Here is a 53808-nt window from a genome sequence, read left to right as displayed (position 1 = left end):
GATACTTCATGTCCGTATCGTTCAGGGCGGTGCTTTCTCTGTGAAAACCGATGGGCTTTATGATGTCCTTGCGGTCGGTCAGGATGTTGTATGCGATAGCCCCGGAAAGCAGAGGGTCACGCTGGAATACGGTCAGGCAGTTCCGTATGCTCTGACGGACACCGCCTTTCTCGGTAGTTTCCAGCCCCGCCTTGATTTCCTCAATGCTCTGGGGCGGCTGCATGGCGTTCATGGTGTTTTTTAGTTCTTGCTGCGTTTGCGGCTGCAAGCTCTGCCATTCGCTGTTCAAGCTGTATCACATCCTTTCCGTAGTCCGTAATCAAAGCCGCTTTTTCCTCCGTTTCCCCAAAGAGCAGCACATCCAGCAGATATTCCACTTGGTCTTGCTTCTGTAAGGCTTCCACAAACCGGGGATGAAAGGCTTCCTCCGGGGAGTGCGGGGCATATTCCTTTCTCCATGCCCGGAGCAGGTGGAGATAATCGGCAAGGATACGGAAGCAACGGTTTTTTGCTTCCTGAAACTGTTCCTCCGGGGATTTCTGCCGGTGCTTGGGCTTTTTTGCCTTTCCCGGCGGCTTCCAGTCCTCATAGGAAAGCCCGAAGTCCTGTGCCAGCTGTACGGCGGCTTCTTTCTTTCCCAGCCCATACAGGGTGGCGGCAAAATCAATCACATCTCCATCTGCACCGCAGCCGAAGCAGTGGTAACGCCGATCCAGCTTCATGCTTGGGGTCTTATCGTGATGGAACGGGCAGCAAGCCATCCCATTCCTGTTTACATGGATTCCATAATGCTCCGCAGCCTGTCTTGTTGTGGCGGACTGCTTCACAGCTTCAAATACATTCAAATCTATCCCTCCTTAAAAAGAAAAAAGCACCTGACATTCTCTGATTGAAAATGGCAAGTGCCTGTTAAAGTTCCATATCCTGTTGTTTGTGTTTCGCCTGTGCTGGGACAGTTCTTTGGGCTTTCTTTTCATCTGCCTTATCCTGCAAGGCTTCCTTGATAGGCTGCTTCTTGGGCGGCTCTTTGCTTTCCTCTGTGCCAGGGGTGGCTTTCCGTACCCAGTAGCGGATGTCCCGCAGCTTCTTCAAATCCTCCTGTACCTCGGTCAGCGGTACTTTCAGCTCTGTGATTTCTTCCAAAAGCGTTTCCTGCTCCTGTTGCAGTTTCTTTTGGGTGCTGTCCTTATCATCCGGGTGCTTGGCAAGGTAGGCAGCGGCTTTCTCATACCGGGCAACCTCCGGGTGTTCCAGCTTGAATTTCTCCTTAGTTTTCTTAAAAAATATCTTCCGGTACTTCTCATAGACAGGCTCACATTCCTTGCAGGCTGTCCGGGCAGCAAGAATCCCGTCAATCACTTTGCTGCGGGCTTCCTTGGGCTTCATCTGATTGCGGTAATCTGCGGCTGATTTCCCGGAAGATTCCAGAAATGCTTCTAAATCCTCCACAGTGGAAAGTCCCTTTTGCCGGAGATAGGACAGGGCTTCACTGACTGCCTTTAAGTCCTGTGAAGTCCCCCGGTTCTGTCCAGCCCTTGTCCAGTCCTTCCGTTCTTCCTTGCGTATCTCCAGATACTTCATCAGCAGATTGGGAAGAAGTGTCGCTTCCTCCGCCGCTTTTTGTGCAAGCAGCTCTTTCCGTTTTTCGCCCAGCTCGGTAATCCAGCCTTTGAGGTTTTGGATAAGCTGCCGGATGGACTTCATCAGGCGGTTGGCGGCTCTGATTTCCCGGTTCAGGTTGCCGATATTCGTCTGGATACCACGCTTTTCCATCTGCCGGACAGCAGCCCCCTCATGGACAGTAGGGACAATATCAAGCCCCTGTCTGGCATAGGAACGCAAGTCTACACGCTCCGGGCGGTCATTGGCTTCCAGATAGCGGTTCTGGATGACCTCCCATTCATGCCGCCAGATTTCACAATACTTCTGGTCGTTCCAGTCAACCGTATCCTCCTTGTGGCTTTTCCACCTGCCGGACGGAAGTTTTATCCGTTCCCCGCTTTCATCAAGGTCATAAACCTTGCGGCTCTTGGGGAGCCATTTCCCATGTTCGTCCATCGCCCGCATGGTCAGCATGACATGAGCGTGAGGGTTTCCGTCCCCTTTGTCATGAATGGCAAAATCCACGCACATTCCTTTGGAAACAAACTGCTGCTGGCAAAACTCCCGGACAAGGACAGCGTACTGGTCAGGCGGGATCTCTCTGGGGATGGTAAGCACCCACCGCCTTGCAAGCTGGGAGTTCCATTGCTTCTCCACCGCTTCGACAGCGTTCCATAAAGTATTGCGGTCTGCATACTCCGGCGGGGCATTTGCCGGAAGCAGGATTTCATTGTGGACGATACCACGCTTTTCCGGGTAGTGCTTCACTTGCTGGTCGTATTCACAGAACAGCTTTTCGCCACTCTGGTAAGCAGCGGCGGCAACCGCAGACTGCCGCTGGCTGCGCTGCACAATAGAGATTTCGTTGTGTGGACAGGGCATTTCGTGTTCCTCCTTTCGGTAATTGGTGGATGGGGTGGCGTTTTACCACCTCATTTTGGGCAGAAAAAAAGCAGGAGACCTTTTTCAGATTTCCTGCTTGGTGTGCCGCTGTATGGGCGGCGGGTATTTAGTTGTAAAAGTTCGGGACAAGTTGACCCGATGTGTAGGGAATGAAAAACTGGAAATTATTTTTCTTTGCATTTTATACCGTAATTTCCCCTACTACCATTTTCGTAGCCCCGATATATTTCATATCTTTTTCCATTTATCTCCACTTCGTCATCGTTAATAAATGTATAAGACTCGCCATTTTCTTCACAATATTTTGAAATTGCTTCCATAGTTTTTGCAAGAGTTGGGTAATTGGTACTATCCTCATAAGGAACCCAAAAAGCCTTTTTAAACATATAAAATACCTCCTTCTAATTTGTTGCTGTCTTTATTATACTGCATTGCCTATCGAAAAGATAGTATATTTTATAAAACTTGTCGGCTGGGAACAGCTTGCAAGGCAAGGTGTTCCTAGATGGCAAGTCCACAAAAGGGTAGCTGGCGGCAGCCAGCGCAGGGGAAGCGTAGTGTCCCCTGTATGATTTGGAGCAGACCATGACTGCGGAAAATCACAGCCCTCCGGCGAGGAGCCTTCGGAGAACGCAATGCACCATCCTCTGGGTGGTGTATAATTGCGCCCTTAGTAAACTAAGGGGTTTCCGGCTTCTCCCGTTCCAGCAGTTTCTTCAATAGTTCCTGCGTGTCCTGCCTGTGAAAAATGAGTTTCAACAACAGCATGACATCATCATCGGTCAGGCGTTCCGGCTCTTGCAGAAAACTTTCCAGCATACCACCACGAGTGCAGAGCCGGTGTGTCCGTTCCTTTCGGGTAAGCTGTTTCAACTGGTGCTGCAATGCCTTTTCATCATTGATAGCTTTCCGCAGTTTCTTTTCGCTTTTCTCCAACTCCCGGTTTAGCTTTTCCAGCTTTGAGGTATCAGGCAAGGGCAGCGTCCTCCTTTCCCGGTATCAGCACATAAATCCTGTTTGGTTCTCCAATGCCCTGACGCACCCGCATGATAAGTCCGGCAGTTTCCAGTTCATTCAGAGAACGCTTGACCGTCATGGGGCTGCGGGACAGGACTGCGGCAATGGCTGTGACAGGGAAGCAGACAAACAGGATTCCGTTTTCGTCCTCCTGCCCTTTGGAGAGCATAGCGTCCAGCATCCGGCAGTACATGACCTTTGCAGTGCTGCTGACTGGAAATCCTGTCAACGCTCTGGGCAATGGCATACAGGGCGGCAAGGGTGTGTCTATCGTCATAAATTCAAAATTCATTCGGTGTGTTCCTCCTTTTTCTTTGCTCGTTTGGATAAATAACGGGGGCAGTCAATCACAACCGCCCGGAAGCTCTGCTTGCACCCATGCTGGCATTTCCGGCATAATTCGTTGTAAGTGACACGCCCCTGGTCATTGAGGTAAAAGGAAAGCTCCTGCTTCCGCTTTTTGCTCATTCTCGGCATATTGCGCTTCCTCCCGTTTTCGTGTATGGTTTCGGGGCGATTTTCGGCAAAATTACGGTCATAGAGCCGCTTAAAATCTCCCGAAGTATCAGCGATAGGGTAGACTATCCCCCTGTCAGATTGTCGTGTTTCGGTATCATTTCGGTGTCAGTTCGCCAGTTCTCCCCGGTGTCGTTCCTCCCCTGAATCTCACAGCGGCGTATCGCTCCCGTTGGTACGCTCGTTTCGGTCAGGGTTCCTCCACATCCCTGCCAAAAGTCATGGCGCTACATCGCCGGGGAAGCATATCCCACACAGGCTGGTCATTCGATTGGAATAATCCATCGATGAACTACCTGTATCATAGAACATTTTTGTGCCCTGTGCCGTATGTCCACAAAGTAGGAATTAGGGGTAAAAATCAGAAATTTCCACGATTGCGGAAAGTGTGATATAATCCAGATAAGCGGCAGCAATGAAACCATTGGAAAGGAGCGTGCGCCCATGAAAGGAGCAACAAGCATACAGGAACGCCTTTGGGAACTCCGCAAGGACAAAGGCTTAAATCTGGAAGAACTATCAAAGCTGACAGGCATTTCCAAATCAGCTCTTGGAAGTTATGAAAAAGAGGATTTTAAGGAAATCAATCATGGCAACCTTATCACGCTGGCAGACTTCTATGGGGTCTCTGTTGATTATCTACTGTGCCGGATAGAGAACAGGGAGCAGATCAACACACCATTGACGGAGTTGCATTTGAATGATGAGATGGTGGCACTGCTGAAAAGCGGTCGGATTAACAACCGTCTGCTCTGTGAGCTTGCTACACATAAAGATTTTATCAAGTTTCTTGCAGACATTGAGATTTATGTGGACGGGATTGCTACCATGCAGATTCAAAACCTCAATGCACTTGTCGATACCGTCCGGCATGAAATCATTGAACGGTATCGCCCAGGCGAAGATGACCCGCATTTGAAAGTGCTGCAAGCCGCCCATATCAGTGATGATGAGTATTTCAGTCACATGGTTCTGGATGACCTCAACCTGATTATCCGGGATATTCGGGAAGCCCACAAAAAGGACAGTGAGAGTGCGCCCCAGACCACCGTTGCCGATGAATTGAAAGAAAATCTCGAAGCAGTCGAAAATTTCAAGGGCAGCCGGGATGAAAAGCTGGTTGTCCTTTACTGCAAGCAGCTCGGTATCAACTATAAAAATCTGTCAGACGAAGAATTTCGCTGGCTGATTCGGATTCTCAAAAAATCAAAGAAAATGGGAACGCCTATCAGCCAGAGGAAAAAACGGTAAAAAAAACCGCTGTTGCATGGTTGGGGTGCCTTCCATGTAGCAGCGGTTCTTGCTGTGGTTATTATTTCATTCGTTTTCTTAATATCCGGCGATAATTTGTTTCTCCCTTTGGTGCGTCCTGTATAATTTCCAACACACCATCTTCAAGCATTTTATCAATGCGATTAGAAATCCATACATCACTAATTCCAAGTTGATATTTTCCTAAAACATTACCTATAACAATAGCCATTTTGAATTGCTCTGGCTGTTCCGCAATTTCACGAAGAATGAAACTATCATATATATCTTCTGAAACACTTTGCAATTTACCATTTAGCATTGCACGCAAAGGTGCATTTTCATTTTGAAGTTGATTCCATTTCATAGCACAAGCTGAAAGAAATACAGGCTTAGCTTTTTCTTGTAGAGTTATATATTTTCTCCATTCGCCAGGAGAAACCTCACCCCATGCTATTTTGGATGTCATAGTATTTTCTTTTCCATATTCCCAGGCAGGTAACTTAACCAAATAAATTGTTGTCTGACAGTTTAATGGTCGAAGTTGTTTCATAAGCCAGTACATACCGCAAAGTTCATCCGGATTATAGCTATACCAAATACGAACTTCTTCCCCAGCTACATATCGTTCAATAACCGAAGACAATGTAGTTTTAATTTTCTGTATTTTTTCTTCAACCTGATAGTCTAAATCCTCTACAAACCAGACAGACAGCATTTTCTTGAGAACATTTTTCCGCTGTTCGCCAATTCCATTATCAGAAATATCTCCCACACTAAGAGCCATATCAAAACAATAAACATCACTGCTCTTGCCTCCCAATGGAATAGCATTCTCCCAAGCAATATGTTCTTGTTCCTGTGCTTGAATTTGTGCTTCTTTCATTTCATCTGAAGATGGAACACTCCCATCTTCGTGCCTCATAAAGACCGAAACTGCACTTCCTCTATACTTTCCCTTACCGTAAGTTTGGGCAATTTTCAAACTTCCACAGGCACTTTCACCAAATACAATTTCAATCATCTTATATACCTCCGATTTAATTACTCCCGTATGAATAAATTATATCATGCAAAACAATTTCTTCTGCCCGGTTGTGAATGTTATTACAACGCTGCACCCATTCCATTTGTTGAGTTCGCTTCAATTCCTCTGTCACGCCCTCGGTGGCTTTCATCTGCTCCATGATAGTGTCTAACCGTTCCTGTGCCTGTTCGTTCAGGTCTGCAAGATATGTCCACAATTCTCCGGTCAGTATCAATGTATTCAATCTGGCTGGGTGGACTTCCCTTAAATATTCCCGGTGCATCCGTCCGTACTTTCCGATAGGGCGGTGTTCCTCCGGCAGTTTCAAGTCCGGGATGTAGTAATCTCCGACAAGGATATAATCAATTCCGTTTTCCGTTATTCTTGGTTTCAATTCTCTCATGTTCCTTACCTCCTGTGGAAGCAGGCTCGTCTGGTACTAACTCAATCACATCGGTAATCTCACAATTCAGCGTTTCGCAGATACGGGCTAATGTATCCATGCTGATGTGCTTTCCCTCTTTGCTCATGTTGGCAATCATATTCGTTGTCATACCGGCGGCAAGCCTTAAATCTTCTTTTCTCATATCACGCTCTAACAGTGTATGCCAGAGCGGTTTATAGCTGATGTGCATATTGTTTTCCTGCCTTCCTATCTATACCACCGGGGCGGCTGCCCCGGCAGGAACTTTTCTCTTATTATAGCACCAATCTTGTGTAATCACAATTTATTCTTGTATCCTGCCGCTGATACCGTCTGGATTGTGTTTTTCCTTTCTTTTTGTTCCCTTTAATTAGCCATGAACTGCTTCATGCCCTGGCTCTTTGCTTATGTGTGATAAAGAAGTAATAGAAGTGTAAAAAATTTTGCCGTTCCTATCCGGCACATGAGGTATGTCGGATAGGTCGGGCGGTTAGGTGTCGGGCAGTTCTACCTTGCCGACAAAAGAATAATAGATTTCGATTTCCTGTCTGCGTAACTTGCCCCGGCGTTTCCCGTCAAGGGCAACGCTTTCATGGACAACGATTTTCTCCACAAACTCCCGCAGCAGAGTAGGGGTAAGTTCTTCAATGGTAGTGTGCCTGCGTACCACATTCATAAACTTTTCAGCGTTTGCGGTGGCTTCCTGCGCTTTGGAAAGTTCTTCCCGCAGTCTGGCGGCACGTTCTTTCAGTTCTTTCTGCTCGGCTTCATAGTCTGCCGACAGCTCTGTGAAACGCTCGTCCGATATGCGCCCGGTTACGCTGTCCTCATACAGCCGCTTGAAGATAGCAGATAACTCGGCTATGCGTTTCTCGGCGGCTTCCAGCTCCTTTTTCTTGGCGGCGTTCCTGCGTCTGTCCCCGTCCTCATTCTGCTCGATTAAAAGCTTCATAAACCGGGCTTCATGCTTTGCCGCATAGCTGGTAACTTTCCGCAGATTGGAGAGTACGCCAGCGGTCAAGAGGTCAGTGCGGATAAAGTGCGCTGTGCAGTCGGCGGTGCGTTTCTTGTAGCTTCCGCAGATATAACAGTCCTGCTTGCGCTTGTCCGTCTGGTATCGCTGCTGGTACATGACGCTGCCGCAGTCGGCACAAAAGAGTATGCCGGAGAACAAGCCCACTTCGTCATAACGGTTGGGGCGTTTGCGCTGCTTGCGTAACTCCTGCACCCGTTCCCACGTTTCCCGGTCAATGATAGGCTCATGGTGGTTCTCAAAAACCGCCTGCTTTTCCGGGGGATTTTCTATGCTGTGTTTCAGCTTGTAGGACGGCTTCTCGGTCTTAAAGTTTACCAGACAGCCCGTATATTCCCGGTTTTCCAGCAGATGAACCACGGTATTGGTCGCCCACTTGCACTCATAGCCGGGGTGGTAGCGGCGGGTGCTGCCCGTCCTGCGGTATTCCAGCGTCCCCGGCGTGGGGATTTGCTGCTCGGTCAGCATACGGGCTATCTTGGTCGGACCGTTCCCGGCAAGGCAAAGGCTGTAAATCTGCCGTACCACCGGGGCGGCTTCCTCGTCAATGATAAAGTTTTCGTCCTCGTCCATGAGGTAGCCATAGACGGGCTTGCTTGTGATGGGCTTTCCGCTCATGCCCTTAGAGCGTTTTACTGCCTTGATTTTCTTGCTCGTATCTCTCACCAGCCATTCGTTAAAAATGTTCCGCAGCGGGGCAAAATCATTTTCCCCCTGTGCGCTGTCCACTCCGTCATTGATAGCGATGAAGCGGACACCTTTCTGTGGGAAAATCATTTCTGTGTACATTCCCACCTGTAAGTAGTTTCGCCCTAACCTCGACATATCCTTGACGATAACTGTCCCGACTTTCCCTGCTTCAATGTCTGCAAGCATGGCTTGAAATCCGGGTCTTTGAAAGTTCGCACCGGAATAACCGTCGTCGGTGTACCAGCGCAGATTAGAAAATCCATTCTGTTTGGCATAGGTTTCCAAAATCCTCTTTTGGTTGGAAATGGAATTGCTCTCGCCTTGCAGCTCGTCCTCATGGGACAGTCTTGGGTAAAGGGCGGTAATGAGTTGCTGGGTGGTCTGTCTTAACATAAATTCCTCCGTTTCCGACAGCCAGCCCCACTATTCCGTACCTTGATTGTACCACATGGGGCGGCTGTCTGTATAGCGGCAAAAGCGTCAAATCTGCTTCTTTACGGTCGGTAAAAATGACGGTTTTTCAATCAGGCTTATCACAGGTCAAATATCCGGCGGCGGCTTCTGCTTCCAGCACTTTCATCATCTTGTCAGCGGCGGTGTCGGTCGCCCCCTCCTTGAAAAAGCCAGACACCACAAGGATTGTGTTGCCTATCCTCGTTTCGGTCACGCAGTCCGGGCGGCGGGCAGGGCGTTTGTTTCTCTGGGTGTCGGTCATAGGCAAATCTCCTTTCCGGCAAGCAGCCGTTTCAGCTGTTCCATTTTTCCCTGTGCGGCGGCTTTCCTCAAATTCTCCCCGGTAAAGCAGAGAGGGGAACACATTTCAAGCAGGCGGTCATAAATCCGGGCGTGGGCGGTGTCCTCCGGGTGCTGCAATTCCTCCAGCGTGAGGTTGGTCGTCACAATCAGCGGCTTCCTGCTCCGGTAGCGGCTGTCAATCACATTGTAGACCTGTTCCAGACCGTATTCTGTGCCACGCTCCATTCCAAAATCGTCAATGATGAGCAGGGGGAAGCTGCAAAGGCGGGAAATATATTCGTTCCTGCCCGCAAAGCTGGCGGCAAGGTCGTTTAATATTGCTGCAAAGTTTGTCATGCACACCGGGACTTCCTGCTCCATGAGGGCGTTTGCAATACACCCGGCAAAATAGCTTTTCCCAGTGCCTACCCTGCCCCACAAGAGCAGCCCGTAGTTCCCGTCCTTTATCTGTTCCCAGCGTGCCACATATCCGGCGGCGTTCTTCATCTGCGGGCAGCTGCCGTTATCGTTGGCAAATGTCCAGTCCTGCATGGTCTTGTCTGTAAAGCCCTGCCGTTTCAGCCGTTCCACCGTTTCAAGGTGGCTGCGCCGCTTCTCGGCGGCTTCCCGTTCCTTACGGGCTGCCCGCTGGCAGTCGCACTCTGACGGGTGGCGGTCACGCCCGAAAAAGGTCTTGCCCTCCGGGAAATAGGCTTCTTTGGGTTTCCGGCATTTGCCGCAGTATAAAAGCCCGTCCTCCCCGGTGTAATCCTCCGGCTCGGCTGTGGTGTCGGTCATAGGCAGTATGGTGTTGTGGATTGTATCGGTCATAGGCTTTCTCCCTCCTTGAATGAATAGTCCGGTATGCCTTTCTTTGGCTTCTCTTTGGCAGCGTCCTCCTGCGCCCACTTGTAAATGGTGGCTGCATGGCTCTGGTACTGCTTCCCGGTGGAAGCGATGTGGCAGGAAAGGCGGTCAAGGTAATACTCCCACTTGCCGGGGAAGTCCTGTTCCAGCTCCAAAAGTTCTGTGTCAGAAAGAAATACATTTTTATATCTGCCATAAGCGGCGGGGGGCTGCCCCTCACTCGCTCCTTTTGTTTGGCTCTCTATTAGGTTGTTTATATTAGTTTGGTTAGGGGACGGTTTTCCGACCGTCATAAGGTCAGTTTTCCGGCTGTCAGTTGGTCGGTTTCCCGCCCTTATGAGGGGCGGTTTTCCGTCCGTCAGTTGGTCGGAAAACTGTACCACTGGGATAGGCGGCACTTTCACATACAGACGGTTGGCGGCAGAAAAGCCCGTCCGTCTGCGTTCCAGCAGCCCGGCAGCGTCCAGTTCGTTCAGTGCGCCCTTTATGGTGGTGCAGCCTTTATCCAGCATTTCCGCTATCTCTGCTATGGGGTAGACAATGTATGTCCGTCCCTCGCTGTCCTGCCAGCCGTTCTTCTGCGAAAGGGTGGAACGGTCTAACAGCAGCGCATATAACTCTCTTGCGGTGTGGGATAGGTCTGTTTCCAGCAGGAAACGGGGGTAAGGCAGGTAAGCGGGCAGCTCCGTTCCTGCGGTCATATAATCAGCGATAGGGTTCACCTCCTTGTGGTGTCTGTCTGTGGGTTCTGTTACGCTTTTAGGGGGCGTTTTTAAGGGAAAAGGATAAATGTATCACGCACCCTTTGACACCCTCCAAAAAAGCCTTGATTTATGCGGGTTTGAAATGCCCTAAAGCGTGACATTTCTCCCTTTGTTTCCGCTTCCGTTTGGCGGCGTTTATCCGCTTCATGCGTCCGGCGCAGTCCGGGCAGTATTTCCCCCGGTTGGATTTTGGGAAGAAGAACGCCCCGCAGACAGCGCAGCGTTTCCGGCTTCCCCGGCGCAAGAGGGCGGCTTCCAGTGCTTCATCAAGGGGCAGGACAGCGGCGGTAAACCAGCGGCAGAGCAGCGAATAGCTGATACTCTGTACACACACGCAAGGCTCGCCGTCCTCCAACAGCAGGCAGTTCCCGCTGTCATAGTTGCAGCACTCATGCACAAGGCGGCGGGCTGCCCGGTACTGGCGGTAGTCCATGCGGGGGATATTACCGTTCATGGCTCTGCTCCTTTCTGCGCTGCGGCTCGCTCCGGCGTAAAATCTGGTCGATATTGCCCTTGACAGTCTGCAAGCGGCGGTACTCCTCCCGTTTTGCCCGGTAATCGTTGTAGCCGCTGTTTTTCTCTTTGATAAGGCTTTCAATCTCTGCTTGCAGGGATTTATAGCTCGGCAGCTTGGAAATGCCGTTCTCCCTGAAATAGCGGGCGGCTGCGTCTGCTATGATAAAGTCACTTTCATGCTTCTGACGGTAGGCTGCTTTTGCTTTGGCGTTTTTCTGCTGTTTCAGCCCGTCCCGGACAGGGCGGGTCTTGGAATAGGCAAGCACCTGCCGTTGCAGCTCCTTTTTCCCGTTCAGCGTCTTTTCCACCTGCTTCAACCACGCAAGGCTTTCCTGCATGGCGGCATAGGCGGCAGAACAGGCTTCGTCCAGTTCCTCCGGGGAGGAAAAGCCGTACTGCTGATAGGCGGTAACGGTAGCTGCCATTTGCTTTAGGTTGTGCTTTGCCGCCCAGCGGTCATAGCCCACGCCCTTGCCCTCGGCTCGCTTGGCTTCCCGGTCAACCATGCGCTGCAAGGTGTTGTCTGCCGGGGTGGTTTTTGCAGCTTTTTCCCCTTGTAACGGCTTTTTAACTGCGGCAGGGTATTCGGGTATGGCTTTGGTCTGTTCGGCAGCTCTGTGGGCGTTCTGCGTGAGCAGGGCAAGGACAGCAGCCTTGTCAAAATCGTCCCCCAGCTTTCGGGCTGTGATAGGCTTTGTCCTGTCCGGCGTGAGGTAGGAAAGCCGCCCCCGGCTCTCCTTGACGGTCACACCCTCCCGCAGCAAAAGGGAAGAAAACTCGTCAAAGCTGCCAGCTTGGGAAAGTGCCTGCCGTATCGTCCGGCGCAGCTTCGCCTTGTCCGTTTCAAACTTGGTGGGCTTGGTCGGCTGTCCGGCGGCTTCTCTGGCGGCGTTCTCTTTGTCAAGGGCAAGCTGCCCTTTCTTTGCCGCCCAGTATTCCCGTTCGGTTATCCGTTCCTTGCTGCCGTTCAAGAGGTCGATTTGGTAAAGCCCCTCCCGGTGGCACATTTCCATGACTTCGCTCTTGAAATATTCCATAGCGGCGTTGGTGCAGCGGTGCTTGCAGCCCTCCAGCGTGTCGGCTGGTCTGTCCATGTAGGGCAGAAGCGGGACTTCGTAAATCCGCAGGGAGTTGATGACGATATGCACATGGATATTCCCGCTGTGGTTATGCCCGTCCGGGTGGGTGCAGATTAGGGCTTGGTGTCCGGGGAAATGCTCCTTGCAGAACTGCTCGCCCAGCTCCTGCGCCCGGTCTACGGTCAAGCCGTTGTCTGTCCCGTCCCGTGGGTCAAAGCTGATGATATAGTGGTGGCTTTTCACATCTTCCCGTTTTTGGTTTTTCTCATAGCGGAGATTGGCTCGCATACAGGCAACAGCGAAATCCTCGCCCCCGCAGTTGAGGGAAGAAATGCGGTAATCCTCCCTCGGTATCAGCCGCCCGTTTTCATCAAGGGTGGCTTTCATGGTAAACTCGTCATGCTCAAATGTGAGATAGGCTTCCGCTGCGCCATAGTCGGCGTTTTTAGAGCTGATATGTTTGAATGTTGCCAACAGCGTCACCCACTTTCTGCAAGACTTCAAACTTTAGGGCAGCAAGGTCGGAAACCGCCGCCCGTACCTCCCCGGCAAGCTGCGGATAGGGACTGTGCCACTCGTTCAGCGTCCGGGCTATCTGGTTTAAGTTGCCGCCGATCCTCCCGTATTCGGCGGTCAGCTTCCCGACAGCGGCAAGCAGCTCGTCATTGATGGGGGAAACGGTTATGATGGGGCGTATGGCTGCCCCGGTTATGGCTTGCCGGATAAACTCGGCTTGGCTCATGTGGTAAGCAGAAAGCCGCTGGGCAAACTCGGCGTATTCTTCCTCGGTCATGCGTGTTTTGACTACCCGGCTGCGGTGCGGCGTGTTGTATCGTTTCATAGGTGGTTGACCTCCTTTCTGTGCGTGGTGTCCTCTCACTAATAGGAGAAAAACAGGGTGTGAAGCGGAACTGTTTTTGAAAAATCCGAAAAATATTTTGAGGGGTTTTTCAGCGGCGCAAGCCGCATAAGCAGGGTTTGGGGAAGGCACTCCCCAACAAGATTCCCGCAGGGGCAAAATGAGCGATAAGCGAATTTTGGCACCTCGGTAGAATCTTGCTCTAAGAAACTGCCGGCCTGCCGTTCACTTGCTACTGCCACTTTTTCAGAAAATCTATAACCAGCTTTTTTTATAAAAGGCTGCGGGCTGGCGTTTTTCCCTTACTCCCTACAAACCACAAAAGAGCAGAATGGACGGACTTTCCGGCAAGAACTTTTCCGGCGGCTCGGTCTTTCCCGACAATAAGGCGTTTCGGAAGCTGCGTTTTGCCCGCTGTCTGAAAAAGGTTCCGTCAAGATTTATGCGCAAAATTGTTTGCAGGCTCCGGCTGAGTGAAGTCAGCCGGCAATAGAGGCGTCGTCCAAAGCCGCCTCCAAGTGCTTCATGTTCATGTATTTCTTGTTGCCCCAATGGGTGCCCGCCACATGGCGCAGCCTTGCACAGACCAGCATCAGGGCAGAGTTGCCATCGGGGAACGTCCCCACCACGCGGGTTCTGCGGCGAATCTCACGGTTCAGCCGCTCGATCACGTTATTTGTGCGGATGCGCGTCCAGTGCTCGCTGGGAAAATCGCAGTAGGTCAGTGTCTCCTCAATGCCGTCCTCGACCTTCTTGGCAGCCTCCTTCAGTTTCATCGCTCTCAATTCTGCAACGACGGCTTTTGCCTTCTCGCGGGACGCCTTCTTGCTCTCCTGGGCGTGGATCGCCTTGAGCATTTTTGCCACAATTTTGACCTTGGATTTGGGCACAACAGAGAAAACATTGCGGTAGAAATGCACCGTGCAGCGCTGGTATTTGGCATCCGGGAACACCTCACCCACGGCCTCCAGCATCCCCATGCACTTGTCACCGACGATGAGCTTTACGCCGTCCAAGCCGCGTCCACGAAGCCATTGGAAGAAACTGACCCAGCTGGCCTTGTCCTCCTTCATGCCCTCGGCAGCGCCCAAAACCTCACGAAAACCGTCCTCATTCACGGCAATCGCCACCAAAACAGAAACATTTTCGTACTCTCCGCCCCAGTTGCGGCGCAGGTAGATGCCGTCCACGTAGACGTATGGATACCGTCCGCCCTGCAAGGGACGGTTTCGCCAGTCCTCGATGTGGACGTAGGCTTTCTTGTTCAGCTCGCTGATGGTAGCGGGCGAAACCTTGCTGCCCCACAGTGCCTCCGTGATGTCCTCCACACGGCGCACGGAGACGCCCGCCAGGTACATCTCGATGAGGGCCTCCTCTACGCTGCTCTCCCGGCGGCGATATCGTTCGATGATGGCGGTCTCGAAGGACACGCCCTTGAGCCGCGGCATATGGAGCGTGACATCGCCGGAAGTGGTGGTAAGGTTACGGTCATAGTGGCCGCTGCGGTAGCCCTGACGGGCCTCGCTGCGCTCGTAGCGCGCCGCCTGCGTCAGGGACTCCGCCTCCTTTTCCAGCAGCTCGTTCAGGGTTTCCTCCACGCTGCCGCGAACCAATTCCTTGATTTGGCCCTTGATTACTTCCTCGTTTAGCTGTACAATTTTCTCGGACATAGTTTGCTGTCTCCTTTCGAATGTTTGTGTGGTAACTTCATTCTACCAGAGCCTGCAAGCTATGTCTTCTTTTATGCATTTTCCAATTTGCGCAACTTATTTTACCTTATCCTGAAAAAAATGGCAGCCTTTTTTGGTTTCACTGTCTAATACGGAACTTTTGGAAATTTGCCAAAAATGGACGCAAAAAAAGCAGCAAATCTTTTTCGGATTTACTGCTTCATGTGCCGCTGCGGTGCGGCGGGATGGATATTCAGTTGAAATAAAAGAGGATGGTGGTACTTTAGTCTATCGACTCTTTACTAACTATTAGGTAATCTTGAAAGATTTTCCTTGAATTTATCTAAAGAATGTTCATTGTTTCCCGCAAAAATAAGTGGAATTGTATATTCATATGATATGCCATTTTCATAGTCCGATAATTGTATTTTTATAGTATCATCCCTCTCATCTTTAGGTGCTATATATATGAATGAATTTTTATTTATATCAGATATTTTCCCTTTTTCAGAAGAAACAGTATAACCCCAGTCTGTTAAATTTGTCTTTATTGTAACTTCTGTTTCTGTTTCTTTTCTAGTCTGCAATGCTGTTTTATCGATTTGGATATCAAAAGGAGTCGAACCTAACAATTCACTGTTTATATTTACAAGTTCTTCTCCATTTGTTTTAGAAATATTAGATTCATCTTCATAATTTTGTTGAGATTCATCTTTTGGTGTTTCTCTGTTACATCCTAATAAAAAGCATAAAATAATTAGTACTAATACAGAAAGTTGTTTTTTTTGCATTTATTTCTCCTTTCATATTATCAAAGAAAGCACTGAGAGTACTTTCAAGAAATTATGAAATATTCTCAATGCTTTCTATTTTTTGATTATAAACTTGCCGGTAATGATACTATGTTAATTTATCTCTTTCGCGTAACCTTTGTTGCAATATACACATGCACCATTCACCCATTTGTGAGACATTTCAATCGTCTCAACTTCATAAATGCTTACTTCTCCACAAATTAAACATTGTTTGTAATTATATACATGACGTGTCGCACATTTATCCCAGTCATCATATATACCAGGCATTTCATCTTCATATCCATAGTACTGGGGAGAACCCCAACTATGAGTATGAGCGGCAAATACAGTCATTGGAGCAGCTACAATTCCAGCTACTACTGAAAGTGCTAAAATAGATTTTCTTAAATTCATAAGTTCCTCCCTTTCCTTAAAAATACATAGCTCTTTGTTACATTGTCATTTTAACATAATAATTGGTAAAATGCAATAATTTATTTTCTATTTACGAGAAAATACTGTGCATATTATCTTATTTAGGAATAGTTAAGGCGGCTACCTAAATCTTTTTATTACTTTACCGCACATGAGCATTGGCGCCGGGGTTGTCGTTGCCGTAACCTTCCAGCAGGTTGATGACACCCCAGATACCAAGACCAGCGCCCAGAGCGATAACGAGGGTCTGAAGAACGGTGATTGCCTGTTCAAAAAATGCCATATAGTTTGTTAGCCGGAATCTGATTAAAAAATAGGTTTGTCATGTTTCATAGGCATACAAAAGCCGGAACAATCTGCCGCCCGGTTTCCGGGGGGCATGATTCCGGCTGTCCTCCTTTTTCATTATTTTTTCTTGCGATTGTCCGCTTTGTACGCCAATGGCCCATAGAGGGCAGGTGCGGCGAATAGATAAGATCACTCCCTTCTAAAGCGGAACGAAATTAAGCGCCCTTTGTGTCTACTTCATATACATCGCAGACCTCATTGGGCTTGAGTTTCAGCCTTGCGGACAAGAATGCTTCAATATCAAAAGCGTTCTTGTCATCCGCGTCGGCAGTGTACTTGAAATTGGGGTGCTTGGTGATGTCGTACTTATCCGAAAGGAAAGGACGCACACCGCGCAGCTGGAGGATACACTTGCCTCCATCCATAACAGCAAGCTCATCCTGGCTCATCAGCTCTTTCCCCAACTTTTGATAGTTGAGAGAGTGGGAAGTTTCACGCCCACGGCTCTCTCCGGTGTTGTAGGTGTCGATGGTTTCCTTTCCCAGCACGGCAGCCAGCTCCTTGAGGGTGGTTGGCTCCTTACCGCCCAGGAAGATGGAAGTATCCATGTTGCCGATGATGGTATCTGCGTTATCCTTATAGATCGCCTTCAGCTGACTCTGTGCCTGCAACACCAGACAGGCGGAAATCTCACGGCTTCGGATGGTGGCCACCAGCTTTTCCAGCTTAGGGATCTGGCCGATATTGGCGCACTCGTCAATGAGACAGCGCACATGGACCGGGAGCCTGCCGCCATACACATCGTCGGCTTTTTCGCAGAGCAGATTAAACAGCTGGGTGTAGCACATAGAGATCAGGAAGTTAAAGCTGTCATCTGTATCACTCATAATGAGGAACAGGGCAGTTTTCTGGTCTCCCAGAGTGTCCAGCTCCAGTTCATCATAGGCTGTGACCTCACGCAGCTCTGCAATGTCGAATACCGCAAGGCGCGCACCACAGGAAATCAGGATCGACTTGGCTGTTTTTCCCGAAACGAGTTGTCAAGGACTTTTTATCAAAAAAATAAGCAACAGTATTATCTGTTGCACTATGCTTGTTGTGTATGTCATTTGGCTGTATAATTAATAATATAAATTTTACTGACGAGATCGGAGGTCATTGCAAGTGGATGATACTGTTTTATTTTTAAGCGCATATAATTCGACACAGTATAAAGCGACAAACTGGTTTTTACGAAAACTTCGTAATGTTATCCCGCACAAAAAGAAGCAGATGCAATCCTTACTGGAAAAGCATCATCTTTCTTTCGTGGCAACAGACGAGACTATTACTTCTGTTGATGGGAAAATGGAGGTAACGGCCCAATATGATTATGTACATCAAGCGACTACATTTTCCTTCAAATCAAAAGATTCAGCTGAAAAAGAAAATAATGCAAGTGACTCTTTGAAAGATTCCGGTTTCTATATCAATCTTAGGCACGCACAATCTATCTTAGTTGATGAACGATATTTCAAAATCGAATTTACTTTCTGGCTAGAGCCATTTTTAGTTTGGATAAATGGTCAGATGTATCAAATTGATGCCGGTGCCTTTATGATGAACAGTGTTTTGTTCATTGTTTTTGAAGTCATAAACTACAAAACAGGAAAACCACTTGCCAAAGATGATGTCGGGGCAAAAGCAGAAAACTACAACCTACTGTCTGTGGAGAAATATCAATTCTTTGATGAAGAGAAACCTGTCGAGGCAGGAATGAAAATTTCTGAAATAATATATGAAAATATTTCTGAGTTTATCTGGGAATTGACAAATAAGTGTTATCGTTCCCAAGAATATTTCTTTGTGCATGACACATTGGTCTTTTCGAATAATATTGAAAATATTTCAGATTACTTTTGCAAACTCATTGATACGAAAGCGCCTGCTGAACCAATTAAGGACATTAGTACAGTGGAAATATACCAATATTATCCACAAGCTGGTTGTAGTGTAGTTTCTGACTTTGATTGTGATAACTTTCAACCAATTTTATATTCGGCCATTATATTGGAATCGCTAAAACTCTATATTCATATTTTTCAAAACTCTAACCTTGAAAATGAAACAGATCTTCGGCGGTCGGTACGAAATGATATTTACTTGCAGAATCTTTTTTGCTCTCCTAATCTTCCAATTGAAACTCATAATTTATTGAACTACATTAAGGAAAGCGAGCCTTACAAAAAACATGCAGAAGCTCTTCACCTAAAAATATCCTATTTGACTGCACAAAATGAACTAAAGAAAAGCAGAAACTCTGCGATTTTGAATGTTCTGCTATACATTATTTCTTTACTCAGTGCTATCGGAACTCTTGATGTCATAGAAGCACATTTTGGTGTACCATTCAAATACAGCTTTATTATTGTGGTCACGCTGTTTATTCTCGGACTGTTTTGGGGAATAATAGAGTATCGAAACCATAGAAAGCTCTAAAATTCGTAACAACGTGCCAGAAGCATTTTATTGCTTCTGGCACGTTTGCATGTGAATTATTGGCGTCCACTTAGTAAATCGTCGCAGATATACGCATATTCCGGCAGCTGGTTGATATATGGTTCCCAGCGCCGCTTGATTTCGGCCAATTCCAGCGGATCGGCTGCTTCCAGCGCGTGATCGTTGCCCGTCATATATAAAACATCCGTAGCTACATCGTCCAAACACCTGTAACAGAGATCGGCGGCAGATTCGATTCTGATACCGGTATCCACATAGACTGGATTTACGCCAATCGCCAGCCAGACATAGCCTACCTTGTCCGACCAGAACAGTTCAAAATCAGGGCTTTGCCGCAGATGTTCCGCAAAGACCTCCTTTACTCGTTCAATTTCATGCTTCTCTTTTTCTGTGTAAAGCATTTTCGTGTCCTCCTTGACAAAAATTTTGGTGCGTACCATCATCAGTTTAGCACAAGGCGGCTTCGTTTATCAGTCTGTCACATCTGCTGAATTTCATTTTTGAGCATACGCTTGATTTTATCGCTCATGGTTTCTGTGCTGGTATTGCTGAAATGGACATGAACCTTGTAGGTTGTCTTGCCGATTTTCTTTACCATCGCTGGCGTGTTTTCCGGCGCTCTGGACGCAGTAGCGGCGTCTGCCACCTGCATAGTACGGGGTTCTCTGTTCATGGCGCTCCTTTCTCCGAACGGGTCTGTGCCGCCCGGTAAAAAATCAGTCTTGCTTACTGTTTACAATGTCTTTTGCTGTCTGTCGGGTAGCACCGGCATTTTCTTCCCGGAAATTCTTCCCGTTAAAAAGAATCGGCGCACACCGTTCCAGAATACGGTCATAGATACGGGCGTGGGCCAGATCAGGCGGGTTTTTCAGCTCGGACAGTTTCAAGTTTGTTGTGATAATCATGGGCCTGCGGCTGCGGTAGCGGCTGTCGATGACGAAAAACATCTGCTCCATAGCATATTCGGTACTGCGCTCTACACCCAAATCGTCAATGATAAGCAGGTCGTACTCATCAAAGCTGGCAATAAACTCCGACCTGTCCTCAGAGAACATCCCGGTCAGGCGGTTCAGAATGGTGGGAAAGTTCGTCATCAGCACCGGCACATCTTGGTCAAGTAGAGCATTGGCGATACATCCGGCGAAGAAAGACTTGCCGGTTCCCACATCCCCGAACAACAGCAGGCCGGTGTTGTTTTTATATGCCTCCTTCCAGTTCTCCACATAGGCGCGGGCCTTGTCCATCAATGGGTTTTTGCCGTTGTCGTTGGCAAAGGTGTAGTCATAGAGATAGCGGTCTTGCAAACCCTGTGCCTTTCGGCGTTTGATACGCTCCATGCGGCGCTGCCGTTCTTCAGCAGCCTTGCGCTGCTCCTCAGCCTCCTGCTGGCACTGGCAGATGCAGCGTGGCATAAAGTAGCCGGATTTCCCAAAGCATGGCACAACGGTCTGCCTCTGGCCGCCGCATTTCTTACAGTGAATGAGACCGTCTGACGGGTCTATGTACTCGTCCCCGGCCAGTTCCATACCGACGGCTGCCTTGTCGATCAGCGCCCGGATTTCTGCGGTAATCTCCATCATACGGTTTCATCCTCCTTTACGCTGTAATCACGGTTGCGGGTGGGCGGGGCCGCCTTTTTCGCGTCCTCACCGGCCCAGCGCCGGATGGTGGCGGCATGGCTCTGATACCGCTTACCGGTAGAGGCCATGTATTCGGATAGCTTTTCGATGTACTGGCCCCATACAGTGGGAAAACTGGCCTGCAAGTCTGCCAGTTCCTCGTCCGTCAGGAAAACATTCTGGTAACGACCATAGGCGGGGGCGGGGTGTCCCTTCTCTATCTCTCTCTTTATCTCTATCTCTTTCTCTAACTCTATCTCTATCTCTGGTGGACGAATGTCGGACAAATGTCCGCCGTTTGTCCGGGGCGCAGAAAGAGCCTTATTTTGGAGCCTCGCAGCCCGCTTTCGCTCAGCCTCGGTAGAGGACTGGCCGATTAAAAGTTCGATGTTGCTCATGTAGAATGTGCCGCTGTCCAGCACCTCCACAAGACCCAGCTTCAAAAAGATCTGCAAGGCTCTCTCCACAGTGCCGATCTGCTGGCGGGTAATGGTGGCGATCATCTGCGCCGTGTAAGGAATGTCCTCGTCAAGTTGAAGACGTCCACCATGTTTCAGCGATTTCAGATACAGCTTGAGCAGAATGTTGGAATACAGCACACCATCCTGCATACTTTCCAGCAGCACGATGGAATCATCGTCAAAATAGTTTTCTTTGAGTTTCAGGTAATAATATTTTCGGTTGTCTGACATAGGGTTCCTCCTTGGGGTTTCTCTTGGGATTCTGTACGCATTTTAAGGCCGTTTTAGGGGTCAGAGGATAAATCTATCAGCCTGCCTTTGACACCCTCGAAAAAAGCCTTGATTTACAAGGGTTTTTCAGCCCCTAAAGCGTGACATTTCTCCCGTTGTTTCCGCTTGCGCTTTGCGGCGTTGATCCGCTTCATGCGTGCGGCACATTCCGGGCAGTATTTGGCCCGGTTGGAACCGGGGGTAAACAGCGCCCCGCATACGGCGCATTTCTTCGCATTCATCCGGTGGAACAGCGCCGTTTCCAGTTCCTTATCCTGCGGCAATACCGCCGCCCGAAACCACCTGCACAACAGGGAGTAGGAAATAGACTGGACACAGACACATTCCTCCCCATCGTCCAGGGCGATACAGTTTCCGTCGATGTAGCTACAGCACTCATGCACCAGCCTCCGCGCTCTGCGGTACTGGCGGTAATCCATGACGGGGATAGGTTCAGACTTATTGTTCTTCATAAATGATTTCTTTCATAAAGCCGGTAACCTCCTTAAATGAATTTATTGTTAAATATTCGTGCAAAATATTGTTTTCTTCGTGCAAATGGCATATACTATAATTGCCAGCAGAAAGGGGTTGATCGTATGGCTGGAAATACCACAAACATCAGTATCCGCATGGACGCAGATTTGAAAGCGCAGGCGGACGCACTGTTTACTGAGCTTGGCATGAACCTGACTACGGCGTTTAACATCTTTGTGCGCCAGTCGCTTCGTGAAGGCGGCATTCCCTTTGAAGTAAGGCTAGAACAGCCCAACAAAGAAACGGTTGCTGCCATGCTGGAAGCGGAAAGGATTGCAAAAGACCCGTCTGTAAAGGGCTACAATGACCTTGACGAGTTATTTGCTGACCTGAAAAGATGAAAGAAACCAAATATACCGTCAAGTACACGACCGCTTTCAAAAAGGACTACAAGCGGGCAATCAAGCGCGGCCTGAAAATCGAATTGCTGGAACAGGTCGTGGCGCTGCTGTCGATGGGCGAACCGCTGCCGGATAAAAACCGCGATCACGATCTGTCCGGCGATTGGGTGGGCCATCGGGAATGTCACATTCTCCCGGACTGGCTGCTCATTTACCGTATCGAGGATGATGTGCTGGTGCTGACGCTTGCCCGCACCGGGTCGCACAGCGACTTGTTCGGCAAATAAACCATCTGCCGCCGTATGGGGAAACCTGTACGGCGGTTTTTCTGTGTGCAAAAGGGTGTCGTGAAACGCGACGCACCTGAAAGGGGTCGGCAAAGCGCCGTACCCTTTACCGCTCCGGCCCCCGGTCGCGGGGCTTGTCCCGTTCCTGCCGGGCCAGTTGGTCGGCGGCCTTGCGGAGCCGTTCCACAGCTTTTAGCTCCTCCCGCATAGCTTTCATGTCGATGCTGTCCACCTGTTTCTGGGCGGTCAACAGGTCGATCTCACGCCGCCATTCCTTCGGGGTGATTTCCTCGCCGCTGGCTTTCAGTTCTTTCAGATACCGGGCCGCCGCGTCATAGAGGATCAGTTCCCGGCTGTGGCGCTGCTCGAACAGTTCCCGCTTCTCCGGCTTTACCCTGGCAAGCTGCTTGTGGACAGTCTTATACTCGTTGTACTGCGCCCACATCTCCCCGCACTCGGTGAGGACAGCGATCCGGCGCTCAGCCTTGACGATCTCTCGCCGCAGGTCATAGTAACGGGTGTTCATATCTGCGATTTTTTCATGGAGCTGCTGCATGGATTGGATGCCGTTTGCCTGCAAAAAGCTGAACAGGGCGGCGCTCTCCTGTAAAGCCCGGATTTTGCCGGTGCGGGTGTCGGGCCGCTTGAGCTGCTGCTGGGCCTCCCACAAGTCAATCATGCTGGGCTGCTGGCCCTCCGGCTTCTCGGCCTCGGCCTTCGACCAGTTGTAGAGGCGGGTAATGCGGGCCTTGATTTCTTTCAGCAGCTTGTTGTCGGCGGCGATCTGCCGGTTGACTTCCCCCTTGTCGGTGCGGATGCCGCGCTTCTCCATCTGGCTGGCCGCTGGCCCCAGGTGGACAGAGGGGATTTTATCAATGCCCTGTCGCTTGTAGCTGCGGTGGTCTACCAGGGCAGGCTGACCGGCTGCCTCCAATGCCCGGTTGGTGTAGGCTGCCCACGCTGCCCGCCAAATCTCCACATTTCCTTTATCGTTCCAGTCGGTTGTATCCTCCCGATGATTTTTCCAGCCGCCTTTCCCATCCGGGATACGCTGTCCGTTCTCGTCCAGATCGTATGCCTTGCGGCACTTTGCGCCCCACTGTCCATTTTCTTTCAGAGGCCGGAGCGTCAGCATGATATGGACATGAGGGTTGCCGGTTCCCTTGTCATGGATGGCAAAGTCGGCGCACATTCCTTTGTCTACAAAGTTGTCCTTCACATAGGCACGCACAAGGGCAAGCTGTTGTTCGCCGGATAGTTCACGGGGCAGGGCTGCTTCGATCTCGCGGGCAAGCTGGCTGTCCCTTGCTTTCTCGATTTGCTCCACGCTGTTCCAGAGGATAGAACGGTCTGCAAATTCCGGCGGGGCGTGGGCAGGCAGCATGATCTCCGCATGGACAATGCCGCCTTTCCGGGTGTAGTCGTGGGTCATTCCGTCCCATTCATTTGTCAGCTTGGTTCCGCTGCGGTAAGCAGCTGCGGCAACAGCGGAACGGCCCTCGCTGCGCTTGATGATACTAACGGGAATATGACAAAAATCTATGGGTGGCACCTCCTTTCGGTAAGGGGTATTCAGGCTCCGTGGAGCCGGACAGACGCGAAGCGGGTGTCTGGCTGCGCGGGGCGCACAAGGGGTTTGGGGAGTGTAGCGCCCCATCGCGCTCGGAGAGCGCAACAGCCCCCGGCAGGGCGCACGACACCGGCAACGGTGTATAAGTGCGCCCTTGTAAACAAGGGACTTACGGCTTGTCCCCGGATTTCGGCAGTTTTGCGGCCAGTTCCGCCGCCCCCGGAAGATGGGACAGGGCAATCAAAAATGCTTTGACCTCTGCGCCGGAAAGGTCGGGAGCCAGCGGGAAAATCCCCTCCAAAACGGCTCCGCGCTCAATCAGGCGGCGGGTGCGAACCCTGCGTTCTTCGTTCCGATGCTTGTTCTCCAAAATCTTCTTTCGGTTTTCAAGCTGCCGAATCTCCTTCAGGACTTTCTCCCGTTCTTCTTTTTGTGGGTGGGCTGTAATTTTTTCGTTCATGTCAGGCACCTCTTTTCTTTGGAAATACTCATAGATTGACCGTCCATTTCTGACGCGCAAAGTACCGGCGCAGTCTCCGCAGTGCGGCATGGATGGATTTACCCGCCTGTGATGGCGTGATACCCTCCATTGCGGCAATATCTTTCACTTTCATACCCAGCATATAGCGAGCGTGTACACGACGAGCCTGCATAGGCGGCAGGGAGGAAATGGCTTCGTACAATCGCCGTATCAGTTCTTCGCATTCGGCTAATTCTTCTTTTTCTATCAGGTAGTCCTCCGGCGATGGCTGCGCCCAGCCGATGGCGGCATTTTCAATTCCATCGTTACAATCGAGGGAATAAAACGCCTTATACCGGAACATCTTGCGATCTCTGGCGGCCTCGGCTCTCTTGTCCAGAAGAAACGCTTCGACGATCTCATCGGACACCTCCACAAAAATGTCCTCTTTGCAAAATGGATAATATTGTTTGAGATTGATGGTCTGCATAGGCACGCCTCACTCTGTTTGAAAAAGGTCATCATAGCAGCGGCGCATATTCCGCAGACCTCGACGGATGGCAACGCTGACCTTGCCGCTGTGGACGCCCTCTCTCCGGGAGATTTCCGGCTGCTTGATACCATCAATGTAGTAGGCGTGAACACGGCGGGCCTGTGTCGGAGTGGCATGAGCCAGAGCCACCGGAAGAGCTGCAATCAGGTATAGGCGGGTGGTCATTTCTTCTCGTTCCAGCAAAATATCTTCCGGCGAGCTGCTGTGTTCCAGTGCGTAATTTTCCAGCCAGCTGTATGCGTCCAGAGAGTAGTAGGCGCGGTGGTAGACTTTCCGGCGCTCATAGTTCTCCATCTCCCGCTGGGCCTGATACATCGCTGTCCATATCTCGTCTGTAACATCCACAAACTCGTCATGCCGGTAGTGGGGATACATCCACCGCAGATTGATTGTTTTCATAGGCTTACCTCCTGAAAATCGGAGAGGCGGGCAGCTCGTCTGCTGTCCGCCCCTCGCTGAGATAAGGGAAATGATCCCTTTCACTTGGTAGCCAGAAAACAGGTCATTCGTTAAGCCTGTTCTCAAAGAAATTTATAAATTTTTTTCTGACCGCCTCCACACTTTGATAAACAGCCACTTTGGAGCAGCCGCACAGCACACCGATCTCTGCAAGGCTCAGCCCGTCAAGCGCATAGAGCAGGAACCGGCGGCGCTGGGCCTCGGTACAGGTGTCCAGAACAGCCATCAGCTCATGCAGCGTTTCCATGCGGCAAAGGTATTCCTCCGGCGTTTCGCCGTAGACCCCTACACCCTCGGTGGTAATGATGTACTCGTCAAACTCCCGGCCATCCCAATGCCGCCGCTGTTCATGAAACAGGTTCTCCGTTTTGTGATCGGCCCGGTCAAGAAATTCATAGACTTCCAGCGTAACCTCCACGGCCACGGCTTGTCCGTTATAATTGATGGTAACTTCCATCTGCCTTTCCTCCATTCAGATTTTTTGGTAAATCTGAATGGGGCGGCGGAGAACGGCACTGGGGCCAGGGTTCGGGCCATGCTGGCCCGATGTTCCGGCTCCACAGGGACAAAAAAGCGCCCGGACGGCATAAAGCCATACGAGCGTAATGGAATATATTTTGCTGTTTGGTTACATGGTATAGTACATACTGCTGGCCGCATTGCTCCGCTGCTGGAAACAGGCTTTTTTTAGCTGGTGCAGGTCATGGGTACTGTGAAAAAAGACAAGAATAGACACGGCGGCAATCCTCCTATATGCCGCCGTGGATTTACACGGTGTTAGGTCGTCGTTGGTTTAGGATAGACGAAAAGAAACGGCGGCTCTGAAAATCAAAGCCGCCGCTTCATAGGCGCGTGAAAATGTGTCTGCTTTACGACGGCTTTTTTTCTTTTGCCGTCGTCCGGCAGATCATTAGATATATTGCATTTATTTAGTCTTGCGGTTCCATCCTTTCAAAATTAACAATGACAAAATCACACAAACCATCAGAATTACAACGCCGATTAAAACCTGAAACATATTTGCATTATAATAACCAGAGATATTGAAAACGGCTGTCATGGGATATACCGTCTTTAACTGCTGGGACATACTCGCAAATAATCCAGCAAACGAATAAATTTCTGCAAATACCAGAGCCAGCCAATACCCCTTTTTCATCCGCGCTACCAGAGCGATAATAGGCGAAATTGCAAAGAATACGCCTACCCCATCCAGAAAATATATTTTCAGATTTTCTAACACAAGGCCAACGGAAAGTGCTTCTAAATGCAAAACTGCCTCGACAAGAAAGGTAATTGCAAAAAGTAAAAGGTAAATCAGAACGCTGAACACAAAGGCAAGTATCATTTTGGCAAGTGTCAGTTTCACTTCATCTACGGGAATGAGCCGCAGAGATTTTAAGGTATCCTCCTGTTCCTCCCGGCAAATCATATAACTTCCCAATAGGGCAGTTACAGCAGGCAGAACATAAAAGGTAGCAAGGGATTGGGCCGCTGTCATAAACCATCCAGCCCCGTTAATATATCGGCGGTCATAGAATGTAAACTGTCCCTGTGCAAAGACGATTAACCCTACCATGACTGTTGCAAACCCAGCAATCCAGAGTATTTTGGAACGGTGGAGTTTCTGGCTCTCCGCCCAAAGCAAATCTTTCATCATTTTTTGCACCTCACTTTCTCCGAACCAATGCCACATTCGCCAATACAGCCGAAGCAGCAGCCCATACACCAATACACAGAAATGCGGCTGGAATATTTAATGGCTGATCAAATACAACACCCGGAATATCATACATAACAATAGCGGTCATACTGGACAGCGGATGTAGGTACATATTCACCATCAAGAGGATAAAGCCGAGGAATGTATAAATCAGCGTCAGGCAAACAGGGAGAATATAGCCCTTTTGCGCTGCGGCAACCGCCAGTACTGGTAACACCGCAAAGGCGGTCAACAGAGAAATTTCCATACACTTCCGCAAAAGATAAAGGACACTTTCACTGTCAAAGGGAATATAACCAGATAGTACGCCGGTCAGAATGGACGCCGTTGCGGTAACTAGCATAAAGCAAATGGAATACACCAGCACCACAGCAAACTTGCTGAAAAAGTATGCCATTTTATTGACCGGTACAATCCAAAGCTGTTTGAGCATATCATACTGGTTTTCGTTATACATCAGCATGGTACACAACATTCCCAACACCACCGGCAGGATAATCCACGGGGTATAGCTGAACGCTGTCCATTTGTAAAACATAATGGGGTCCACACCGGTTCCTTTGACACTTGAAAAGTAAAATACGGCAGCCAGTGGCATAAAGAGCGCCGCCAGCAGCATGAGCCAGATAAACTTTCTCCGGCGCAGTTTTAGAAATTCAACTTGTATCAGTTTAAGCAATTCCCTCTCCCCCTGTGATCTGTTTGAAATAATCCTCAAGGGTATCATTGCAGATTTGGGAGCTGATAACAGCTACATCCTGCACCACAAGGGCCTTGTTGATTGCCGCCATATCCAGTGCGGTGTCATAAAGCCGCAGGTTGTGTTCGTCCTGCACCGCATAATCGGTCACATGGAATTGCCTTTCCAAAATTAAAGAGGCTTTTGGAATATCCGACACTTGAAGCTGGATGTATTTCCGATTTTTCTTTTCTAATTCTTCCATGCTGCTTTCTTCCAGCAGAATCCCGTGGTCGATAATGCCTATGTCATCTGCCAACAGTGAAATTTCGGAAAGTATATGGCTGGAAATTAGGATGGTTTTGCCACGCTCCACACTTAAATTCTTAATAAAGTTCCTCACTTCGGCTATACCGATAGGGTCAAGTCCATTGGTCGGCTCGTCCAAAATCAAAAGCTCCGGGTCATGCAGAATAGCGTTGGCAATACCGAGGCGCTGCTTCATGCCGAGGGAATACTTACTGAACAGCTTTTTGTCTTTGTAGGGCAATCCCACAACTTCCAGCGCATTCTTGACGGCATTGGGCTGGGGTGTCCCTCGTAACTTCGCAAAGATTTCAAGGTTTTCTGTTCCGGTCAGATTCGGATAAAAGCCGGGAGTTTCGATGATGGCCCCAATACGGGGATAAATGCGTTTCTCATGGCCTTTGATGTTCTGTCCGAACACATCTACTTCGCCGGAAGTGATTGGTGTAAGGCCCAAAATCATTTTCATAATTGTGGTTTTACCGGCTCCGTTGCGTCCTAAAAGTCCATAAATCCGGCCCGGCTTCACATGAAGATTCACAGAATTAACGGCAGTTTGTTCCCCGTAAATCTTTGTCAGCTTTTTGGTTTCAATCACAAGATCACTCATAAAAATACCTCGCTTTCTCATTTTGTTTCGTTCTTCCAGATAACATAGTTGTAAAGGCTGCCATCCGGGAAATAGTTGATGAATACTTTGAAATTGCCTTTGTCACAAGGAATGACAAATTCAACACGGATTTGGTCAGAGTGTTCCGGCGCATAGCAGGACACATCCGGGGAAGTGTTCTCCGGCAGCCCGCCCAGCTTATCGACTTCTTCTTCCCATGTTTCCTGTATCGTCTCCGCAGAAATATTGTCCTGTACGCCCTGCGGCAACGCATTGAAGAAAGTTTCAAAATCTCCATCCATCATTTGGTTAAAGTATTCGGTTGCTTCTTCCGTAATGGCCTGTTGGTCGGGAGCCTCGCCGGAAGATGGAGCGGCCTGCTGGCAGGCACAAAGAGAAAAAACAAGCAGAATACCGAGTAATAAACAACTCAATCGTTTCATAAGTCTTTCCTTTCAGTAAGATTGCTTTTTTAGAGCCACTACGGATGCGGCGGCAAATGTAGCACCGATCAAGAGCAGCGAACCGACACAAACAAGCGGCGAAGTATTGGATAAAACGCCTTGCATCAGGCTTTCTACCATAGCTGCGGCCGCTTCGGAAATATGGGGATAAATCCCCATCACGCTTGCCAGCGGGTGTATTCCCGTAAGATAAGCCGGGGCAATGACTACGGGAATCAGATAAAGCAGCGTTGCGCCAATGGGCAGGATATATCCCTTTGACAGCGTGGAAAGAAACACAATCGGAAGCATGGCTATGGGAATCAGAATACCACCTGCCAGATACAAAAGACCAGCGTCCATCAGTGTTTGGGCGTTCAGATCGGGAAAGCCTCCGGCAATCAGCCCACCGACAACACACAAAAGAAAAGTAATCAGGCACAGTCCTACGGACATCAGAATAACCACAGCGACTTTTGAAAAGTATAGCTGTGCTTTTGTAATAGGGATGATAAGCAGTTCTTTCATCGTGTCATTTTTGTGTTCATCGAAAAACAGTGTCGTTGCAAACATTCCCAGCACAATCGGCAGAAACAGGCTGGACATATTCTTAAAGGCCAGTGTGTAAAGGTCGCCAAAACTATCCATAAAGGGACTGCTCCTTGAAATGCTGCAAGCCCTCTCAATCGCAAACGCTCCAAGCAGAAGTGTCAGAGCCAAAATACACCAGACAATTTTATTCCGTTTCCATTTCTGGATTTCAGTTGTAATAATCGTCATACGGTTTCCTCCTTTCATGGTTCCAATTATAAAACGCAAACCTTGCCATAACCTTGCCGAGATAAAATTTTTTCAAAAAAGCTCTGTGGGATCACAGAGCTTTCGGAAGTATGATGATAAAGGTTGTTCCGTTTCCGGGAACACTGGCGGCTGTAATCGTTCCTTTATGAATACTGACTAACTCTTTGGCAATCGAAAGGCCCAGCCCGTTCCCTTTGGCAGAACGGGAGTGATCACATTGATACATCCGTTCAAAGATATGCGGGAGATCAGAGGCGGCAATCCCATTGCCGTTATCAGCAACAACGATTTTTGCCTGCTGCTCCGTTTCAGTCACGGTCAGGAAAACTTTGCTTGCATCACTGTGCGTCAGGATATTTTGCAGTAAATTATTGAGAATACGAGTGTAGGCGGTAGAGTCAACACGTGTCATGTATTCTGTTTCAGGTATCTCAATTTCATAGCTAAGATCGTGGTTTTCCAGCAGCGGCACCCAATCAGCCATGATGTCACGGGAAAGCTCATTCAGGTCACAGACCTCAAAATGAAAAATCTGTTCCCCGGCATCCAGCTTCACCCATTCAAACAGGGCGGTCACAAAATCTTTCAGGTGGTGGGCTTTTTCCATAGCCACCCGAATGTATTCTTCCTTCTCAGCTCCTGTTACCATCTTGCTTTCCACAGCCTCCAAATATCCAACCAGAGAAGCAAGAGGGGTTTTTACATCATGGGAAAGGCTTGTCATAAGCCGTTTATAAGCCTGTTCGGATTGCTTTTGCTGTATAAGCCGAGATTGGCTGCTCATGGCAATCTCGTTAATATCATAACAGATTTGTTTTGTCAGGTCGCTTTCCCGCGTCAATACACGGCGGTTCAAATTCCCGGCTTTTATATCGTTTAGGGCATCCCTAATAAGAAAAAGCTGACCACGGACGCGGTAAAGTTTTCCCAAAAGATAGCTGATTACCAGCAAAGCAATCAATAAGGACAACAATAGATAAAGGTTAATTTCCATGCTCATGCCTCCTTGTTAAAGCGATACCCTACACCGCGGACAGTCTGAATATAAAAAGGTTGTTCTGGATTTGGCTCGATTTTTTTTCGCAGTTTACTGATAAATGCCATGAGGTTATTGTCGTCAAAATCATATTCTTCTGTCCACACCTGCATATAAAGTTGCTTTTTAGTAAAGACCCGTCCTTTGTTGGACGCCAGAAATAGAAGCAAGTCAAACTCCTTGCCGGTCAAGTCTACCGAGAGATTCTGAACCGTTACGGTTCGGTTGATTTTATCAATTACCATATCTTTCAGAAGCATGGTGGCGGCTTCGTTTCCAGTCACAGGGTTTAAGGTGGTATAGCGCCGGATTAGAGAATTGACACGAGCCATCAGTTCGTTAATTCCAAACGGCTTTGTCAGATAATCGTCCGCCCCCAGCCGCAGACCAGAAACCTTATCTTCTTCGTCGCTTTTGGCGGTCAGCATCAGCACCGGCACATTGTTTTTCTCTCGGATTTTCTGCAATACTTGAAACCCGTTCATATCTGGCATCATCACATCCAGAATAATTAGTGAACAGGTATCCTTGTTTTTTTCCAGTAGCCTCAGACCCTCTAAGCCGCCATGTGCTACTACCGCAGATAAATTTTCTTGTTCCACACATTTTTTCATCAAGGCACAAAGTTCCTTGTCATCGTCTATAATCAAAACGCTATTCATGTTTCAGCAACCTCCCTTGTTTTGTTCTTCCATCAATCGGCTTTTCTGCGTTCTTGGGGATCAGCCAAACACCAGCCATTTTCATAGCGCCGGGGATACGCTCTCCGGCACAATAATAATTTACCCTACGAGGTGTCACGCCCCACTTTTCGGCGGCCTCTTTCAATGTCATATAGTCCATTTCGCACCTCCACAGAATACATTATAGTTCTCTTTCTCGAACAATGCAAGAAATGGAATATGAATTATAAACTTCAACTAAACTGCATATAGCAACATTCCACGGGCAAAGTATGAATTATACAATGTAACCGGGTGATGCTATATGGCGAAAGTTGAAGATTGTCCCGGTTTTGAAACCTTCGGCGCAGATGTCAAAGCCGCACGAGAGGCAAAGCGTCTGGCACGAAAAACATTGGCAGAAATGGTTGGGATTGAATGGCGGTATCTTGCCAACATTGAGAATCAAGGTGCGATTCCGAGCCTGCCTGTGATGATCCAATTGATTAAGGTCTGCGGACTTCCCGTAGAGAGATATTTTAACCCAGAGATCATGCGGGAGGAAAGCGAACAGCGGCAGCGGGTCAGCCACAAGCTGAAGCTCTGTCCTGAAGAATACCTGCCGATTATCGAAGGTGCCATAGACGGGGCGCTCAAAATGGAACAGACTGCGAAGCAGAAGGAGGACGCATAATCGCGGCCTCCTTCTGGCATTTCTATATCAAGGTTCCCGGCACTTTTCCAAAAGTTCCCGACACCTCTGCTGGATTTCTCCGGTTTCTGTCACAGTCAGGTCACGGTCATTTCCAGTAATCTTATCTTCCAGAAAGTTGGCGTATGTACCCAACAAAGCGTTCCGTAAATCCTCCGGGGTTTTCTGTATTTCAGCGCTGTACCAGTCATTCCGGTGGGGTTCCCATGCCATCAATGTATAACCGTGGCTGGTCTGAACCACCTCATACAGTGGATCATCATCCAGATATGCCTGAAACACTTTCAAAATCTTTTCAAAGGTCAGCATTTCCCGCACCTCCCATTCAGCTGCAAATCAGTTCCCTGATTAAAATTTCCTCAATCTGTGCCGTTAATGTGTTCATCAGCCCCACCCAACGCATAGGGTCACAGGCTTTCAGTTCTTCCGTGACACCCGCAGTCTCCATCATGTGAGGCAACATAGTGTCCACACGCTCCTGCGCTGTCCGGTCAATCTCTATCAGGTGTGGATACAGCTTCTCGCTCATCAGCAGATGGTTGTAGAGAATGGGGCGATGTTCCTTTAGGTAGGATTTTCGCATTCTGCCGTACTTGCCGATAGAAGTTTCCGGCTGTTCAGAAAGTTTTAGGTTGGGTATATCATAATCTCCACAACGAATGTAAGTCAACTTACTCATATTCATTCTCCTTTGCTTCGTGATGATTAGACTGCTGCGCTGGCTGCTATGCTGCCTTTGTGCGGTTCTTCTTTTGGTAGCTGTCCGACAGTAGAAAAAACACCTTTTTTCATATCCTCAGCCCGGATCAGGGCTTTCTTAGCGTCCATTTCCGCTTTTTTCTTCGCCTTGATTTTGTCCTCATACTGTTTCTGTGCGCCGCTGGCTTTCCGCTTCAAATAGTTCTGATGAAGCCTGTCCTTGCGTTCTTCTTTTTTCCGCAGTTCTTCCTGTTCCTCCGGGGTTAAAGGAACCGGCTGTAAGGATGGTGGGATATAGCGTCCTAAAAAATTGAAGTAGATTTCAATTTCCTGCGTGGTGTCCTGACTACCTTTTCGGGCGCGTTCGTGGACAAGGATTTTCTCTACAAACTCATTGAGCATGGTGTTTGTCAGCGTGTCAAAATTCTCGTATTTATCAATCAGGGCTATAAATTTCTCCGCTGATTTCTGGCTCTGCTCATAGCCGGTAACAGCCCTTTCCAGCTCCACAATTTCAATCTCAAGTGCATCCTGCTCTTTGGCATACTGTGCATCAAGCGCCCTATATCGTGCGTCCGGCAACTTGCCGAGGGCGTTGTCCTCATAGATTTTGCAAATCAGTTTTTCCAGTTCTCCGGCTCTCTTTTGGGCAGCAGCCAAACGCCTGCGCTTTTTCGATATATCGGCACTCTGTTGAGCAACCTGCGTCTCCTGAACGGTGTGAATAAATTCCGTCCGGTCATTTCTGGAATATTCAGCGATAGCCCGGAGCGTGTCGGAAACCAATGTCAGGACAGCACTCTCATTGATACGGTGTTGTGTAGGGCATAGTGTCCCACACGGGACTTTGGTATAATTGGAACAGGTATATTGAGAAACCCGCTTGCCATTGTTGGTGCGGTGGACATACATCTTGCCGCCGCAATCGGAACAATAGAGCAAGCCTGTGAGGGGAGCCGCTTCGCCCCAGCCGTTTGGATAACGCCGTACATTGCTACGGATTTTCTGCGCCAAATCAAAGGTCTGCTGGTCGATAATGGCTTCATGGGTATTCTCAAAGATTGTCCATTCGTCCTCAGAAACATAGTGGCTTTTCTTGTCCTTAAAGTGCTTGCGGGTCTTGAAATTGATGGTGTGCCCTAAATACTCTCGCTTTTTCAAAATGTTCACGATGGTAGATGATCCCCATCCATAGGGGTCTTTGACCGGCTTTGAACGGTTCACACCTTCGTTGAAGCGGGCAAGGTGTACGACAGGAATTTCAATCCGGTCTGCGGATAGTTTGCAAGCGATCTGATAAGGCCCATATCCCTCCAGCGTGAGGGAGAAGATACGGCGCACCACTTCGGCGGCTTCTTCATCTACCAGCCAATGCTCCCGCTTTTCGTCCCATAAGTAGCCGTAAACCACGGTGCCTGTCAGGTGCTTACCGCTCATGCCTTTTGACTTAAACACAGAGCGGATTTTCCGACTGGTATCACGGGCGTAAAATTCATTCATAATGTTGCGGAACGGGGTAAAATCGTCATCACCTTTCAGACTGTCTACACCGTCGTTAATGGCGATCAGCCGAACGCCTCGCTGCCGCAAAACCTCCATAACTTGACCGACTTTCAGATAGTCTCGCCCCAACCGGCTCATGTCCTTGATAACGATTGCCTCTACACGCCCTGCCTCCACTTCCTCCATCATCGCCAAAAATCCGGGGCGGTCAAAACGAGTGCCTGAGATACCATCATCGGTAAAGTGCGTAGGGTTGGGCAGCCCATTCCGGCGGGCAAAATCCTCTAACATCTGTTTTTGGTTGGATATGGAATTGCTCTCGCCCTGTAACTCATCGTCCCGGCTCAGGCGCTCGTACAGTGGGGTGATTTTTTCGTTTCTCATAGCTGTACCTCCTGAAACAAAAATGCTCTAAGTGATTGCTTCACTAACCATGACAAAATCATGATTAAGAAGTCACTTAGAGCATATATCACCTGCCGCCAGCTTATATTTCTTATACTGGCGCACCGCAAAGTGGTTTGGCTTTTCTGCTTCCAATGCGTCAAACATCAGATCCACGGGATTTTTGAACTCCTCGTCATCCTCCCGGACCTCCATGGCGTTGATGAACTCAATAAGGGTGGAGAAGTTCTGCTCCTCCACCGGAGCCTCATAGTGGATATAGCCAATGAGCGCACAATAGAGAAGCGTTTCTGCCTTGACCCAGAAATCGTCTCCGGCCTTGCCTTCGCCTTTGGTATTGGCGATCAGCGTCGTGACCAGCTTCAATATGTCCTTTTCGCTATGGATATAGGCGAAAGGGTTATAGTGCATGGATTTCTTGAAGTTGATGGTATTGAGGACCTTGATCCGGTAAGGCTCATAAATGACCTTGCCGTGCTTATCCTTCATGGGCTTTCCGTCCTTTCCCAGTTTGGGTGCGCCCCTTTGGAGCATTTTCCCGCACTCCACCAAAATGGTTCCCTTTGGGTCTGTGACCACATAAGAACTGTGCATCTGCATCAGATTTGGTTTGAGCCAGAAGCGGGTCTTACCGGAACCGGAGCCGCCGATCACCAGCACATTTTTGTTTCTGGCGGTCTTTGGGTCCTTGGGGCGGCTGTTCATGGTCAGGCTTTCGGTTTTTGTGAGAATGACATTGTTCTGGAACACCGGGTCGATGTAGGGAGCAATATCCTCACGGGTTCCCCAACGGGCAGAACCATACTCCATGCCGTGACGGTACTTCTTGGCGTTTTTACTTTTGAGATACACCGCCAGACGCAGGCCAGCACCGCAGCACAGCCCCACCAGCAGATCCAGCGGGTGCAGGCTGGGCCAGAAGCTTTGCAGCGCCCCAGGCAGGACAGCAAACAGAGAAAGGAATTTCTCTGAAGCATTTGCCCCCTGAGCCAGTCGCCATGCCTCCCCGAAGTTGGTAGTAAACAGCCCCATCAGGAGATAGGGCAGGTTCAGCAAAACGAGCTTTTTGATGTCAAACTGCTTTTTCATCGTTCCAGCTCCTTTCGCTTGGTGCGGTCCACCACGGCATTTTTGACCATCTCTTTGAACTGACTGAGTTTTGCCAGCACAGACGGGCGTTCTGTTTTCTCGGCCTTCTTGACCTTTTTGCTGGTGTACTCGGTAAATGCAGCGGTCAGCGCATCGGCGTCACGGCCTTTGAAAAAGATCAGGTACTTGGGTGGGGAGCTACTGCGGTCTTTCTTCACCGCATAGTCCACACCATATTTCCGGGCGATCTTCTCAAATTCCTTGATGGAAGGGTCTGTGATCTCGATATTGGAGATCCCCTGATTCTGACCAATGAGCTGCTTGACGGTCTGTTTTCCGTGGGGTGTCACAGGAGCGTCACGGCTTCTTTGCTTTTGCAGCTTCTTTTCCTTGCAGTGGGCCATGTACTTGCTGATGGCGGCTTTGAGCAGCCTGCCGGTGAACTTTGTTCCACTGACAACCAGCGTTAAAGTTCTGTTTTCCACTTCTTCCTGCATTTTCATCGCCTCCTTTCCACAAAATGTGCAGGGGTGGTGCATTTTCTTCTAAGGCGGGACCACCAGCCGCCGGAGAAAATATTTCTTCATCGCTCCATCCCGCGGCTCTTTTTCTTTACCGGCTTCTTATCCGGCAAATTCCACTCTTCCCGAAACTCTGCCACACCTTTGGGATCAAATACCTTCAACTTCTCCAGATCAAAGGCAACGGCAGAATATTTTCCATAACCGGACTGCACCTGATAGGGAAGCACCTTCCCCAATTTGTTCTCTTTGATGAATCGCAGCAGGTCCTTGCTGATGTCACCGGAAATAAACGCCTCTCCGGGGTCCAGGGAATATCCCGGTAGGTTCACCGTCATATCTGCAAACGGTTCTGCTCCATCTTCTGTATGGGTAATCATGCCGATATAAAGCCGCTGATTATTCGCATACATCCCAAGTTGCAGCGATATGGTTTCTTCCCCATATTCCCACTTGAAGGGGACTTTCTTTTCCTCATTCATATCAGATTCCTCCTATCGTATCTGTTCTTTGTGGTCATAAAACAAATCTCCATTTCTGACCTTTGCATGGCTGAGAATCTTGATCTGCCCCTTTGCCTGACTGTCCAGAGCTTTTTCATAGCCTATATCTGACAAAAACAGGCGGGTTCGTTCTCCTTTCCAGCCCACCGGGGAGTCATTCGTCAGCACATCAAAAATAATCATGTGCCGGGTGTTCTCCGCAAATCGCTGAAGATCCATGTAGTCATGGCCGTGATAGTTCTGCGCCCCGGCTTTCTGACGCATTTCCTCCATCAGCTGACCGATTATTTTTCCTTCCTGCATAAAACCCACTTCCTTTCTGTTCTTATAAGACCAGCAAGATCATCTCCCGCAGCTGAGCAAAATAGAGCTTGCCCTGGGGCGTGACCAGCGTGTAGGAACCGGTATGACCGTGGTTGCAGTAGTCTTTGACGCAAAACAGCCCTGCATTTTTCACATTGGCATAAGGCAGCACATTGCCGGATGCCGTGCGGTACACAAACCGCCGTTCTATCAGAAACCGAACAAACCGGCGCTCCGGGACATCCAACTCTTTGGCGGTAGTCCTGAGATTGGTGCTGTGCTTTAAGTCGATGAACAGGTCATAGAAAGCGGCTTTGCCCTCCAGCTGTGCATTTTCCTTACGCAGAGAAATATTCGCTTCACGCTCAGCCAACAAGTCTGAGCAGAGCTTCATCAGAGCCTCCGGGGAAGTGGCAACCTCCCACAGCTTCTCTTTTGTGAGATAGGCCCCGTGCTTACGAATAGTAGGCAAGACCTCATCGAATACCCACTGTTCAAACCGCTCTGCCGATGGCAATTTGCTGTGAACGATTAGGCGGTACAAATCGCCTTCTGGGATAAAAGTCATACTGATTTTGCGGTCGAGGCTTTGTGGGTGAGGTGCGTCGCGTTTCACGACATACCTACAATGGCGGATAATTGCATCGCGGGGATTACTGTACCCCAGCGCAGCAGCCACATCCGTTCCGCTGAACAAGTATTTGCCGTTTTCCTCAATGACACGGATACTGCCAAACTCCGGGTTTTTGAAAATTTCCATCTGGTTCATGTCGTGCCTCCTTTGGCATGATAAAAGGCGGCCTTTACCAGCCGCCTGCGTGCATATCGTGATTGACCAGTGAAGTGTAGTGGTTATTCATGGTGGTAGGCGCATTGAACAGCACCGCAAGCAGGTACTGCTTCATGTTGCGTACCTGGGTGGTATTCTTTTGCAGACAGTCCATGACAAACTCGATGTGGGAGCTGTCCAGTTTCAAAAAACGGGAACGCACGATCTCGTGAGGGAAGTCTGCCCCAGAGATCCGGGTGGTCTTTCGTTTGGCACAGACCGTTTCGACCAACAGCTCTACGATCTCATTCAGGTCATCCAGGTAGAGAGGATAACGCTGCTTCAAGCAGTCATACTCGATATTCTCCAAAATCAACTCCCGATAATTTTCTATCTCTGTGACAGACATCGCATCCCTTCCTTTCCGTTCCGGCGGTCTTTCCGCCGCTGTTTCCCGGAAGGGAATGGAATCGGTACTTGATCCATAAGTAATTGATTTTTCTGTATTTGATTTCTCTATATTTAATTCTGCGGGCTTTTCCGTATCCGGTTTTACCATATCCGGGTTTTCCGTATCTGGTGAAGCCGTATCCGGCTGGGACATATCTGGCTGGGGCTGTTCATAGATGACATACTCGGTATCTGTGATCCGCCCACTTTTATCGCGTCTCTGATGGCGCACGATATATCCGGCTCCTTCCAGTTCACGCAGGGCAGCACCGATGGCATCCACGCCCTCCTTACAGATCTTTGCAAGGCCACGGGTGGTGTAGTTCCAGTCCTCTGGCAAAGACAGCATCATGGAAAGCAGCCCCTTGGCTTTTAACGACAGGTTTGCATTTCGTAAATGATGATTGCTCATCACGGTATAATCACGGGTCCGTTCAATGCGAAAAACGGCCATCGACCTCACTCCTTCCGAATTTTGGGTACAAAAAAACCGCAATCCTCATTTCAAAAAATTGCGGTGTTTAGCGCTTTTCAAATTTTCTTGCATAGAACCAAAACAGCGGCTTTTGGGGACGCACCTCTGTAAATGGCTCATCCTGGGCGAAAGGAAGTGTTTGCATCACGCGGTCAATATCCGTTGAATCCATGTCATGCTGAGATCTGCAATCTTCCCGGATTGCTTCTTGAATTTCCTTTACCGTACACATAGTCATTCCTTTCCTTTCGTTGTATGGGTTTATGAGCGGCGGCGTTTTCCCGGTTTGAAATCGAGGATATGTCCCTCAATCACACGAGCGTAACGCTTGATCTTGATCTCCCGGCGCTGCTGGCTTTGCAGGGCGGCCTGATACCCGTCCTCAGTCAAAAACAACCGCATTTCATCTCCGGGGCTTCCGTAAGCAGTGCTGGGACGCAGGACGGAAAACTCGATCATCCAGCGGGTGTTATCCCAAAACCTCTCTACGGCGAGAATGTTGTGTCCTTTCAGCTCACGGGCTGAAATATCCCTCATAGGCGGCTCCTTTCATCGTTCCTGGTCTCTCTGACGCTTTTTCTGCCATGCCTCCAGCAGCTTGATGATGGTTTCCTGCATCCGCTGGGGCGTATAGCTTTTGGGGAAATACTTCCGCAAAGTGTCAGAGGTAAATGTTACTCGGTCCAGATCACTTTTCTTTTCCTCACCCATGATGACACGCATCATATCGAGGGTCAGATGCCCCTCCTGGCTGTATTTCTTGAGCCGCTGGGCTTGGGAAAGGGAAGGGGTAGCCTGCTCACTGTCCATGGCATCCAGCAGGTCTACCTGTTCGTCCTTTTTGAGAAAGGACAGTTCATAGGCAGGGTTCAGGGCAATCTTCTTTTCATCCACCATATCCATCAATTCAGGAATCAGCTCTGTCAGACGGATATAGCGAAAAATCTGGTTTTTACTCTGACCTACTTGCTCTGCCAAAACCTCGCTGGACTTCTTCCCAAAATCGTTCCCAACTTGGGAACAATTTTCTTTACTCGGTCTGCCAGCCTGTCTTTTCATGGCCTCCAGCTTCATTTTGTAGGCAAAGGCCCTTTCGCTTGGGAGCAGGCTTTCTCGCTGCAAGTTGCTGTCAACCATAATGATTGTAGCGGCATCATCGTCCAAATCCCGAACAATGACCGGCATGGTCTCCTTTTCTGCCAGTTCACTGGCTCTGTGCCGCCTGTGTCCGGCTACCAGCTCATAACCGCCCTCCGGGTCCGGTCGGGCAATGGCCGGAACCAGAACGCCATACTGCTTGATACTGTCAGCGGTCTCCATCATGGCTTCGTCATCCTTGACTTTGAATGGATGGTTCCTAAAGGGATGCAGTTCAGACAGCGGAATTTCCTGAATCTTTTCCAGCTTTGCATCCTGGCGGCCTTCTTCGGTGGAAAACAGATCATCTACCGAGGCCAGCTCTATTTTTTTCGCGCTGCTTTTCAAGTTTCAACACCTCCTTCGTCAGATTTTTGTAGCCCTCTGCCACCTTGCCACTGGGATCATGGGCAAAAATGCTTTTTCCCTCGGCGCTGATTTCCTTTGCCCGGACAGAATGGGGGATCTCTGTGCCGAATACTTTGATCTTGCTGCCATAGGTCTCCCGCAGGAGCGCGGAGATCTCTTTGGCAAAGTTGGTTCGGCTGTCCACCATCGTCAGCAGGATACCGTCTATCTGGAGCTTGGGGTTGATCTGCCGCTTTACCTTGTTTACCGTGGAGAGCAGCTGTTCCAGCCCTTTGGCGGGCAGATACTCCGCCTGAACGGGAATTATGATCCTGTTTGCAGCGGCCAGCGCATTGACTGTGAGCATCCCTAGGGAGGGCTGGCAGTCGATGAGGATATGGGAGTATTGTCCCTTCAGCGTATCCAGATATTGCCGCAAGATAGTCTCACGGCTCATGGCATTTACCAGAGATACCTCCATACCGGATAACTGGATGTCCGCAGGCATCAGGTCTACGCCCTCTGGGTGGTGCAGGATACCCTCGCCGGGACGAAGCGGCTCATCCATCAGGATACGACCCATAGCGTCCGACAGCGTAAAGGGCAGCTTGTCCGGTTGGGGATTGCCCAGGCTGATCGTCAGGCTTCCTTGCGGGTCTCCGTCAATCAGCAGGACTTTCTTTCCGGCCTGCGCCAAACCGATTCCAAGATTGGCACAGGTGGTGGTTTTGCCAACGCCGCCCTTCTGGTTGGCAATGGCAATGATTTGCGTGTTCATTGACTTCACCTCATTTCTAATTGTTTCTGTTGCTTCTGGAAATAGAAAAAGCCGCCACTCCAAAATAAAAAGTGAAGTGACGGCTCTTTCTATCGCCGGAATACGAGTTCCTGAAATGAAAAAAGCACCCAGTCATTTTATACTGAGTGCTGTATCAAATTCATATTCAATTATTCAAATTAGGTCAAACTATGTCAAACTGCCACAGACCAAAACGAGGGAACAAAGGGCTGAAAAGCGACCCCAAAACACCCCCAAAAATCGGCTCTCGGTTAACCACTTTGGGCACCACTTGACCCTCTTTTTGCCCTCTTTTTGGCCGGTTAACCACTTGCGGACCACTAAAAATTGGGTGAAAACGGCTCTCGTTTTGCCAAATTTGGTCAAACTATATCAGCCCATTTAGGTATAAGAAAACCCCGGAAAACCTTGATTTTCCGGGGTTTTTGAACCATTTTGATATAGTCTGAGCAGTCGATTATCGCTTGCTGAACTGCGGAGCGCGACGAGCTGCTTTGAGACCGTACTTCTTACGCTCTTTCATTCTAGGATCACGAGTCAGGAATCCTGCTTTTTTCAGAACTGGTCTGTAGTCGTTGTCTACAGTCAGAAGGGCGCGTGCAACACCGTGACGGATTGCTCCTGCCTGTCCTGTGTATCCGCCGCCATGAACGTTTACGATCACGTCAAATTTATCAGCGGTCTCTGTAGCTGCCAGAGGCTGACGAACGATAACTTTCAGGGTCTCCAGACCAAAATACTCATCGATGTCTCTTTTATTGATGGTAACTTTACCAGTTCCCGGTACAAGATATACTCTTGCGATAGATTTTTTTCTTCTTCCGGTTCCGTAATATTTTGCGCTAGCCAATGTTCTTTACCTCCCTATTAAAATGTTAATACTTCTGGTTTCTGAGCTGCATGAGCGTGCTCTGCACCAGCGTATACGTGAAGTTTTGTGAACATCTGTCTTCCAAGAGGTCCTTTTGGAAGCATGCCTTTCACTGCAAGTTCAACAACCTTCTCCGGTTTCTTAGCCATCATCTCACGAAGAGTAGCTTCTTTCATTCCGCCTACATAATCGGAGTGGCTGTAATAGATCTTCTGATCCAGTTTTTTACCGGTTACTGCTACTTTATCAGCGTTGATTACGATTACGTAATCACCAGTATCTACGTGCGGAGTGTACTCCGGTTTGTTTTTTCCACGTAATACTTTTGCTACTTCAGATGCCAGACGTCCTAATGTACATCCTTCTGCATCAACAACATACCATTTTCTTTCAATCTTATCTGGATTTGCCATAAAGGTGTTCATGGATATAACCTCCTGTGAAAAATTCAATTTACTGTTTCATGTATATAGGAAACCGCCTTACCGGGGCTTATGGCATCGGCGTTTTCAAACTACGTCACACATTTAGTAATTATATTATACGGATTTTGGAATGTCAACTGTTTTTTACCCATATTTTGCATTTTTTCGCAAACTGCGAGTCCCGTTTTGCGGAAAATACAGACCACTTATGTCTTTACTCGAAATCCCATTCGGGATACCGGATCTGCACCAGGGTCAGCCCCTCCGGCCTTGCCGTTGCTCCCGCCATTTTTCGATCCTTCGCCGCAAGGATTTCTTTTACTTTCTCCGGCGGATAATCACCCTTTCCAACCTCAAGCAGTGTTCCGGTGATAATCCGCACCATATTGTAGAGAAAACCGTTTCCGGTGATCCGGAAGCGGATCAGATCGTCTTCTTTTTCCAAACTCGTTTCATAGATCGTACGGACCGTGTCGGTCACCTCCGGTTTGGCTGTTGCAAAGCTTTTAAAATCATGCATGCCAACCAGATACGATGCTGCCTGCCGCATCGCATCCACATCCAGCGGGCCGTACCAGAAATAGGAATTCAGTCTCCGCGTCGGATCTGCAAAGGTGCGGTTCAAAATCCGATATTCATACGTTTTAACTGTTGCGGTAAAACGCGGGTGAAAGTCCGGCGGCACTTCGGATGATCCCTGAATACGGATATCCGCCGGAAGCCGTGTGTTCAGCGCAAATGCGATGCGGTCTGCCGGCATTCTCGCATCCGTGTCAAACACCGCCACATTGCCAAGGGCATGTACCCCTGCGTCGGTCCGGCTTGCGCCGATGCAGGCCGTTTTCTTCGCAAAAAGATCGGAAAGAGCCTGGTTTAATACTTCCTGTACTGTAATGCCGTTTGGCTGCACCTGCCATCCACAGTAATTTGTGCCGTCATACGCTACAATCAGCTTAATTCTGCGCATTCTTCTCCTCCGTTTTCGCCAAAATCAGAGTCCACACACGCGAAGGCCGATACTGCACACAAGGTATGCCATAAGGATGCCATACGCCGCATAATCGCGCGTCTGATACCGAAGCGGCTTCATCTGTGTTCTTCCCTCTCCTCCGTGGTAGCAGCGTGCTTCCATTGCCAGCGCCAGATCATTTGCACGGCGGAAGGCTGAAATAAACAGCGGCACCAGAAGCGGCACCATGTTCTTTACTCTCTGGATAATATTTCCGCTCTCAAAATCCGCGCCGCGCGCCATCTGCGCTTTCATAATCTTGTCTGTCTCTTCCAGGAGAATCGGGATAAAACGGAGTGCGATTGACATCATCATGGAAATCTCATGCACCGGCACATGGATTTTTTTCAATGGTCCGAGCAGGCTTTCGAGTGCATCCGTCAGCTGGTTCGGCGTTGTCGTCAGCGTCATCAGCGAAGAGCCGATCATCAGGAAAATCAGACGCACCGACATACGGCATGCCATGGCCACACCCTCGTGGGTGATCGTAATTTTCCAGATACGGACGAGCACCTCACCCGGCGTAAATAAGATGTTAAACACCATCGTAATCGCAAGCAGCACAAAAATTGATTTCAGACCCTTCGTGATAAATTTGAACGGTACCTTCGACAGTTTAATCATCACCGCAAGGAATACGGTTCCAAGCAGATAGCCCCAATTGTGGAACAAAAAGAGGGAAACGACATAAACGATCGTTCCTACAAATTTCACACGCGGGTCAAGCCGGTGCAGAATAGAATCTGCCGGGTAATACTGTCCCAGAGTAATATCTCTTAACATACTTCTGCTCCTTTTTTCCCGTTTTTCTTCTGACTTTCCAGTGCCGCAAGAATCGTATCGCGTGCCTCCTCAACCGTCGTCGCCGTTACGTCCACGTCCATGCCGTGTTCCTTTAGCGCATGCATAATATACGTCATCTGCGGCGCCGCAAGACCGATTTTCTCGAGCTCTTTATAGTGAGCGAAGACTTTCTTCGGTGTATCGTCAAACGCCACATGACCGTGGTTCATGACAATAATCCGCTCTACATATTTTGCAATATCCTCCATGCTGTGCGATACGAGCACGACCGAAATGCCGCGCGTCTTATGCAGCAATGCAAGCTGATCGAGGATTTCATCGCGTCCCTTCGGATCAAGGCCTGCAGTCGGCTCGTCAAGCACCAGAAAATCCGGGTTCATGGCAAGCACACCGGCAATCGCAACACGACGTTTCTGACCTCCGGAGAGTTCAAACGGCGATTTTTCATACATTTCCTTTGGAAATCCGACATGATCCAGTGCCTCTTCCGCCCGTTTTCTGCATTCCTCCGGTGAAAGTCCCTGGTTTTTCGGTCCGAAGCAGACATCTGTGATCACATCCGTCTCAAAAAGCTGATGCTCCGGGTACTGGAAAACCAGTCCCACATGGCTTCGAAGCTCTCTTAGCGGATATCCTTCTTTCCAGATATCCTCTCCGTTATACAGCACCCGTCCGGCAGTCGGTCGGATCAGACCGTTCAAATGCTGCACAAGCGTCGATTTTCCGCTTCCCGTATGGCCGATAATCCCAACAAACTGGCCATTCGGAATTTCAAGATTGATATGCTCCAGGGCGTGCATTTCATATGCCGTTCCCGGGCTGTATGTGTACGTTACATCTTCAAGTTTCAATGACATAATGCATTCACCAGTTCTTCAATGGTCAGAATTCCCTCCGGGAGATCTACACCACTTTTTCTCAATTCATAAGCCAACAGTGTCACTTGGGGTACATCGAGACGGAGCTCTTTTAATTTTTCCACCTCGGAGAAAATCTCCCGTGGTGTCCCCTGCATTACCAGTCTGCCGCTGTCCATAACGAACACACGGTCCGCAAAAACAACCTCTTCCATGTAATGCGTAATCAGAATAACCGTAACGCCCTTTTCTTCATTCAGCTTACGCACAGCGCGAAGAACCTCTTTTCGTCCGTTCGGATCCAGCATCGCGGTTGGTTCATCAAGAACAATACATTCCGGCTGCATAGCCATCACTCCTGCAATTGCAACCCTCTGTTTCTGACCTCCCGAGAGCTTATTCGGAGAGTGGGCCCGGTATGAAATCATCCCGGTCGCCGTAAGGCTCTCCTCCACCCGTTTCCAGATTTCATCGGTCGGGACACCCAGATTTTCCGGTCCAAAGCCGACATCCTCTTCCACCACATTTCCGATGATCTGGTTATCCGGGTTCTGGAATACCATACCGGCTTTCTGGCGGATCTTCCAGACATCCTCCTCATCTGTCGTCTTCATATCATCCACCCACATGGTGCCTTCTGTAGGCACCAGCAGAGCGTTGATATGTTTCGCAAGCGTTGATTTTCCGCTTCCGTTATGCCCGAGCACCGCGATAAACTGACCTTTCTGGATTTCCAGACTGACGTCCTCGATCGCTTTTGTTACTTCCGGCTCCTGTCCTTCCTCCTCGTAACGGAGGTATTCATACCCAAGGCCTGCAGCACGTATCATACCCATGACATTATTCCCCGCTTTCTTCTGCATCCGAGCGGATTTCATCAATCAGATTCCAGATCTCCTCGCGTCCCTGTTTTGTCTCTGCAGAAAACGGAATCACAATCGTATCTTTCTCAACCTCCAGCGTCTCGCGGATCAGCTTGATCTGTTTCTGAAGCTGGCTGCGCTTGATCTTGTCCAGCTTCGTCGCAATGATGATCGGCTGATAGCCGTTTCGAAGAATCCAGTTGTACATGATGCGATCGTTGTTGGACGGTGCATGACGGATATCAATCAGAAGAAATACTGCGTGCAGCATTTTTGACTGATGCAGATAATCCTCGATCAGCTTGCCCCATTTTGCTTTAACCTCCTCGGAGGCTCTCGCAAAACCGTATCCCGGCAAATCCACCAGATACATTTCCTCATTGATGTGGTAGTAGTTGATCGTCTGTGTTTTTCCCGGCTGCGCACTGGTACGCGCCAGTGATTTCCGATTCATCAGGGCATTGATGAGAGAAGATTTTCCAACATTGGATTTTCCCGCAAATGCCACTTCCACCTGACCGGTATCCGGCAGTTTACTGGTGATTCCGCAGACATGCTGCAGCTCTACCTGTTTAATTACCATACTTTTCTTCTCCTGTTTTTTGCATCTTCTGGCCTTACTTCTTTTCCACAAGTGCCAGTTTTAATACCTGTTCCATGCTGCCGACAAATTCGATCTGCAGTCCGTCTGTGATCTCCGCATCCAGTTCTCTTACATCCGGCTCATTTTTCTCCGGAACGAGAACCATATGGATACCGGCTTTCTTTGCCGCCAGCAGCTTCTCTTTTAAGCCACCGATCGGAAGCACACGGCCGCGGAGCGTAATCTCTCCGGTCATCGCAACGTCTGCTTTTACCGGAACCTTTGTGATCGCGGAAACCATCGCCGTCGCCATCGTAATACCGGCAGACGGGCCATCTTTTGGAACGGCTCCCTCCGGAATGTGAATGTGGATGTCGTGTTTCTCGAAAAATTCTTTCGGAATCTCATACTGCTCTGCCACGGAACGAATAAAGCTGATGCCCGCCTGCGCAGACTCCTTCATCACATCGCCGAGCTGGCCGGTCAGCAGAAACTCTCCTTTTCCCGGCATCACATTGACCTCGATCTGCAGCGTATCGCCGCCGACTGCCGTCCAGGCAAGACCGCGCACAATACCAATCTCCGGTTTTTCGTTGGCCGGCTGGAACTCATACCTCTCTTTTCCGAGGAACTCTTCCAGGTTTTTTTTCGTCACAACAACCTCTTTTACCTGTTCCTCGAGAATCTTTCTCGCGCTCTTTCTGCAGATTCTGCCGATCTGGCGCTCCAGGGAGCGGACACCGGCCTCTCTGGTGTAGCCGCTGATCACTTCCATCAGCGCCTCATCCTCGATCACAAGCTGTGCTTCTTTCAGACCGTTCGCCTTCTTCTGCTTCGGAACGAGATGTTCTTTTGCGATATGGAACTTCTCGTTTTCCGTATAGCTTGAAATTTCAATCACTTCCATACGGTCCAGCAACGGACGCGGAATGTTCTGAATATCATTTGCGGTTGCAATAAAGAGCACCTCCGAAAGGTCGATCGGAAGCTCTACGTAATGATCGGCAAATTTATTATTCTGCTCGGAATCGAGGACCTCAAGAAGTGCGGAAGAGGTATCTCCCTTGTAATCTGCACTTACTTTGTCGATCTCGTCGAGCAGCATCAACGGATTTTTCACCTTCGCCTGATGGAGTCCCGCCGCAATGCGTCCCGGCATCGCGCCGATGTAGGTTCTTCTGTGGCCGCGGATCTCCGCCTCATCCCGCACACCGCCGAGACAGATGCGGACGTATTTTTTATTCAGGGCTCGCGCCACGCTTCTCGCAATCGAGGTCTTACCGGTTCCCGGAGGGCCTGCCAGGCAGAGAATCGGGCTCTCGCCTTTCTTCGTCAGGGTGCGTACGGCCAGGAATTCGAGGATTCTCTCTTTTACTTTCGAAAGACCGTAGTGATCTTCCTCCAGAATCTCGCGTGCTCTTGCCAGATCTTGATTGTCACGGGATGCCTTATCCCACGGAAGCCCCAGCAGTGTCTCGATATAGCCGCGGATCACGCCTGCCTCGGACGGATTGTTGGCCGAATTTTCCAGACGGTGAATCTCCTCGGAAATCCGCTCTTTTACCTCTTTGGAGGCTTTGAGCTTCTCAAGCTGCTTCTTATAATTTTCAATCTCGGTCCGGGAATTGTCCTCGCCGAGTTCCTCGCGGATGACTTTAAGCTGCTCGCGCAGAATATAATCACGCTGGTTCTTATCGATCCGCTCTTTGATTTTTCCCTGAATCTCCGAACGGATCTCCTGAATCTGAATCTCGTTGGCGATCATGACGCAGAGCGTATCATACCGCTCGGAAAGCTCCACAGCCTCCAGCAGTTTCTGGCGGTTTACGTAGTCGAGGGGCAGATTCATGCAGATCTGGTCCACCAGCTTTCCAACTTCTTCGGTTCCGAGGATCTGGCCTGCCAGTTCCTTGCTGACTTTCTGCGTCTGCTCGCAGTAGACGGCAAACAGCTCTTTTAAGTTGCGCAGCATTGCCTCCTGCTCGATATCGGAAAACTGCATTTCGTCCGAGCCGGTAAACAGCGCCACCTCGGCGCGGAGATACTCGCTCTCCTCTTCCTCGAAGTTCAGCAGTTCTGCGCGTCTTTCTGCTTCTACGAGAATCCGAAGAACATCCTTTGGCATTCTCACAACCTGTTTGATGACCGCAATTGTTCCAATTTTATACACATCAAGCAGACCCGGTACTTCCGTATCCGGGTCTTTCTGTGTAATCAGGAAAATTTTCTGGTCTCCCAGCATCGCCTCCTCGACCGCACGGACCGATTTAGGTCTGCTGATATCAAAATGTACAATCATATCCGGCAAAATCGTTGTTCCACGCAGCGCAATCGCCGGTAATACTTTTGTCACTTCTTCCATTTAAGTTTCCTCCTGCGTTTTTCAGGCGGTTTCCGGTCTTCCGGATCTTCTTCCCATATTCCGCCGTGGAACAGGGGCCGGTTCGCCGTGAATAATCTCCGGCTCCGCCTTCTTTTCTACAGCGTCCTTGGTGATGACGCATTCTTTTGTCGTATTGTCCGACGGGATCTCATACATCAGATCCATCATCGTATCTTCCATGATTGCGCGGAGACCTCTGGCGCCTGTTTTCCGCTCCAGGGATTTCTTTGCAATCGCTTCGAGTGCATCTTCTTTGAAGTCAAGCTGTACGCCGTCCAGCTCAAACAGCTTCTTGTACTGTTTGACCAGAGAATTCTTCGGCTCAACCAGAATCTTCATCAGGGCCGTCTCATCCAGAGAATTTAACGTAACGACAATCGGCACACGTCCGACAAACTCCGGAATCAGGCCGAACTTGGTCAGATCCTGCGGCATGACCTGACGGAGCAGATCTCCGACATTCTCATCTTTTGCATGGCCGATCGGATTGTTGAATCCGATGGATTTCGTATCCTGTCTCGTCTCGATGATCTTCTCGAGTCCTTCGAATGCACCGCCGCAGATAAAGAGGATATTCGTCGTATCAATCTGAATAAACTCCTGATGCGGATGCTTTCTTCCGCCCTGCGGCGGAACGGAAGCTACAGTTCCCTCCAGGATTTTCAGCAGTGCCTGCTGTACACCCTCGCCGGAAACATCTCGTGTGATCGAAGCGTTTTCGGATTTTCTTGTGATTTTATCGATCTCATCGATGTAGATGATGCCGTGCTCAGCGCGCTCGATATCATAGTCTGCTGCTTGAATGAGGCGGAGCAGAATGTTTTCTACGTCCTCGCCGACATAACCTGCCTCGGTGAGTGCCGTTGCGTCTGCAATTGCAAACGGAACGTTGATCAGTTTGGCCAGTGTCTGTGCCAGATACGTTTTTCCGGAACCGGTCGGTCCGAGCATCAGAATGTTGCTCTTCTGCAGTTCGATGTCGGAGGATGCACCGGAAAGCACTCGTTTGTAATGGTTGTAAACAGCAACGGAGAGCACTTTTTTCGCCTCATCCTGTCCGATTACGTAGTCATCCAGAAATGCTTTGATTTCCTTTGGTTTGATCAGGTTGATCTCGTCGGTATCCTGCTCGCCGTACAGATCCTCAAATTCTTCCTGAATGATCTCCGAGCAGATTGCCACGCAGTCATCACAGATGTATGCCCCGTCCGGGCCTGCGATCAGCTTGCGTACCTGGTCTTCTGTCTTTCCGCAGAAAGAGCAGCGGATCTTGGTATCATTCCCTTTTATAGCCATCGTTTTCTTCCTTTCAACATATTACAACTAAACCTTATCGCCGGATAAGGCAAAAGGTGCCACAAAAGCCTCATTGCCGGAACTACGCTTTTGGACACCTTTCCTCTCTTATCGGTTCGTAATTACATTATCAATCAGACCGTATGCTTTTGCTTCCTCTGCGGACATATAGTTGTCACGCTCGGTATCGATCTCAATCTGTTCCAGCGGTTTTCCTGTATTTGCCGCCAGAATTTCATTTAATTTCCGTTTGGTTTTCAGAATCTGTTCTGCAACGATTTTGATCTCGGTTGCCTGACCCTGTGCACCGCCGGATGGCTGATGAATCATGATTTCAGAGTTTGGCAGAGCCATTCTCTTTCCTTTGGTACCGCCGGCAAGAAGGAATGCTCCCATGCTGGCAGCCATACCGATACAGATCGTGGATACATCACATTTGATGTACTGCATCGTATCGTAGATAGCAAGTCCTGCGCTTACAGAACCTCCCGGACTGTTGATATACATGTGGATATCTTTTCCCGGATCTTCAGACTCCAAGAAAAGAAGCTGTGCAACGATCAGGTTTGCCGATACGTCAGTGACTTCCTCTCCCAGAAAAATAATACGGTCGTTCAGCAGTCTTGAATAAATATCGTAACTTCTCTCTCCCCTGCTTGTCTGCTCGATGACATAAGGTACAAAACTCATTCAATTGCCTCTCTTTCCGAGGTCTTACGCCTCTTTTGCGCTGTCGGCCATGAGAGTTACTGCTTCCTGAACAGCGAGATCTTTCTTCATCTGCTCTTTCTCATATTCGCCAACGAGCTCTTTGAATTTATCCAGCTCCATTTTGTACATTTCAGCCATTTTAGCCAGCTCTTCGTCCAGCTTCTCATCGCTGATCTGGATGTTCTCTGCTTCTGCAACTTTCTCAAGTACCAGTCTGCTCTCGATTCTCTTAACAGCCTGCGGTTTCATCTGCTCTTTTAAGGAATCAACGGTAGCGCCTGTAAACTGCATGTACTGCTCCATGGACAGACCCTGGGACTGGATTCTTCTTGCGAAATCGTCAACCATGTTCTCTACCTGCGTATCGATCATAGCTTCCGGAATCTCCATTGTTGCGTTCTCTACTGCTTTATCTACGACAGCGTTCTCTTTTTCTGTCTTAGCCTGCTCTTCTTTTTTCTTGGTCAGGTTGTCTTTGATTTCTTTTTTGTACTCATCCAGAGTATCGAACTCGGAAACGTCTTTTGCGAAGTCGTCATCAAGTGCCGGAAGCTCTTTTGCTTCGATTTTGTGGATGGTGCATTTAAATACTGCTGCTTTTCCAGCAAGCTCTTCTGCCTGATAATCCTCTGGGAAAGTAACGTTTACTTCCTTCTCCTCTTCCAGAGCTGCGCCAACGAGCTGCTCTTCGAATCCCGGAATGAAGGAATGGGAGCCAAGGGTCAGCGGATAATCTTTTCCAGCGCCGCCGTCGAACGGAACGCCGTCTACAGAACCTTCGAAGTCAAGTGTAACGGTATCTCCGTCTGCTGCCGGACGATCCTCTACATTGATGGTTCTTGCATTTTTCTCCTGCTCTTTTTTCAGCTCAGCTTCTACTTCTTCATCTGTAACGGTTGTGTCAGCTTTTGCTACTTCCAGACCTTTGTACTCGCCAAGGGTAACTTCCGGTTTTACTGCTACAGTTGCGGTAAAGATGAAAGCTTTGCCTTTTTCGATCTGCTCTACGTTGATCTCCGGACGGGATACGATGTCCAGTTTGCTCTCTTCTGCTGCTTTGGAATACTCTTCCGGAACAAGGCTGTTTACAGCATCCTCATAGAATACTGCCGGGCCATACATTTTTTCTACCATAGCTCTCGGAACTTTTCCTTTACGGAAGCCCGGAACGCTGATGTTCTTTTTCTGTTTCTGGTAAGCTTTCTCCAGTGCTTTCTCTAATTCTTCAGCCGGAACCTCAATGGTAAGTTTGGCCATATTCTTTTCTAAATTTTCGACCTGTACACTCATTTTATCAATTTCCTCCTTGATTTATCTGAAAAGCGGCAGAAAACCTGCACACCTCTCCATTCTACAGTCATTTATCGAGTATAGCATACTCTTTTCAAAAACGCCAGTGATTTTTTTATATTTCTGTGGTTTTTAGGCTTTTTTTTAGCAATGAAATACGATTTTTTCCGCCATTTCTTTTGCTTTGTCCTCTCCCTGCAGAACACGGATCAGCTCCAGTGCGAAGTCAGTGGCTGCTCCCATGCCGCGGCCGGTGGTCACATTTTTGTTGGTGACTGCCGGTACATCGAGTACGTTTGCGCCTGCCAGCTTTTCTTCAAATCCCGGGAAGCAGACAGCGTTTTTATCTTTTAAGATGCCCATCACACCAAGGATGCTCGGCGCTGCGCAGATGGCTGCCAGTTTCTTTCCCTGATCGTCATAGGAACGAATCAGCGCTGCGAGCGTCTCGTTTCCGGCCAGATTTAATGTACCCGGCATTCCGCCCGGAAGTACCAGCATGTCTCCGTCATCAAACTCTCCCTCTTCGATGGTTTCATCTGCAAGAATGGTGATTTTGTGGGATCCTGTTACTTCTTTTCTTCCCATAATAGAAACGGTGCATACGTCTTCTCCGGCTCTGCGCAGCAGATCCACCGGGGTCAGTGCCTCAATCTCTTCACATCCGTCTGCCAGAAATACATAAATCTTTGCCATGGTTTTGTCCTCCTGTGTTGTATGATCAGTCTCGTGTGTTTTGTCACGTGATATTCTCTGCTTTTCTTTGTAACAAACCGCCGCTATTATACCACATTTTTCCGCAGAATGCTTGCATTTCATAAAAATTTCAGGACTTTTTTCGCAAAAAGCCGGATTTCGCTTAACATCACGGGAAAAGCATGGTAAACTCTTGAAAAAAGCAGTGATGCAATCACGAGAAGGAGTCTCTTTTATGGAAATCGAACGCAAATACCTTCTGGATCAGCTTCCGGAAAATCTTACAAGCTATCCATGTAAAAAAATCGAGCAGGGCTATCTTTCCACCGAACCGGTTGTCCGCATCCGCCGCTCTGACGACGAATATTATCTGACCTACAAGTCAAAAGGGCTGATGGTGCGTGAAGAGTATAATCTTCCGCTCACAAAGGAATCCTACCTTCATCTGCGGGAAAAGGCAGACGGCGTTCTCATCTCAAAAACACGCTATCTGCTGCCGCTTACCGGAACGGATCTGA

The 53808-nt window shown here is 49.1% G+C and carries 69 protein-coding genes and 2 pseudogenes (2 of these 71 running past the window's edge); 6 read left to right on the top strand and 65 right to left on the bottom strand.

Annotated elements, in window-relative coordinates; genetic code table 11:
- The 7 genes from DWY63_RS09915 to DWY63_RS09885 all read right to left on the bottom strand — a co-directional run.
- Positions 1–232: the start of a virulence-associated E family protein gene (locus tag DWY63_RS09915; RefSeq protein WP_117801992.1), read on the bottom strand. Its footprint begins 1106 nt before the window's first position; 232 of the gene's 1338 nt are visible here — the first part of the coding sequence; the start codon lies at positions 230–232; the stop codon falls past the left edge of the window.
- Positions 201–845 carry a CHC2 zinc finger domain-containing protein gene (locus tag DWY63_RS09910; protein WP_117801991.1) on the bottom strand — a complete coding sequence of 215 codons (645 nt, stop codon included), beginning with the start codon at positions 843–845 and terminating at the stop codon, positions 201–203. The genes DWY63_RS09915 and DWY63_RS09910 overlap by 32 nt, the downstream gene beginning before the upstream one ends.
- 64 nt (positions 846–909) lie before the next feature.
- The gene (mobQ, locus tag DWY63_RS09905) at positions 910–2484 is read right to left on the bottom strand and encodes a MobQ family relaxase (RefSeq protein WP_074925913.1); all 1575 of its coding nucleotides are present in this window, start codon (positions 2482–2484) and stop codon (positions 910–912) included.
- A gap of 185 nt (positions 2485–2669) precedes the next feature.
- Complete coding sequence (locus DWY63_RS09900; protein WP_006876003.1) at positions 2670–2891, bottom strand: DUF4318 domain-containing protein; 222 nt, start codon at positions 2889–2891, stop codon at positions 2670–2672.
- 292 nt (positions 2892–3183) lie between these two features.
- Positions 3184–3480, bottom strand: coding sequence for a DUF3847 domain-containing protein (locus tag DWY63_RS09895; protein ID WP_002594808.1), 297 nt, complete (start codon positions 3478–3480; stop codon positions 3184–3186).
- Positions 3473–3814 carry a DeoR family transcriptional regulator gene (locus tag DWY63_RS09890; protein ID WP_117801990.1) on the bottom strand — a complete coding sequence of 114 codons (342 nt, stop codon included), beginning with the start codon at positions 3812–3814 and terminating at the stop codon, positions 3473–3475. The genes DWY63_RS09895 and DWY63_RS09890 overlap by 8 nt, the downstream gene beginning before the upstream one ends.
- Positions 3811–3999 carry a hypothetical protein gene (locus tag DWY63_RS09885; RefSeq protein ID WP_117801989.1) on the bottom strand — a complete coding sequence of 63 codons (189 nt, stop codon included), beginning with the start codon at positions 3997–3999 and terminating at the stop codon, positions 3811–3813. Before DWY63_RS09885 ends, DWY63_RS09890 begins: the two co-directional genes overlap by 4 nt.
- A gap of 483 nt (positions 4000–4482) precedes the next feature.
- Between DWY63_RS09885 and DWY63_RS09875 the strand changes: the two genes are divergently transcribed.
- The gene (locus DWY63_RS09875) at positions 4483–5289 is read left to right on the top strand and encodes a helix-turn-helix domain-containing protein (RefSeq protein ID WP_006873172.1); all 807 of its coding nucleotides are present in this window, start codon (positions 4483–4485) and stop codon (positions 5287–5289) included.
- A 61-nt stretch (positions 5290–5350) separates the two neighbouring features.
- Here DWY63_RS09875 and DWY63_RS09870 read toward each other — a convergent pair whose 3' ends face one another.
- The 15 genes and pseudogenes from DWY63_RS09870 to DWY63_RS09795 all read right to left on the bottom strand — a co-directional run.
- Complete coding sequence (locus tag DWY63_RS09870) at positions 5351–6313, bottom strand: DUF3658 domain-containing protein (RefSeq protein ID WP_117801988.1); 963 nt, start codon at positions 6311–6313, stop codon at positions 5351–5353.
- A gap of 16 nt (positions 6314–6329) precedes the next feature.
- Entirely contained in the window at positions 6330–6719 is a 390-nt protein-coding gene (locus DWY63_RS09865) for a TnpV protein (protein ID WP_009296082.1), read from the bottom strand.
- On the bottom strand, positions 6679–6951 hold the full coding sequence (locus DWY63_RS09860; protein ID WP_002593556.1) for a helix-turn-helix domain-containing protein: 273 nt from the start codon (positions 6949–6951) through the stop codon (positions 6679–6681). The genes DWY63_RS09865 and DWY63_RS09860 overlap by 41 nt, the downstream gene beginning before the upstream one ends.
- 279 nt (positions 6952–7230) lie before the next feature.
- Positions 7231–8856 (bottom strand): recombinase family protein, encoded by a 1626-nt coding sequence (locus DWY63_RS09855; protein WP_002594230.1) that lies wholly within the window; start codon positions 8854–8856, stop codon positions 7231–7233.
- 127 nt (positions 8857–8983) lie between these two features.
- Positions 8984–9178 (bottom strand): transposon-encoded TnpW family protein, encoded by a 195-nt coding sequence (locus DWY63_RS09850; protein ID WP_002594231.1) that lies wholly within the window; start codon positions 9176–9178, stop codon positions 8984–8986.
- Positions 9175–10029: an ATP-binding protein gene (locus DWY63_RS09845; protein ID WP_002594232.1), complete on the bottom strand. Its 855-nt coding sequence runs from the start codon at positions 10027–10029 to the stop codon at positions 9175–9177. The genes DWY63_RS09850 and DWY63_RS09845 overlap by 4 nt, the downstream gene beginning before the upstream one ends.
- The gene (locus DWY63_RS09840) at positions 10026–10766 is read right to left on the bottom strand and encodes a replication initiator protein A (protein ID WP_002594233.1); all 741 of its coding nucleotides are present in this window, start codon (positions 10764–10766) and stop codon (positions 10026–10028) included. Before DWY63_RS09840 ends, DWY63_RS09845 begins: the two co-directional genes overlap by 4 nt.
- Before the next feature lie 130 nt (positions 10767–10896).
- Positions 10897–11283 carry a cysteine-rich VLP domain-containing protein gene (locus tag DWY63_RS09835; protein WP_002594234.1) on the bottom strand — a complete coding sequence of 129 codons (387 nt, stop codon included), beginning with the start codon at positions 11281–11283 and terminating at the stop codon, positions 10897–10899.
- A complete protein-coding gene (locus DWY63_RS09830) occupies positions 11273–12898 on the bottom strand; it encodes a relaxase/mobilization nuclease domain-containing protein (protein ID WP_002594235.1) in 1626 nt (541 codons plus the stop codon). The genes DWY63_RS09835 and DWY63_RS09830 overlap by 11 nt, the downstream gene beginning before the upstream one ends.
- Positions 12870–13265, bottom strand: a complete 396-nt coding sequence (locus DWY63_RS09825) for a plasmid mobilization protein (RefSeq protein WP_002594236.1) — start codon at positions 13263–13265, stop codon at positions 12870–12872. The genes DWY63_RS09830 and DWY63_RS09825 overlap by 29 nt, the downstream gene beginning before the upstream one ends.
- 497 nt (positions 13266–13762) lie before the next feature.
- Complete coding sequence (locus tag DWY63_RS09820) at positions 13763–14953, bottom strand: IS256 family transposase (RefSeq protein ID WP_117801987.1); 1191 nt, start codon at positions 14951–14953, stop codon at positions 13763–13765.
- A 302-nt stretch (positions 14954–15255) separates the two neighbouring features.
- Positions 15256–15744, bottom strand: coding sequence for a hypothetical protein (locus DWY63_RS09810; RefSeq protein ID WP_002569239.1), 489 nt, complete (start codon positions 15742–15744; stop codon positions 15256–15258).
- 114 nt (positions 15745–15858) lie between these two features.
- Positions 15859–16164, bottom strand: a complete 306-nt coding sequence (locus DWY63_RS09805) for a hypothetical protein (RefSeq protein ID WP_002569240.1) — start codon at positions 16162–16164, stop codon at positions 15859–15861.
- Between the two features lie 163 nt (positions 16165–16327).
- A complete protein-coding gene (locus DWY63_RS09800) occupies positions 16328–16468 on the bottom strand; it encodes a Maff2 family mobile element protein (RefSeq protein WP_007037419.1) in 141 nt (46 codons plus the stop codon).
- A gap of 220 nt (positions 16469–16688) precedes the next feature.
- Positions 16689–17513, bottom strand: a pseudogene (locus DWY63_RS09795) (VirD4-like conjugal transfer protein, CD1115 family); the annotation flags it as partial.
- Positions 17514–17637: 124 nt separating this feature from the next.
- On the opposite strand from DWY63_RS09795, the gene DWY63_RS09790 reads away from it, so the two are divergent.
- Positions 17638–18951: a hypothetical protein gene (locus DWY63_RS09790; RefSeq protein WP_101874392.1), complete on the top strand. Its 1314-nt coding sequence runs from the start codon at positions 17638–17640 to the stop codon at positions 18949–18951.
- 56 nt (positions 18952–19007) lie between these two features.
- Here DWY63_RS09790 and DWY63_RS09785 read toward each other — a convergent pair whose 3' ends face one another.
- From DWY63_RS09785 to DWY63_RS09765, 5 genes are all read right to left on the bottom strand, one after another.
- Positions 19008–19415, bottom strand: a complete 408-nt coding sequence (locus DWY63_RS09785; RefSeq protein ID WP_442857752.1) for a hypothetical protein — start codon at positions 19413–19415, stop codon at positions 19008–19010.
- A gap of 35 nt (positions 19416–19450) precedes the next feature.
- Entirely contained in the window at positions 19451–19624 is a 174-nt protein-coding gene (locus DWY63_RS09780; RefSeq protein WP_005924807.1) for a transposon-encoded TnpW family protein, read from the bottom strand.
- A gap of 64 nt (positions 19625–19688) precedes the next feature.
- Positions 19689–20552, bottom strand: a complete 864-nt coding sequence (locus DWY63_RS09775; RefSeq protein ID WP_117801986.1) for an ATP-binding protein — start codon at positions 20550–20552, stop codon at positions 19689–19691.
- Entirely contained in the window at positions 20549–21283 is a 735-nt protein-coding gene (locus DWY63_RS09770) for a phage replisome organizer N-terminal domain-containing protein (protein WP_117801985.1), read from the bottom strand. The genes DWY63_RS09775 and DWY63_RS09770 overlap by 4 nt, the downstream gene beginning before the upstream one ends.
- Before the next feature lie 113 nt (positions 21284–21396).
- Positions 21397–21795, bottom strand: coding sequence for a cysteine-rich VLP domain-containing protein (locus DWY63_RS09765; RefSeq protein WP_117801984.1), 399 nt, complete (start codon positions 21793–21795; stop codon positions 21397–21399).
- A gap of 126 nt (positions 21796–21921) precedes the next feature.
- Here DWY63_RS09765 and DWY63_RS09760 point away from each other — a divergent pair, with 126 nt between their 5' ends.
- Both DWY63_RS09760 and DWY63_RS09755 read left to right on the top strand, forming a co-directional pair.
- A complete protein-coding gene (locus tag DWY63_RS09760) occupies positions 21922–22200 on the top strand; it encodes a type II toxin-antitoxin system RelB/DinJ family antitoxin (protein ID WP_005924829.1) in 279 nt (92 codons plus the stop codon).
- Positions 22197–22487 (top strand): type II toxin-antitoxin system YafQ family toxin, encoded by a 291-nt coding sequence (locus tag DWY63_RS09755; RefSeq protein WP_117801983.1) that lies wholly within the window; start codon positions 22197–22199, stop codon positions 22485–22487. The genes DWY63_RS09760 and DWY63_RS09755 overlap by 4 nt, the downstream gene beginning before the upstream one ends.
- Before the next feature lie 106 nt (positions 22488–22593).
- Here DWY63_RS09755 and mobQ (DWY63_RS09750) read toward each other — a convergent pair whose 3' ends face one another.
- The 13 genes from mobQ (DWY63_RS09750) to DWY63_RS09690 all read right to left on the bottom strand — a co-directional run bounded on the left by mobQ (DWY63_RS09750) (position 22594) and on the right by DWY63_RS09690 (position 31970).
- Positions 22594–24039, bottom strand: coding sequence for a MobQ family relaxase (gene mobQ, locus DWY63_RS09750; protein WP_117801982.1), 1446 nt, complete (start codon positions 24037–24039; stop codon positions 22594–22596).
- A gap of 187 nt (positions 24040–24226) precedes the next feature.
- Positions 24227–24517 (bottom strand): DUF3847 domain-containing protein, encoded by a 291-nt coding sequence (locus DWY63_RS09745; protein WP_117801981.1) that lies wholly within the window; start codon positions 24515–24517, stop codon positions 24227–24229.
- Between the two features lie 28 nt (positions 24518–24545).
- Complete coding sequence (locus DWY63_RS09740) at positions 24546–25007, bottom strand: RNA polymerase sigma factor (protein ID WP_117801980.1); 462 nt, start codon at positions 25005–25007, stop codon at positions 24546–24548.
- Positions 25008–25016: 9 nt separating this feature from the next.
- Positions 25017–25469 (bottom strand): RNA polymerase subunit sigma-24, encoded by a 453-nt coding sequence (locus tag DWY63_RS09735; protein ID WP_117801979.1) that lies wholly within the window; start codon positions 25467–25469, stop codon positions 25017–25019.
- A 103-nt stretch (positions 25470–25572) separates the two neighbouring features.
- Positions 25573–25986, bottom strand: coding sequence for an RNA polymerase sigma factor (locus DWY63_RS09730; RefSeq protein ID WP_007860240.1), 414 nt, complete (start codon positions 25984–25986; stop codon positions 25573–25575).
- 468 nt (positions 25987–26454) lie between these two features.
- The gene (locus DWY63_RS09725) at positions 26455–27189 is read right to left on the bottom strand and encodes an ABC transporter permease (RefSeq protein WP_330415459.1); all 735 of its coding nucleotides are present in this window, start codon (positions 27187–27189) and stop codon (positions 26455–26457) included.
- Between the two features lie 10 nt (positions 27190–27199).
- Positions 27200–27931, bottom strand: coding sequence for an ABC transporter permease (locus DWY63_RS09720; protein ID WP_055221125.1), 732 nt, complete (start codon positions 27929–27931; stop codon positions 27200–27202).
- The gene (locus tag DWY63_RS09715; protein ID WP_117802011.1) at positions 27924–28847 is read right to left on the bottom strand and encodes an ABC transporter ATP-binding protein; all 924 of its coding nucleotides are present in this window, start codon (positions 28845–28847) and stop codon (positions 27924–27926) included. The genes DWY63_RS09720 and DWY63_RS09715 overlap by 8 nt, the downstream gene beginning before the upstream one ends.
- A gap of 17 nt (positions 28848–28864) precedes the next feature.
- On the bottom strand, positions 28865–29290 hold the full coding sequence (locus tag DWY63_RS09710; protein WP_117801977.1) for a DUF3887 domain-containing protein: 426 nt from the start codon (positions 29288–29290) through the stop codon (positions 28865–28867).
- A 12-nt stretch (positions 29291–29302) separates the two neighbouring features.
- Positions 29303–30070 carry an ABC transporter permease gene (locus tag DWY63_RS09705; RefSeq protein WP_117801976.1) on the bottom strand — a complete coding sequence of 256 codons (768 nt, stop codon included), beginning with the start codon at positions 30068–30070 and terminating at the stop codon, positions 29303–29305.
- 91 nt (positions 30071–30161) lie between these two features.
- Complete coding sequence (locus DWY63_RS09700; protein WP_117801975.1) at positions 30162–31085, bottom strand: sensor histidine kinase; 924 nt, start codon at positions 31083–31085, stop codon at positions 30162–30164.
- Between the two features lie 2 nt (positions 31086–31087).
- Positions 31088–31789, bottom strand: a complete 702-nt coding sequence (locus DWY63_RS09695) for a response regulator transcription factor (protein ID WP_117801974.1) — start codon at positions 31787–31789, stop codon at positions 31088–31090.
- Positions 31782–31970: a helix-turn-helix domain-containing protein gene (locus DWY63_RS09690; RefSeq protein WP_117801973.1), complete on the bottom strand. Its 189-nt coding sequence runs from the start codon at positions 31968–31970 to the stop codon at positions 31782–31784. The genes DWY63_RS09695 and DWY63_RS09690 overlap by 8 nt, the downstream gene beginning before the upstream one ends.
- A 144-nt stretch (positions 31971–32114) precedes the next feature.
- On the opposite strand from DWY63_RS09690, the gene DWY63_RS09685 reads away from it, so the two are divergent.
- Positions 32115–32483: a helix-turn-helix transcriptional regulator gene (locus DWY63_RS09685; protein ID WP_005933665.1), complete on the top strand. Its 369-nt coding sequence runs from the start codon at positions 32115–32117 to the stop codon at positions 32481–32483.
- Between the two features lie 27 nt (positions 32484–32510).
- Here DWY63_RS09685 and DWY63_RS09680 read toward each other — a convergent pair whose 3' ends face one another.
- From DWY63_RS09680 to DWY63_RS09550, 25 genes and pseudogenes are all read right to left on the bottom strand, one after another.
- Positions 32511–32810 (bottom strand): hypothetical protein, encoded by a 300-nt coding sequence (locus tag DWY63_RS09680; RefSeq protein ID WP_004612693.1) that lies wholly within the window; start codon positions 32808–32810, stop codon positions 32511–32513.
- A gap of 16 nt (positions 32811–32826) precedes the next feature.
- A complete protein-coding gene (locus tag DWY63_RS09675; protein ID WP_044987169.1) occupies positions 32827–33180 on the bottom strand; it encodes a TnpV protein in 354 nt (117 codons plus the stop codon).
- A gap of 26 nt (positions 33181–33206) precedes the next feature.
- Complete coding sequence (locus DWY63_RS09670) at positions 33207–35087, bottom strand: recombinase family protein (RefSeq protein ID WP_117801972.1); 1881 nt, start codon at positions 35085–35087, stop codon at positions 33207–33209.
- Between the two features lie 90 nt (positions 35088–35177).
- Positions 35178–36197, bottom strand: a pseudogene (locus tag DWY63_RS09665) (type IV secretory system conjugative DNA transfer family protein); the annotation flags it as partial.
- Entirely contained in the window at positions 36194–36694 is a 501-nt protein-coding gene (locus DWY63_RS09660) for a PcfB family protein (RefSeq protein WP_002570687.1), read from the bottom strand. The gene DWY63_RS09660 and the pseudogene DWY63_RS09665, both read right to left, overlap by 4 nt.
- 86 nt (positions 36695–36780) lie before the next feature.
- Positions 36781–37200 carry a DUF4313 domain-containing protein gene (locus DWY63_RS09655; RefSeq protein ID WP_006775630.1) on the bottom strand — a complete coding sequence of 140 codons (420 nt, stop codon included), beginning with the start codon at positions 37198–37200 and terminating at the stop codon, positions 36781–36783.
- Positions 37201–37212: 12 nt separating this feature from the next.
- Positions 37213–37524, bottom strand: a complete 312-nt coding sequence (locus DWY63_RS09650; RefSeq protein WP_117801971.1) for a DUF5720 family protein — start codon at positions 37522–37524, stop codon at positions 37213–37215.
- A 22-nt stretch (positions 37525–37546) separates the two neighbouring features.
- A complete protein-coding gene (locus tag DWY63_RS09645; protein WP_009272669.1) occupies positions 37547–38293 on the bottom strand; it encodes a BRO family protein in 747 nt (248 codons plus the stop codon).
- A 34-nt stretch (positions 38294–38327) separates the two neighbouring features.
- On the bottom strand, positions 38328–39197 hold the full coding sequence (locus DWY63_RS09640; RefSeq protein ID WP_009272670.1) for a DUF6017 domain-containing protein: 870 nt from the start codon (positions 39195–39197) through the stop codon (positions 38328–38330).
- 67 nt (positions 39198–39264) lie between these two features.
- Complete coding sequence (locus DWY63_RS09635) at positions 39265–39456, bottom strand: hypothetical protein (protein ID WP_425463780.1); 192 nt, start codon at positions 39454–39456, stop codon at positions 39265–39267.
- A 23-nt stretch (positions 39457–39479) separates the two neighbouring features.
- Positions 39480–39755, bottom strand: a complete 276-nt coding sequence (locus DWY63_RS09630; RefSeq protein WP_006775625.1) for a DUF5720 family protein — start codon at positions 39753–39755, stop codon at positions 39480–39482.
- A gap of 12 nt (positions 39756–39767) precedes the next feature.
- Positions 39768–40703, bottom strand: a complete 936-nt coding sequence (locus DWY63_RS09625; protein ID WP_009272672.1) for a ParB/RepB/Spo0J family partition protein — start codon at positions 40701–40703, stop codon at positions 39768–39770.
- Positions 40660–41481 (bottom strand): ParA family protein, encoded by an 822-nt coding sequence (locus DWY63_RS09620; protein WP_009272673.1) that lies wholly within the window; start codon positions 41479–41481, stop codon positions 40660–40662. The genes DWY63_RS09625 and DWY63_RS09620 overlap by 44 nt, the downstream gene beginning before the upstream one ends.
- A 478-nt stretch (positions 41482–41959) precedes the next feature.
- Positions 41960–42352, bottom strand: a complete 393-nt coding sequence (gene rpsI, locus DWY63_RS09605; RefSeq protein WP_055219853.1) for a 30S ribosomal protein S9 — start codon at positions 42350–42352, stop codon at positions 41960–41962.
- A gap of 17 nt (positions 42353–42369) precedes the next feature.
- Complete coding sequence (gene rplM, locus DWY63_RS09600) at positions 42370–42798, bottom strand: 50S ribosomal protein L13 (protein WP_055219851.1); 429 nt, start codon at positions 42796–42798, stop codon at positions 42370–42372.
- Positions 42799–43012: 214 nt separating this feature from the next.
- Positions 43013–43765, bottom strand: coding sequence for a tRNA pseudouridine(38-40) synthase TruA (gene truA / locus DWY63_RS09595; RefSeq protein WP_055265739.1), 753 nt, complete (start codon positions 43763–43765; stop codon positions 43013–43015).
- A gap of 24 nt (positions 43766–43789) precedes the next feature.
- A complete protein-coding gene (locus DWY63_RS09590) occupies positions 43790–44590 on the bottom strand; it encodes an energy-coupling factor transporter transmembrane component T family protein (protein WP_117801970.1) in 801 nt (266 codons plus the stop codon).
- Positions 44584–45468 carry an energy-coupling factor transporter ATPase gene (locus DWY63_RS09585; protein ID WP_117801969.1) on the bottom strand — a complete coding sequence of 295 codons (885 nt, stop codon included), beginning with the start codon at positions 45466–45468 and terminating at the stop codon, positions 44584–44586. The genes DWY63_RS09590 and DWY63_RS09585 overlap by 7 nt, the downstream gene beginning before the upstream one ends.
- On the bottom strand, positions 45459–46304 hold the full coding sequence (locus DWY63_RS09580) for an energy-coupling factor transporter ATPase (protein WP_117760594.1): 846 nt from the start codon (positions 46302–46304) through the stop codon (positions 45459–45461). The genes DWY63_RS09585 and DWY63_RS09580 overlap by 10 nt, the downstream gene beginning before the upstream one ends.
- 4 nt (positions 46305–46308) lie before the next feature.
- The gene (gene yihA, locus DWY63_RS09575; RefSeq protein ID WP_055219842.1) at positions 46309–46914 is read right to left on the bottom strand and encodes a ribosome biogenesis GTP-binding protein YihA/YsxC; all 606 of its coding nucleotides are present in this window, start codon (positions 46912–46914) and stop codon (positions 46309–46311) included.
- A gap of 34 nt (positions 46915–46948) precedes the next feature.
- The gene (gene lon / locus DWY63_RS09570) at positions 46949–49276 is read right to left on the bottom strand and encodes an endopeptidase La (protein WP_117760471.1); all 2328 of its coding nucleotides are present in this window, start codon (positions 49274–49276) and stop codon (positions 46949–46951) included.
- 21 nt (positions 49277–49297) lie between these two features.
- Positions 49298–50593, bottom strand: a complete 1296-nt coding sequence (gene clpX, locus DWY63_RS09565) for an ATP-dependent Clp protease ATP-binding subunit ClpX (RefSeq protein WP_117509624.1) — start codon at positions 50591–50593, stop codon at positions 49298–49300.
- A gap of 108 nt (positions 50594–50701) precedes the next feature.
- Positions 50702–51283, bottom strand: coding sequence for an ATP-dependent Clp endopeptidase proteolytic subunit ClpP (clpP, locus tag DWY63_RS09560; RefSeq protein ID WP_022461349.1), 582 nt, complete (start codon positions 51281–51283; stop codon positions 50702–50704).
- A gap of 24 nt (positions 51284–51307) precedes the next feature.
- Complete coding sequence (tig, locus tag DWY63_RS09555) at positions 51308–52594, bottom strand: trigger factor (protein ID WP_022461348.1); 1287 nt, start codon at positions 52592–52594, stop codon at positions 51308–51310.
- 144 nt (positions 52595–52738) lie between these two features.
- Complete coding sequence (locus tag DWY63_RS09550; RefSeq protein WP_117801968.1) at positions 52739–53290, bottom strand: DJ-1 family glyoxalase III; 552 nt, start codon at positions 53288–53290, stop codon at positions 52739–52741.
- A 235-nt stretch (positions 53291–53525) separates the two neighbouring features.
- Between DWY63_RS09550 and DWY63_RS09545 the strand changes: the two genes are divergently transcribed.
- Positions 53526–53808 carry the 5' portion of a CYTH domain-containing protein gene (locus tag DWY63_RS09545; RefSeq protein ID WP_022461346.1) on the top strand. 173 nt of this gene lie beyond the right edge of the window, so the window shows 283 of its 456 coding nt (coding positions 1–283); the start codon lies at positions 53526–53528; its stop codon lies off the right edge, out of view.

This window comes from Blautia sp. AF26-2, assembly GCF_003460955.1.
GTDB lineage: Bacteria > Bacillota > Clostridia > Lachnospirales > Lachnospiraceae > Fusicatenibacter > Fusicatenibacter saccharivorans.
Note: the sequence above shows the minus strand (reverse complement) of the source record. Positions and strands in the feature narration are given on the sequence as shown.

Excerpts from the sequence above, each read along its gene's own strand:
- DWY63_RS09730 (WP_007860240.1), bottom strand. The coding sequence starts at position 25,986 with ATGGAAGTTACCATCAATTATAACGGACAAGCCGTGGCCGTGGAGGTT.
- DWY63_RS09865 (WP_009296082.1), bottom strand. The coding sequence starts at position 6,719 with ATGAGAGAATTGAAACCAAGAATAACGGAAAACGGAATTGATTATATC.
- DWY63_RS09670 (WP_117801972.1), bottom strand. The coding sequence starts at position 35,087 with ATGAGAAACGAAAAAATCACCCCACTGTACGAGCGCCTGAGCCGGGAC.
- DWY63_RS09725 (WP_330415459.1), bottom strand. The coding sequence starts at position 27,189 with ATGATGAAAGATTTGCTTTGGGCGGAGAGCCAGAAACTCCACCGTTCC.
- mobQ (WP_074925913.1), bottom strand. The coding sequence starts at position 2,484 with ATGCCCTGTCCACACAACGAAATCTCTATTGTGCAGCGCAGCCAGCGG.
- DWY63_RS09580 (WP_117760594.1), bottom strand. The coding sequence starts at position 46,304 with ATGGGTATGATACGTGCTGCAGGCCTTGGGTATGAATACCTCCGTTAC.
- DWY63_RS09885 (WP_117801989.1), bottom strand. The coding sequence starts at position 3,999 with ATGCCGAGAATGAGCAAAAAGCGGAAGCAGGAGCTTTCCTTTTACCTC.
- DWY63_RS09680 (WP_004612693.1), bottom strand. The coding sequence starts at position 32,810 with ATGCTGACCTTTGAAAAGATTTTGAAAGTGTTTCAGGCATATCTGGAT.
- truA (WP_055265739.1), bottom strand. The coding sequence starts at position 43,765 with ATGCGCAGAATTAAGCTGATTGTAGCGTATGACGGCACAAATTACTGT.
- DWY63_RS09785 (WP_442857752.1), bottom strand. The coding sequence starts at position 19,415 with ATGATGGTACGCACCAAAATTTTTGTCAAGGAGGACACGAAAATGCTT.
- clpP (WP_022461349.1), bottom strand. The coding sequence starts at position 51,283 with ATGAGTTTTGTACCTTATGTCATCGAGCAGACAAGCAGGGGAGAGAGA.
- tig (WP_022461348.1), bottom strand. The coding sequence starts at position 52,594 with ATGAGTGTACAGGTCGAAAATTTAGAAAAGAATATGGCCAAACTTACC.
- DWY63_RS09820 (WP_117801987.1), bottom strand. The coding sequence starts at position 14,953 with ATGTCCGAGAAAATTGTACAGCTAAACGAGGAAGTAATCAAGGGCCAA.
- DWY63_RS09660 (WP_002570687.1), bottom strand. The coding sequence starts at position 36,694 with ATGCAGGAAGAAGTGGAAAACAGAACTTTAACGCTGGTTGTCAGTGGA.
- DWY63_RS09845 (WP_002594232.1), bottom strand. The coding sequence starts at position 10,029 with ATGACCGATACAATCCACAACACCATACTGCCTATGACCGACACCACA.
- DWY63_RS09650 (WP_117801971.1), bottom strand. The coding sequence starts at position 37,524 with ATGCAGGAAGGAAAAATAATCGGTCAGCTGATGGAGGAAATGCGTCAG.
- DWY63_RS09810 (WP_002569239.1), bottom strand. The coding sequence starts at position 15,744 with ATGCAAAAAAAACAACTTTCTGTATTAGTACTAATTATTTTATGCTTT.
- DWY63_RS09585 (WP_117801969.1), bottom strand. The coding sequence starts at position 45,468 with ATGTCATTGAAACTTGAAGATGTAACGTACACATACAGCCCGGGAACG.
- DWY63_RS09635 (WP_425463780.1), bottom strand. The coding sequence starts at position 39,456 with ATGACTATGTGTACGGTAAAGGAAATTCAAGAAGCAATCCGGGAAGAT.
- DWY63_RS09690 (WP_117801973.1), bottom strand. The coding sequence starts at position 31,970 with ATGGACTATATGACATTGAAAGAGGCCGCCGAAAAGTGGGGCGTGACA.
- DWY63_RS09705 (WP_117801976.1), bottom strand. The coding sequence starts at position 30,070 with ATGACGATTATTACAACTGAAATCCAGAAATGGAAACGGAATAAAATT.
- DWY63_RS09765 (WP_117801984.1), bottom strand. The coding sequence starts at position 21,795 with ATGAAGAACAATAAGTCTGAACCTATCCCCGTCATGGATTACCGCCAG.
- DWY63_RS09735 (WP_117801979.1), bottom strand. The coding sequence starts at position 25,469 with ATGAAAACAATCAATCTGCGGTGGATGTATCCCCACTACCGGCATGAC.
- DWY63_RS09640 (WP_009272670.1), bottom strand. The coding sequence starts at position 39,197 with ATGGCCGTTTTTCGCATTGAACGGACCCGTGATTATACCGTGATGAGC.
- DWY63_RS09850 (WP_002594231.1), bottom strand. The coding sequence starts at position 9,178 with ATGACCGACACCCAGAGAAACAAACGCCCTGCCCGCCGCCCGGACTGC.
- DWY63_RS09675 (WP_044987169.1), bottom strand. The coding sequence starts at position 33,180 with ATGAGTAAGTTGACTTACATTCGTTGTGGAGATTATGATATACCCAAC.
- DWY63_RS09710 (WP_117801977.1), bottom strand. The coding sequence starts at position 29,290 with ATGAAACGATTGAGTTGTTTATTACTCGGTATTCTGCTTGTTTTTTCT.
- lon (WP_117760471.1), bottom strand. The coding sequence starts at position 49,276 with ATGGAAGAAGTGACAAAAGTATTACCGGCGATTGCGCTGCGTGGAACA.
- DWY63_RS09770 (WP_117801985.1), bottom strand. The coding sequence starts at position 21,283 with ATGTCAGACAACCGAAAATATTATTACCTGAAACTCAAAGAAAACTAT.
- DWY63_RS09755 (WP_117801983.1), top strand. The coding sequence starts at position 22,197 with ATGAAAGAAACCAAATATACCGTCAAGTACACGACCGCTTTCAAAAAG.
- DWY63_RS09800 (WP_007037419.1), bottom strand. The coding sequence starts at position 16,468 with ATGGCATTTTTTGAACAGGCAATCACCGTTCTTCAGACCCTCGTTATC.
- DWY63_RS09805 (WP_002569240.1), bottom strand. The coding sequence starts at position 16,164 with ATGAATTTAAGAAAATCTATTTTAGCACTTTCAGTAGTAGCTGGAATT.
- DWY63_RS09685 (WP_005933665.1), top strand. The coding sequence starts at position 32,115 with ATGGCGAAAGTTGAAGATTGTCCCGGTTTTGAAACCTTCGGCGCAGAT.
- DWY63_RS09780 (WP_005924807.1), bottom strand. The coding sequence starts at position 19,624 with ATGCAGGTGGCAGACGCCGCTACTGCGTCCAGAGCGCCGGAAAACACG.
- DWY63_RS09900 (WP_006876003.1), bottom strand. The coding sequence starts at position 2,891 with ATGTTTAAAAAGGCTTTTTGGGTTCCTTATGAGGATAGTACCAATTAC.
- DWY63_RS09760 (WP_005924829.1), top strand. The coding sequence starts at position 21,922 with ATGGCTGGAAATACCACAAACATCAGTATCCGCATGGACGCAGATTTG.
- DWY63_RS09870 (WP_117801988.1), bottom strand. The coding sequence starts at position 6,313 with ATGATTGAAATTGTATTTGGTGAAAGTGCCTGTGGAAGTTTGAAAATT.
- DWY63_RS09745 (WP_117801981.1), bottom strand. The coding sequence starts at position 24,517 with ATGAACGAAAAAATTACAGCCCACCCACAAAAAGAAGAACGGGAGAAA.
- DWY63_RS09655 (WP_006775630.1), bottom strand. The coding sequence starts at position 37,200 with ATGAATGAGGAAAAGAAAGTCCCCTTCAAGTGGGAATATGGGGAAGAA.
- DWY63_RS09775 (WP_117801986.1), bottom strand. The coding sequence starts at position 20,552 with ATGATGGAGATTACCGCAGAAATCCGGGCGCTGATCGACAAGGCAGCC.
- DWY63_RS09700 (WP_117801975.1), bottom strand. The coding sequence starts at position 31,085 with ATGGAAATTAACCTTTATCTATTGTTGTCCTTATTGATTGCTTTGCTG.
- DWY63_RS09630 (WP_006775625.1), bottom strand. The coding sequence starts at position 39,755 with ATGAGGGATATTTCAGCCCGTGAGCTGAAAGGACACAACATTCTCGCC.
- DWY63_RS09875 (WP_006873172.1), top strand. The coding sequence starts at position 4,483 with ATGAAAGGAGCAACAAGCATACAGGAACGCCTTTGGGAACTCCGCAAG.
- DWY63_RS09860 (WP_002593556.1), bottom strand. The coding sequence starts at position 6,951 with ATGCACATCAGCTATAAACCGCTCTGGCATACACTGTTAGAGCGTGAT.
- DWY63_RS09740 (WP_117801980.1), bottom strand. The coding sequence starts at position 25,007 with ATGCAGACCATCAATCTCAAACAATATTATCCATTTTGCAAAGAGGAC.
- DWY63_RS09550 (WP_117801968.1), bottom strand. The coding sequence starts at position 53,290 with ATGGCAAAGATTTATGTATTTCTGGCAGACGGATGTGAAGAGATTGAG.
- DWY63_RS09890 (WP_117801990.1), bottom strand. The coding sequence starts at position 3,814 with ATGAATTTTGAATTTATGACGATAGACACACCCTTGCCGCCCTGTATG.
- DWY63_RS09695 (WP_117801974.1), bottom strand. The coding sequence starts at position 31,789 with ATGAATAGCGTTTTGATTATAGACGATGACAAGGAACTTTGTGCCTTG.
- DWY63_RS09645 (WP_009272669.1), bottom strand. The coding sequence starts at position 38,293 with ATGAACCAGATGGAAATTTTCAAAAACCCGGAGTTTGGCAGTATCCGT.
- DWY63_RS09590 (WP_117801970.1), bottom strand. The coding sequence starts at position 44,590 with ATGTTAAGAGATATTACTCTGGGACAGTATTACCCGGCAGATTCTATT.
- DWY63_RS09825 (WP_002594236.1), bottom strand. The coding sequence starts at position 13,265 with ATGAAACGATACAACACGCCGCACCGCAGCCGGGTAGTCAAAACACGC.
- clpX (WP_117509624.1), bottom strand. The coding sequence starts at position 50,593 with ATGGCTATAAAAGGGAATGATACCAAGATCCGCTGCTCTTTCTGCGGA.
- DWY63_RS09835 (WP_002594234.1), bottom strand. The coding sequence starts at position 11,283 with ATGAACGGTAATATCCCCCGCATGGACTACCGCCAGTACCGGGCAGCC.
- rplM (WP_055219851.1), bottom strand. The coding sequence starts at position 42,798 with ATGAACACCTTTATGGCAAATCCAGATAAGATTGAAAGAAAATGGTAT.
- yihA (WP_055219842.1), bottom strand. The coding sequence starts at position 46,914 with ATGGTAATTAAACAGGTAGAGCTGCAGCATGTCTGCGGAATCACCAGT.
- DWY63_RS09855 (WP_002594230.1), bottom strand. The coding sequence starts at position 8,856 with ATGTTAAGACAGACCACCCAGCAACTCATTACCGCCCTTTACCCAAGA.
- DWY63_RS09620 (WP_009272673.1), bottom strand. The coding sequence starts at position 41,481 with ATGAACACGCAAATCATTGCCATTGCCAACCAGAAGGGCGGCGTTGGC.
- DWY63_RS09840 (WP_002594233.1), bottom strand. The coding sequence starts at position 10,766 with ATGACCGCAGGAACGGAGCTGCCCGCTTACCTGCCTTACCCCCGTTTC.
- DWY63_RS09715 (WP_117802011.1), bottom strand. The coding sequence starts at position 28,847 with ATGAGTGATCTTGTGATTGAAACCAAAAAGCTGACAAAGATTTACGGG.